Source organism: Aeromonas sp. 30P (assembly GCF_051919805.1).
In the GTDB taxonomy this organism is placed as follows: Bacteria; Pseudomonadota; Gammaproteobacteria; order Enterobacterales; family Aeromonadaceae; genus Aeromonas; species Aeromonas veronii.
Genome location: NZ_JBQBEA010000001.1, coordinates 684,914 through 742,584, shown reverse-complemented (window position 1 = coordinate 742,584; position 57,671 = coordinate 684,914). Strand labels below are relative to the sequence as shown.

Annotated in this window: 52 protein-coding genes and 7 pseudogenes; 20 read left to right on the top strand and 39 right to left on the bottom strand. The window is 51.6% G+C overall.

The window, feature by feature from the left end; genetic code table 11:
• The first annotated feature begins 49 nt into the window (after positions 1-49).
• Both ACTG2B_RS03650 and ACTG2B_RS03645 read left to right on the top strand, forming a co-directional pair.
• Entirely contained in the window at positions 50-532 is a 483-nt protein-coding gene (locus ACTG2B_RS03650; protein WP_005348975.1) for an Rsd/AlgQ family anti-sigma factor, read from the top strand.
• Between the two features lie 100 nt (positions 533-632).
• Positions 633-1,013: a PilZ domain-containing protein gene (locus ACTG2B_RS03645; RefSeq protein ID WP_005340482.1), complete on the top strand. Its 381-nt coding sequence runs from the start codon at positions 633-635 to the stop codon at positions 1,011-1,013.
• Positions 1,014-1,094: 81 nt separating this feature from the next.
• On the opposite strand, the gene radA is transcribed toward ACTG2B_RS03645, so the two are convergent.
• The gene (gene radA, locus ACTG2B_RS03640; RefSeq protein WP_005340481.1) at positions 1,095-2,462 is read right to left on the bottom strand and encodes a DNA repair protein RadA; all 1,368 of its coding nucleotides are present in this window, start codon (positions 2,460-2,462) and stop codon (positions 1,095-1,097) included.
• Between the two features lie 100 nt (positions 2,463-2,562).
• Here radA and ACTG2B_RS03635 point away from each other — a divergent pair, with 100 nt between their 5' ends.
• The gene (locus ACTG2B_RS03635; protein WP_150390253.1) at positions 2,563-4,941 is read left to right on the top strand and encodes a PilZ domain-containing protein; all 2,379 of its coding nucleotides are present in this window, start codon (positions 2,563-2,565) and stop codon (positions 4,939-4,941) included.
• Positions 4,942-4,996: 55 nt separating this feature from the next.
• Here the strand turns inward: ACTG2B_RS03635 and ACTG2B_RS03630 are convergent, their stop codons facing one another.
• Together ACTG2B_RS03630 and serB are read right to left on the bottom strand one after the other, a co-directional pair.
• The gene (locus ACTG2B_RS03630) at positions 4,997-5,902 is read right to left on the bottom strand and encodes an alpha/beta hydrolase family protein (protein ID WP_429201476.1); all 906 of its coding nucleotides are present in this window, start codon (positions 5,900-5,902) and stop codon (positions 4,997-4,999) included.
• Between the two features lie 28 nt (positions 5,903-5,930).
• Positions 5,931-6,941, bottom strand: a complete 1,011-nt coding sequence (gene serB / locus ACTG2B_RS03625) for a phosphoserine phosphatase SerB (RefSeq protein ID WP_429201474.1) — start codon at positions 6,939-6,941, stop codon at positions 5,931-5,933.
• A 120-nt stretch (positions 6,942-7,061) separates the two neighbouring features.
• Here serB and ACTG2B_RS03620 point away from each other — a divergent pair, with 120 nt between their 5' ends.
• Positions 7,062-7,682, top strand: coding sequence for a YtjB family periplasmic protein (locus tag ACTG2B_RS03620; RefSeq protein WP_335854016.1), 621 nt, complete (start codon positions 7,062-7,064; stop codon positions 7,680-7,682).
• Positions 7,683-7,749: 67 nt separating this feature from the next.
• Here the strand turns inward: ACTG2B_RS03620 and deoD are convergent.
• From deoD to ACTG2B_RS03585, 7 genes and pseudogenes are all read right to left on the bottom strand, one after another.
• A pseudogene (deoD, locus tag ACTG2B_RS03615) lies at positions 7,750-8,539 on the bottom strand (purine-nucleoside phosphorylase).
• Positions 8,540-8,614: 75 nt separating this feature from the next.
• Entirely contained in the window at positions 8,615-9,823 is a 1,209-nt protein-coding gene (locus ACTG2B_RS03610) for a phosphopentomutase (protein WP_005341326.1), read from the bottom strand.
• A 14-nt stretch (positions 9,824-9,837) separates the two neighbouring features.
• Positions 9,838-11,169, bottom strand: a complete 1,332-nt coding sequence (gene deoA / locus ACTG2B_RS03605; RefSeq protein WP_439995217.1) for a thymidine phosphorylase — start codon at positions 11,167-11,169, stop codon at positions 9,838-9,840.
• Between the two features lie 109 nt (positions 11,170-11,278).
• Complete coding sequence (gene deoC / locus ACTG2B_RS03600) at positions 11,279-12,052, bottom strand: deoxyribose-phosphate aldolase (RefSeq protein WP_005340468.1); 774 nt, start codon at positions 12,050-12,052, stop codon at positions 11,279-11,281.
• A gap of 424 nt (positions 12,053-12,476) precedes the next feature.
• Entirely contained in the window at positions 12,477-12,647 is a 171-nt protein-coding gene (locus ACTG2B_RS03595; protein WP_005340467.1) for a XapX domain-containing protein, read from the bottom strand.
• A gap of 125 nt (positions 12,648-12,772) precedes the next feature.
• The gene (locus ACTG2B_RS03590; protein WP_005340466.1) at positions 12,773-14,047 is read right to left on the bottom strand and encodes a NupC/NupG family nucleoside CNT transporter; all 1,275 of its coding nucleotides are present in this window, start codon (positions 14,045-14,047) and stop codon (positions 12,773-12,775) included.
• 222 nt (positions 14,048-14,269) lie between these two features.
• Positions 14,270-15,043: a TatD family hydrolase gene (locus ACTG2B_RS03585; protein ID WP_439995216.1), complete on the bottom strand. Its 774-nt coding sequence runs from the start codon at positions 15,041-15,043 to the stop codon at positions 14,270-14,272.
• A 41-nt stretch (positions 15,044-15,084) separates the two neighbouring features.
• Here ACTG2B_RS03585 and ACTG2B_RS03580 point away from each other — a divergent pair, with 41 nt between their 5' ends.
• Positions 15,085-15,717, top strand: a complete 633-nt coding sequence (locus ACTG2B_RS03580; RefSeq protein ID WP_439995215.1) for a type II secretion system protein — start codon at positions 15,085-15,087, stop codon at positions 15,715-15,717.
• Between the two features lie 325 nt (positions 15,718-16,042).
• Here the strand turns inward: ACTG2B_RS03580 and luxS are convergent, their stop codons facing one another.
• The 4 genes and pseudogenes from luxS to ACTG2B_RS03560 all read right to left on the bottom strand — a co-directional run bounded on the left by luxS (position 16,043) and on the right by ACTG2B_RS03560 (position 19,195).
• Positions 16,043-16,552, bottom strand: coding sequence for an S-ribosylhomocysteine lyase (gene luxS / locus ACTG2B_RS03575; RefSeq protein WP_005340462.1), 510 nt, complete (start codon positions 16,550-16,552; stop codon positions 16,043-16,045).
• Positions 16,553-16,665: 113 nt separating this feature from the next.
• A pseudogene (locus tag ACTG2B_RS03570) lies at positions 16,666-17,163 on the bottom strand (transglycosylase SLT domain-containing protein); the annotation flags it as partial.
• 61 nt (positions 17,164-17,224) lie between these two features.
• On the bottom strand, positions 17,225-17,563 hold the full coding sequence (gene glnB, locus ACTG2B_RS03565; RefSeq protein WP_005308848.1) for a nitrogen regulatory protein P-II: 339 nt from the start codon (positions 17,561-17,563) through the stop codon (positions 17,225-17,227).
• Positions 17,564-17,572: 9 nt separating this feature from the next.
• Positions 17,573-19,195: an NAD+ synthase gene (locus tag ACTG2B_RS03560; RefSeq protein ID WP_439995214.1), complete on the bottom strand. Its 1,623-nt coding sequence runs from the start codon at positions 19,193-19,195 to the stop codon at positions 17,573-17,575.
• A 146-nt stretch (positions 19,196-19,341) separates the two neighbouring features.
• Between ACTG2B_RS03560 and ACTG2B_RS03555 the strand changes: the two genes are divergently transcribed.
• A complete protein-coding gene (locus ACTG2B_RS03555) occupies positions 19,342-19,860 on the top strand; it encodes a GspH/FimT family pseudopilin (protein WP_108612714.1) in 519 nt (172 codons plus the stop codon).
• 98 nt (positions 19,861-19,958) lie between these two features.
• Positions 19,959-20,486 carry a GspH/FimT family protein gene (locus ACTG2B_RS03550; protein ID WP_150390245.1) on the top strand — a complete coding sequence of 176 codons (528 nt, stop codon included), beginning with the start codon at positions 19,959-19,961 and terminating at the stop codon, positions 20,484-20,486.
• Between the two features lie 27 nt (positions 20,487-20,513).
• Here ACTG2B_RS03550 and tapY2 read toward each other — a convergent pair whose 3' ends face one another.
• The 12 genes and pseudogenes from tapY2 to murJ all read right to left on the bottom strand — a co-directional run bounded on the left by tapY2 (position 20,514) and on the right by murJ (position 34,410).
• On the bottom strand, positions 20,514-20,795 hold the full coding sequence (gene tapY2, locus ACTG2B_RS03545; RefSeq protein ID WP_309508046.1) for a type IVa secretion system protein TapY2: 282 nt from the start codon (positions 20,793-20,795) through the stop codon (positions 20,514-20,516).
• A complete protein-coding gene (locus tag ACTG2B_RS03540) occupies positions 20,792-24,454 on the bottom strand; it encodes a pilus assembly protein (protein ID WP_429201463.1) in 3,663 nt (1,220 codons plus the stop codon). Before ACTG2B_RS03540 ends, tapY2 begins: the two co-directional genes overlap by 4 nt.
• Positions 24,455-24,464: 10 nt before the next feature.
• Positions 24,465-24,902: a type IVa pilus pseudopilin TppD gene (gene tppD / locus ACTG2B_RS03535; RefSeq protein WP_083243732.1), complete on the bottom strand. Its 438-nt coding sequence runs from the start codon at positions 24,900-24,902 to the stop codon at positions 24,465-24,467.
• The gene (locus tag ACTG2B_RS03530; protein ID WP_115521302.1) at positions 24,899-25,894 is read right to left on the bottom strand and encodes a PilW family protein; all 996 of its coding nucleotides are present in this window, start codon (positions 25,892-25,894) and stop codon (positions 24,899-24,901) included. Before ACTG2B_RS03530 ends, tppD begins: the two co-directional genes overlap by 4 nt.
• A 184-nt stretch (positions 25,895-26,078) precedes the next feature.
• Positions 26,079-26,459 (bottom strand): type IV pilus modification protein PilV, encoded by a 381-nt coding sequence (gene pilV, locus ACTG2B_RS03525; protein WP_439995213.1) that lies wholly within the window; start codon positions 26,457-26,459, stop codon positions 26,079-26,081.
• Between the two features lie 3 nt (positions 26,460-26,462).
• Positions 26,463-26,867 (bottom strand): type IV pilin protein, encoded by a 405-nt coding sequence (locus tag ACTG2B_RS03520; protein WP_005358030.1) that lies wholly within the window; start codon positions 26,865-26,867, stop codon positions 26,463-26,465.
• Between the two features lie 110 nt (positions 26,868-26,977).
• Entirely contained in the window at positions 26,978-27,913 is a 936-nt protein-coding gene (ispH, locus tag ACTG2B_RS03515) for a 4-hydroxy-3-methylbut-2-enyl diphosphate reductase (RefSeq protein ID WP_439995212.1), read from the bottom strand.
• Positions 27,913-28,365 carry an FKBP-type peptidyl-prolyl cis-trans isomerase gene (fkpB, locus tag ACTG2B_RS03510; RefSeq protein WP_042059691.1) on the bottom strand — a complete coding sequence of 151 codons (453 nt, stop codon included), beginning with the start codon at positions 28,363-28,365 and terminating at the stop codon, positions 27,913-27,915. Before fkpB ends, ispH begins: the two co-directional genes overlap by 1 nt.
• Complete coding sequence (gene lspA, locus ACTG2B_RS03505) at positions 28,362-28,859, bottom strand: signal peptidase II (protein WP_019445577.1); 498 nt, start codon at positions 28,857-28,859, stop codon at positions 28,362-28,364. The genes fkpB and lspA overlap by 4 nt, the downstream gene beginning before the upstream one ends.
• Positions 28,859-31,719 (bottom strand): annotated as a pseudogene (gene ileS, locus ACTG2B_RS03500) (isoleucine--tRNA ligase). The gene lspA and the pseudogene ileS overlap by 1 nt, the downstream one beginning before the upstream one ends.
• Positions 31,719-32,692: pseudogene (gene ribF / locus ACTG2B_RS03495) on the bottom strand (bifunctional riboflavin kinase/FAD synthetase). The pseudogenes ileS and ribF overlap by 1 nt, the downstream one beginning before the upstream one ends.
• 155 nt (positions 32,693-32,847) lie before the next feature.
• Entirely contained in the window at positions 32,848-34,410 is a 1,563-nt protein-coding gene (gene murJ / locus ACTG2B_RS03490; RefSeq protein WP_439995211.1) for a murein biosynthesis integral membrane protein MurJ, read from the bottom strand.
• A 191-nt stretch (positions 34,411-34,601) separates the two neighbouring features.
• Between murJ and rpsT the strand changes: the two genes are divergently transcribed.
• Positions 34,602-34,865 carry a 30S ribosomal protein S20 gene (rpsT, locus tag ACTG2B_RS03485; protein WP_005308808.1) on the top strand — a complete coding sequence of 88 codons (264 nt, stop codon included), beginning with the start codon at positions 34,602-34,604 and terminating at the stop codon, positions 34,863-34,865.
• A gap of 49 nt (positions 34,866-34,914) precedes the next feature.
• Here rpsT and ACTG2B_RS03480 read toward each other — a convergent pair whose 3' ends face one another.
• From ACTG2B_RS03480 to thyA, 5 genes and pseudogenes are all read right to left on the bottom strand, one after another.
• Positions 34,915-35,217: an ArsR/SmtB family transcription factor gene (locus ACTG2B_RS03480; RefSeq protein WP_013724128.1), complete on the bottom strand. Its 303-nt coding sequence runs from the start codon at positions 35,215-35,217 to the stop codon at positions 34,915-34,917.
• 51 nt (positions 35,218-35,268) lie between these two features.
• Complete coding sequence (gene nhaR, locus ACTG2B_RS03475; protein ID WP_201914052.1) at positions 35,269-36,201, bottom strand: transcriptional activator NhaR; 933 nt, start codon at positions 36,199-36,201, stop codon at positions 35,269-35,271.
• Positions 36,188-36,595 (bottom strand): hypothetical protein, encoded by a 408-nt coding sequence (locus ACTG2B_RS03470; protein ID WP_019445581.1) that lies wholly within the window; start codon positions 36,593-36,595, stop codon positions 36,188-36,190. Before ACTG2B_RS03470 ends, nhaR begins: the two co-directional genes overlap by 14 nt.
• The gene (nhaA, locus tag ACTG2B_RS03465) at positions 36,592-37,782 is read right to left on the bottom strand and encodes a Na+/H+ antiporter NhaA (protein WP_064338810.1); all 1,191 of its coding nucleotides are present in this window, start codon (positions 37,780-37,782) and stop codon (positions 36,592-36,594) included. The genes ACTG2B_RS03470 and nhaA overlap by 4 nt, the downstream gene beginning before the upstream one ends.
• A gap of 223 nt (positions 37,783-38,005) precedes the next feature.
• Positions 38,006-38,299: pseudogene (gene thyA, locus ACTG2B_RS03460) on the bottom strand (thymidylate synthase); the annotation flags it as partial.
• Between the two features lie 698 nt (positions 38,300-38,997).
• On the opposite strand from thyA, the pseudogene ACTG2B_RS03455 reads away from it, so the two are divergent.
• A pseudogene (locus ACTG2B_RS03455) lies at positions 38,998-39,150 on the top strand (IS66 family transposase); the annotation flags it as partial.
• Between the two features lie 15 nt (positions 39,151-39,165).
• Here ACTG2B_RS03455 and ACTG2B_RS03450 read toward each other — a convergent pair.
• Positions 39,166-39,738, bottom strand: a complete 573-nt coding sequence (locus tag ACTG2B_RS03450; RefSeq protein WP_052815397.1) for a hypothetical protein — start codon at positions 39,736-39,738, stop codon at positions 39,166-39,168.
• Positions 39,739-39,856: 118 nt separating this feature from the next.
• Here ACTG2B_RS03450 and ACTG2B_RS03445 point away from each other — a divergent pair, with 118 nt between their 5' ends.
• The 4 genes and pseudogenes from ACTG2B_RS03445 to ACTG2B_RS03430 all read left to right on the top strand — a co-directional run bounded on the left by ACTG2B_RS03445 (position 39,857) and on the right by ACTG2B_RS03430 (position 42,241).
• Positions 39,857-40,063: a helix-turn-helix domain-containing protein gene (locus ACTG2B_RS03445; RefSeq protein ID WP_005895552.1), complete on the top strand. Its 207-nt coding sequence runs from the start codon at positions 39,857-39,859 to the stop codon at positions 40,061-40,063.
• 401 nt (positions 40,064-40,464) lie between these two features.
• Positions 40,465-40,698, top strand: a pseudogene (locus ACTG2B_RS03440) (DUF4172 domain-containing protein); the annotation flags it as partial.
• 66 nt (positions 40,699-40,764) lie between these two features.
• Positions 40,765-41,604: a Fic family protein gene (locus ACTG2B_RS03435; protein ID WP_439996905.1), complete on the top strand. Its 840-nt coding sequence runs from the start codon at positions 40,765-40,767 to the stop codon at positions 41,602-41,604.
• A gap of 286 nt (positions 41,605-41,890) precedes the next feature.
• Entirely contained in the window at positions 41,891-42,241 is a 351-nt protein-coding gene (locus ACTG2B_RS03430; RefSeq protein ID WP_159158227.1) for an NIPSNAP family protein, read from the top strand.
• Between the two features lie 106 nt (positions 42,242-42,347).
• Here ACTG2B_RS03430 and ACTG2B_RS03425 read toward each other — a convergent pair whose 3' ends face one another.
• The 3 genes from ACTG2B_RS03425 to ACTG2B_RS03415 form a co-directional block, all read right to left on the bottom strand.
• The gene (locus ACTG2B_RS03425; protein ID WP_159158226.1) at positions 42,348-42,608 is read right to left on the bottom strand and encodes a hypothetical protein; all 261 of its coding nucleotides are present in this window, start codon (positions 42,606-42,608) and stop codon (positions 42,348-42,350) included.
• Between the two features lie 61 nt (positions 42,609-42,669).
• Positions 42,670-43,077, bottom strand: coding sequence for an H-NS family histone-like protein (locus tag ACTG2B_RS03420; protein ID WP_118854730.1), 408 nt, complete (start codon positions 43,075-43,077; stop codon positions 42,670-42,672).
• 350 nt (positions 43,078-43,427) lie between these two features.
• Positions 43,428-43,727, bottom strand: coding sequence for a hypothetical protein (locus ACTG2B_RS03415; RefSeq protein WP_241324500.1), 300 nt, complete (start codon positions 43,725-43,727; stop codon positions 43,428-43,430).
• A gap of 506 nt (positions 43,728-44,233) precedes the next feature.
• Between ACTG2B_RS03415 and ACTG2B_RS03410 the strand changes: the two genes are divergently transcribed.
• The 3 genes from ACTG2B_RS03410 (at position 44,234) to ACTG2B_RS03400 (ending at position 48,005) form a co-directional block, all read left to right on the top strand.
• Positions 44,234-44,686, top strand: coding sequence for an antitoxin Xre/MbcA/ParS toxin-binding domain-containing protein (locus ACTG2B_RS03410; protein ID WP_439995210.1), 453 nt, complete (start codon positions 44,234-44,236; stop codon positions 44,684-44,686).
• 817 nt (positions 44,687-45,503) lie between these two features.
• Complete coding sequence (locus tag ACTG2B_RS03405; RefSeq protein WP_439995209.1) at positions 45,504-46,460, top strand: sensor domain-containing diguanylate cyclase; 957 nt, start codon at positions 45,504-45,506, stop codon at positions 46,458-46,460.
• Positions 46,461-46,601: 141 nt separating this feature from the next.
• Positions 46,602-48,005: an amidohydrolase gene (locus ACTG2B_RS03400; protein ID WP_139734354.1), complete on the top strand. Its 1,404-nt coding sequence runs from the start codon at positions 46,602-46,604 to the stop codon at positions 48,003-48,005.
• Between the two features lie 267 nt (positions 48,006-48,272).
• Here the strand turns inward: ACTG2B_RS03400 and ACTG2B_RS03395 are convergent, their stop codons facing one another.
• The gene (locus ACTG2B_RS03395) at positions 48,273-48,485 is read right to left on the bottom strand and encodes a DUF2158 domain-containing protein (protein ID WP_139734353.1); all 213 of its coding nucleotides are present in this window, start codon (positions 48,483-48,485) and stop codon (positions 48,273-48,275) included.
• Positions 48,486-49,683: 1,198 nt separating this feature from the next.
• Here ACTG2B_RS03395 and ACTG2B_RS03390 point away from each other — a divergent pair.
• From ACTG2B_RS03390 to ACTG2B_RS03380, 3 genes are all read left to right on the top strand, one after another.
• Entirely contained in the window at positions 49,684-51,672 is a 1,989-nt protein-coding gene (locus ACTG2B_RS03390; protein ID WP_439995208.1) for an EAL domain-containing protein, read from the top strand.
• 276 nt (positions 51,673-51,948) lie between these two features.
• Entirely contained in the window at positions 51,949-53,451 is a 1,503-nt protein-coding gene (locus tag ACTG2B_RS03385; protein ID WP_439995207.1) for a sensor domain-containing diguanylate cyclase, read from the top strand.
• Between the two features lie 138 nt (positions 53,452-53,589).
• The gene (locus tag ACTG2B_RS03380) at positions 53,590-54,342 is read left to right on the top strand and encodes a hypothetical protein (protein ID WP_439995206.1); all 753 of its coding nucleotides are present in this window, start codon (positions 53,590-53,592) and stop codon (positions 54,340-54,342) included.
• A 241-nt stretch (positions 54,343-54,583) separates the two neighbouring features.
• Here the strand turns inward: ACTG2B_RS03380 and ACTG2B_RS03375 are convergent, their stop codons facing one another.
• The 3 genes from ACTG2B_RS03375 to ACTG2B_RS03365 form a co-directional block, all read right to left on the bottom strand.
• On the bottom strand, positions 54,584-54,805 hold the full coding sequence (locus tag ACTG2B_RS03375; RefSeq protein ID WP_420897913.1) for a YodC family protein: 222 nt from the start codon (positions 54,803-54,805) through the stop codon (positions 54,584-54,586).
• A gap of 483 nt (positions 54,806-55,288) precedes the next feature.
• Positions 55,289-55,546, bottom strand: a complete 258-nt coding sequence (locus tag ACTG2B_RS03370) for a hypothetical protein (RefSeq protein WP_323894295.1) — start codon at positions 55,544-55,546, stop codon at positions 55,289-55,291.
• A gap of 89 nt (positions 55,547-55,635) precedes the next feature.
• Positions 55,636-55,851, bottom strand: a complete 216-nt coding sequence (locus tag ACTG2B_RS03365; protein WP_139731785.1) for a YodC family protein — start codon at positions 55,849-55,851, stop codon at positions 55,636-55,638.
• Between the two features lie 476 nt (positions 55,852-56,327).
• Between ACTG2B_RS03365 and ACTG2B_RS03360 the strand changes: the two genes are divergently transcribed.
• The gene (locus ACTG2B_RS03360) at positions 56,328-57,293 is read left to right on the top strand and encodes a sensor domain-containing diguanylate cyclase (protein ID WP_236324619.1); all 966 of its coding nucleotides are present in this window, start codon (positions 56,328-56,330) and stop codon (positions 57,291-57,293) included.
• Positions 57,294-57,671 lie beyond the last annotated feature (378 nt).

The window sequence follows — 57,671 nt, the reverse complement described above, 5'->3', positions numbered from 1 at the left end:
GGAATACCGAACAATCGGCCGGCCTTTGCCCCACGGAGGGATAGGGATTATGTTGACGAAACTGGAACAGACCAAGCAGGCGCTGGCAGGCAAGCATAAGGCTATCGACGACTGGCTGGATGCAAGGCAAGCGTTGCTGGTCGGATACATGCAGCTGGCAGGCCTCACTCCGGCGCGGACCAAGCAACGCAGCCTGCCCAAAACAGAAGAGCTGCATCAGTTTTGCGACCGGCTGGTCGACTATGTCAGTGCAGGCCATTTCGAGATCTACCACCACGTCGTCACCGCCTTCGAGCAAGCCAGCGGCGAAACACTGGAGCTGGCCAAGCGCATCTATCCCCATATTCGTAACAGCACTGAATTCGCCCTCGAGTTCAACGACAAATACAGTGATGCCGACGAGGCCCAATTGCTGCTACTGGATGATGATCTCAATGAGTTGGGTCCGGTTCTGGAAGAGCGGTTCAAACAGGAAGATCGCCTGGTCAAGGCGCTTCATGTGGTGGAATCCTTGAGTACCCAGCAAGCCTGAATGCCATTTTCGGAGCAAGTTCAAGATACTGGCAACCAAGGTGGATTACACTCAGAGCAATGACCCTAGCGTCCACACTTATTGCATACAGGAGATGAGCATGTCTGAGCGCCGCCGTTTTGCACGGATCCTCTACTTGACCATGGCAGAACTCACCCAGGGGGAACAGAAGTGGCAGACCCAGCTTGTCGACGTCTCCTTGCAGGGGGCCCTGCTGATCCGCCCCGACGACTGGGAGAGCCGTGACAACAAGGAGTACCAGCTCAGCTTTATCCTGAGCGGTAGCGATATCGAGATCAAAATGCAGGTCGAGCTGACCCACGAAGCCAGCAAGAAGCTGGGTTTCTACTGCCACCACATCGATATCGACAGTGCCACCCATCTCAAGCGGATGATCGAGCTTAACGTCGGCGACGAAGAGCTGCTCCACCGCGAGCTGGAACAACTGCTGAGCGAGCATCTGGAACACAGCCAGCCCTGATGGCAGGTTCCAGCCCATAAAAAAGAGCGCCAAGGCGCTCTTTTTTCGTTGTGCTGTTGTCTTGACTGGAATGCAGGAGAATTACAGTGCCTCGAGCGCCTCGGACAGCTTCTTGACCGGTACCACTTCCATCCCTTCGATGGGGTGCTTGGGGGCATTGGCGTGCGGCACGATGGCACGGCGGAAACCGTGCTTGGCCGCCTCCTGCAACCGCTCCTGACCGGACGGCACCGGGCGAATTTCACCGGAAAGACCCACTTCACCGAACACCACCAGATCCTTGGGCAGCGCCTGGTCCCGGAAGCTGGAGACCATCGCCAGCAGCAGCGCCAGATCCGCGCTGGTCTCCTCGACCTTGACCCCGCCGACCACGTTGATGAAGACATCCTGATCCGCCATCTGCAGCCCGCCGTGACGGTGCAGCACCGCCAGCAACATGGCGAGCCGGTTGTGATCCATCCCCACCGCCACCCTGCGCGGGTTGGAGAGCTGGGAGTAGTCCACCAGCGCCTGCAACTCCACCAGCAGCGGCCGGGTGCCCTCCCAGATCACCATGACGATGGAACCGGGCGCCTGCTCCTGCCCCCGGCTGAGGAAGATGGCGGAGGGGTTGCTCACCTCGCGCATCCCCTGTTCGGTCATGGCAAAAACCCCCAGCTCGTTGACCGCACCGAAGCGGTTCTTGTGGGAGCGCAGAGTCCGAAAACGGGAGTCATGACCGCCATCGAGCAGCACAGAGCAGTCGATGCAGTGCTCCAGCACCTTGGGGCCCGCCAGACTGCCATCCTTGGTCACATGGCCCACCATAAAGATGGCCACATGGTTCTGTTTGGCATAGCGGGTCAGCAGCGCTGCCGCTTCGCGCACCTGTGAGACAGAACCGGGGGACGATTGCACATCAGCCACATGCATCACCTGAATGGAGTCAATCACCATGATCTGCGGCTGCTCCTGCTGGGCAATCAGGCAGATCTGCTCGACGCTGGTCTCGGAAAGCATCCGCAGCTTGTCGGTGGGTAGCCCAAGGCGGTTGGCCCGCATCGCCACCTGCTGCAGCGACTCCTCACCAGTGACATAGAGGGTTTTCATCCGTTCAGCGAGACCACACATGGTTTGCAGCAGCAAGGTCGACTTGCCCGCCCCCGGGTTGCCGCCGATCAGAATGGCCGAGCCGGGCACCACACCGCCACCAAGTACCCGATCCAGCTCCTTGAAACCTGAGGTAAAACGGGGAATTTCGGTGGTGGCGATCTCTGCCAGTGTCTGCACCTGACTGCCGACCGCGCCGGCATAACCGGTGTAACGGGCACTCTTGCCAGCGGGGCTCACCGAACCGAGGCGCACCTCGGTAATGGTATTCCACTCCTTGCACTCGCTGCATTGACCTTGCCAGCGTGTGAAGTCGGCACCACATTCGGAACAAACATAAGCAGTTTTATTTTTGGCCATTGATAACTCGGGGACAGGATGAATTCCTGCTTGATATACTTGTTTGCGACCGACAGATCAAACCCAGAATCGGAAAAGTGACTTTCCGTGGCAGGAACAAATGGATTCAGAACACCAGCAACATCTGATTGAACAACTCGTCCCCTTGCTGCGGGAGAAAGATTTCGAGGAGATCTTCAACCGCATGACCCAGGAGGAAAACAGCAACAGCCGTTTTCTGATCAAGATGGAGCTCAAGCGCAAGTGCTCCCCCTGCCGCAGGGTCATCGACATGCGCGATGAGCTTGAGGATGAGTGCCTGGTGCATGAATTCGACGGCATCACTCACTTCATGCCCGCCGATGCGATAGCCCTGTTCCAGTCCCAGTGCTATCTCTACCGCGATATCTATACCCTCGGTGTCTACGAGGCGCTGCAACAGTGGCAAAAACAGCACCACAACGCCCGCGTGGATGGTCAGCTGTCTCCACCGGCCAGCCCCTTCCGGCAATATGATGTCAACACCATTGCCTTTGCCAGCTACTACGGCCGCCGTCAGGAGCGGATGCACTTCAGCTCGCCGGTGCTGATCAAGTTTCAGGATGGTGAGAAGCTGTTCGCCAAGAGTTCAGATCTCTCGCTGGGTGGCATGCGGGTCTCGGTTCCCTATCTGCCGAACTATCACACCGGCGCTCAGGTGGAGGTCTTCTTTACCGGACTGGAGCGGGACACCCCCAATCCGGTGCTGCACCAGCCGGTCGGCTATCAGATCCTCGGCGAAGAGAGCAAAGAGGGGAAATACTGGCTGCGACTGGTGCGCTCCGGCGAACAGCCAGCCTTTGATGCCTTCCTCAGCGACTTTATCGATGCCAACAAGATCCGCTATCGGGTCAGTGTCGACTATCTGCTCTCCGCCGCCATCATCAAGGGGTATGAGCAGTTCTATCTGCCACGGATGACCGGTATGCCGCTCTTCTTCGGCACCGGCGACAGCCCCAATCTCGAGATAGCCCTGCGTACGGAAAACAACCAGCACCTGCTGGAGTATTGGCGCGATGAGAAAAACCGCGATGCCCTCGCGGGGCTTTTCAGCGCAGAGCGGATGAAACGGCTCTGCCCGGCCCCCGGCACCACCACCGAGACCATCATCTACTGCTTTACCCACACGGTGCGCAGCCACATCTACTTCTTCTCCGCCACCGCCGAGGAGCTGCGCCAGAGTGGCCTCACCGCCCTCTTCTTCCAGGTGGGCTCACGCCGGCCCAGCTGGCGTGTCTACAAGTTCACGCTGGAGGCATGCGATCTGGTCGAAGCGGATGTGGGGCAACTGCAGGGGCAGGACAATCCGCAGTTACAAGACATCCTGCTGCTCGAGCGGCTCAAGCAGATCGGCTATTGCGGCCTGCTGCAGGAGATCGGCCAGGAGTCCCAGCGAGAAGAGTTCCATCAGGAAGGGGTCAGCAACAACGCCAACGAGCTGCAGCGCTTTGGTCACGAACAGGGGGTTGCCCCGTTCGAGATCGAGACCCTGCACTATGTTCAGCTTCGTAAGGAGTCGCGCTACATCCACAAGACCGCGGTCGCCATCCATCACAACGGCAAATCCTGGATCGGCTGGACCCGCGACATCTCGACTCACGGCCTGCAAATCGAGCTGGAAGATGCCTTTATCGGCGAGAAAAACGATGTGGTGACCATCGCCCTGCCCCGCTTGCAGGAGCTTTCCAAAAGCATGGATCTGCAGCGCCTCTCCTACCGGCTGGTCAGCCTCAACATGACCCGTACCGTGCTGCACCTCTGCATCGAAGGGGATTCGGATCGCCATACCGGCCGCCAGTTCTTCAGCCTGCTGATCGAGAGCAACCAGAACAAGCTCAAGGCGGCGCAGGAGCAGCGCCGCTATCGCGGGCTGGCGCGGGCCCTGCGCAACATCTATACCCACCACCTGTTCAACTCGCCGGTCTACGTCAACAAGCTGAAAGGCGCGCCCAAACCGGCCTCCATCGGCAAGTCTCTGCAACCGCGCAGTCTGCAGCGGCTGCTGCAAGCCTGTGCCGAGCTGCCGGAGCAGGAGAACCTCTACCCGCTGTTTCAGGGGGAGTTGCTCAAGGAGCTGCTGATGAACCCGCTGCGCGCCATCGAGCGGGAGGACAAACCGAGAGAGGACGAGGTCTATATCGCCAGCATCCAGACCAAGGCCGGCCTGCCCATCTTCAGCAGCCGACTGGCCAGCAGCTTTGCCAACGTCAAAGAGAAGCGTCAGTTCATCGAGCTGGCGCAGCAACAGGGGGAGTTCTACTCGGTGCTGGTCGGCATCTCCCGTACCGGACGGCCCGACACCAACTTCATCGCCAACGAGCTGGACTACATCGCCAAGTTCGCCATCCACAAGGCGCGCAAGCTGGAAGAAGAGCTGTGGAGCGTGGTGGGGGTGGGCGAACTGACCGATACCACCCAGGCCACCCTGTTCCGCTTTGGCATCACGCCGCCGCTGAACTGAAGATCCCAGAACATACAGAAATGAAACAGGGCGCTCAATGCGCCCTGTTTTTTTGTCATGCTGCCTGCGGGTTGATCAGCCAGTCGAGGATCTGGGGAAAGTGATCCTCCTGGGCCTGCGGGGCGGTCAGCATATTGATGTGGTCATAATCGAGGCGGTTGCCGTTATCCCGCCCCAATCGGGTGTGACGCGTGGCCGACCCTATCTCGTCGCTGAAACGGCGCACATCGGTCGGGTGACCCAGCACCTTGTCCGCTTTGGCCGAAATCATCCAGAGCGGTGGCCAGTTGACCCGTGCCGCCGCCTCGTCATAGGCAAAACCGTCGTGAGGATCCTGCCAGGGGCCGCACTTGACCCAGGGGATGGTCTCCTGCAGATAGCGCAGCGGCTCGTCGTCAGCACCGATCTTCAGAGTGCGAGCAGCCAGAAAACCACGGCGGCGGGCCAGCCAAGGGGCCAGCCGATTCCAGATCAGATCCACCTTCAGCCAGCGCTCGGGATTGTGCACCGACACACCGCGCTTGGTGCCAAAAAACAGCAGGCTGGCCACCTGTTCCGCCAGCTCGGGGAAGCGCACCAGGGTCGATGCCATGATGACACCGCCCCAGGAATGGGCCACCCAGTGCACCTTGAAGCCATGATGGCGCTCGGCAATCCAGCGCTGCAGGGCGGGCAGATCCTCGGTGATCAGCTCATGCTGACCGTGCTCTGCCTGCTCGGCGATGGCAGGAGTGCTGAGCCCCCGCCCCCGCAAATCAGCCACATAGACCTGATAGCCGTGGCGGGCCAGAAAGCAGGCCAGCCCCTTGCCCGATTCGGTATAGAAAATCCGCCCATTCTCGATGGCGCCGTGCACCATCAGGATCGGCTCTCCATGCACGGCGACCCGGGGTTTGATGTGGCGAACATGCAATTGATGGCCACCACAGGGGATAAACAGAGACTGCTGCAACAATTCCATTTTTATTGGTTTCCTCCTTGAAACACTGTCAGCGCTTGTCCCAACGTTGCTCGCTGCAGGCCCGCGCCGCTAGCAGGCAGATCACCCCCTCCAGATCGTGATGATTGAGGGTGGCCGCCGCCTGCGCCCGCACCAGCGGCTTGGCGTGAATGGCGATGCCAAGGCCCGCGATCCCCATCATTTTGAGATCGTTGGCACCATCGCCGATGGCCACGGTCTGGGCGGCAGCAATGCCGTACTCCTGAGCAAGCTGCTGCAACACCTCGGCCTTGACGCTGGCATCAACAATGCGCCCGCTCACCTTGCCGCTCAGTTGCTCCCCTTCCACCGCCAGCTCGTTGGCGAAGATGGCGTCGAGCCCCAGATCGCGCTGCAACTGGCCAGCAAAACGGGTAAAACCGCCGGAGGCGATAGCAACACGCCACCCCGCCTGTTTGAGGGTATCGACCATCAGCTGCAAGCCCGGCATCCAAGGCATCCATGCCGCCACCTCGTCGAGAATGGTGACCGGCGCGCCTGCCAGAAGGGCCACCCGATTGCGCAGGCTGTCGGAAAACTCCAGCTTGCCCTGCATCGCCGCGGCCGTCACTGCCGCCACCTGCTCGCCAACCCCGGCAAGCCGAGCAATCTCGTCGATGCACTCGATGCGGATCGCGGTGGAGTCCATATCCATCACCAGCAGGCCGGGCTCCTTCAGGGTAGGTAACGCGGGCAGATGGCAGAGATCGATCTCCCACTCACCTCTCTTGAGCTCGGCCACCAGCTCGGAAGAGAAGCGATCGCAGCCAAGCAGCAGCAACGGCACGCCCGCCACCTCGGTGGGAGGATAGAGGGTGGCCGCCAACCCCTGTGCAGCCAACAAAGGTGACAGACACGCCAGATGGGATGCGCCCAGCCCCTTGCCAAACAGCACCAACCAGCCGCCAGCCTGCGGAGTCTCTGTCGGTTGCAACGCATCTGCGTGGAGCTGCCAACAGGGTGAGCCGGACAACAACGCGGGCCAATCGGATAACAGAGGGGGGAGCCGGGACAACAACATAAGGGATACGCCTTCCTTGGTGATCAGGGGGTTAACAATGCTGGCCCAGAGTAGCGTATTGCTTTTTGTACAGGCAAGCGCCAAGATCCCGCCACTCCTTGTTACCATGAGGTCTCACGCTTGCAGCGTCATCTTCCCATCAAACGTGTTCTCAGCCTGGGTGCCGGTATCCTGCTCGGATGCTGGGTGCTCGGTGTGCTTATTCATATGCAGGGTGAAAGCCAGGCCTCGCTGCACAGCGAAGCGCGCAACCGGGCGCAGGCGCTGGTCGCCTATGCCTCCCGAGACATGAAGCGCTGGATCAAGGAGGAGAAGAGCAGCGAGCTGGAGCGGCTGGCGCGGGATCTGGCGGCGGAGCCGGAGATCCTCGATGCCACCCTCTACGACGGACGCGGCATTCCCCTCGCCCAATCGGAGCAGGCGGTGCCGCTGGAGAGCCTGCTGCCCATCGGCAGCGATAACAAGTCGCTGCCGGAGCAGGGCAAGGGGCGGATCCAGTTCGTGCAGGAGATCCGAGATGGCGAGCAGACCATCGGCTTCCTGCGCATCACCCTAGAAGAACAGCAGATGCTGGCAGACAAGGACACCCGGCTCAAGGTGGTGCAGGAGAAACAGCGCCTGATGCTGCTGGTCGCCCTGCTGGCCGGGGTGCTCATCTCCTACGGCGTACGCCGCAACTACATGCGGGTGCGCAAGCACAAGAAAAAGAGTACGCCCCTCTCGCCACCTCCGGAAAATTGATGGCGCAACCAGAGAGCAGATACAAAAACGGCGGCCAGAAGGCCGCCGTTTCTTATTCGCAAGGGAATTACTTGTCGCCCAGCAGGACGGAATCCAGTGCGATTTCGATCATGTCGTTGAAGGTCAGCTGACGCTCTTCAGAGGTGGTCTGCTCACCGGTACGGATATGGTCGGAGACGGTGCAGATGGTCAGCGCCTTGGCACCGTACTCTGCGGCCACGCCGTAGATACCGGCGGCTTCCATCTCGACACCCAGGATGCCGTATTTTTCCATGACATCGAACATGGAGGGGTCCGGGGTGTAGAACAGGTCGGCGGAGAAGATGTTACCGACGCGTATTTTTCCATGACATCGAACATGGAGGGGTCCGGGGTGTAAACAGGTCGGCGGAGAAGATGTTACCGACGCGCACGGCAACGCCCTTGTTCTTGGCGGCCTGCACGGCATTGGCAACCAGGTCGAAGTCAGCGATGGCAGCGAAGTCGTGATCCTTGAAGCGCAGACGGTTTACTTTGGAGTCGGTGCAGGCACCCATACCGATCACCACGTCACGCAGTTTCACGTCTTCACGCACAGCGCCACAGGAGCCCACGCGGATCAGGGTCTTCACACCGTAATCGGTGATCAGCTCTTTTGCGTAGATGGAGCAGGACGGGATACCCATGCCGTGACCCATCACGGAGATACGACGGCCCTTGTAGGTACCGGTGAAACCGAACATGTTGCGCACGTCGCAGATCTGCTCGACGTTCTCCAGGAAAGTTTCAGCGATGTACTTGGCGCGCAGGGGGTCGCCCGGCATCAGCACGGTATCAGCAAAGGCGCCATCTTTCGCATTGATATGAGGAGTTGCCATTCTCTTGATTCCTTCACACTAGGTTGAGTTTTATTGTTTTATAATTGCCCGCCGCCGAAGTGGCGGGCGGGTAAATTACAGGAAGCTGGTACCGTATGCCAGTTTCGGCAGACCGTGGTAAGCCGCGATGCTCTGGCCGATATCGGCAAAGGTCTCGCGACGACCAACGGAGCCGGCCTTGACCGGCTTGCCGAAGAACAGCACCGGAATGTATTCGCGGGTGTGGTCGGTGCCACCCCAGGTCGGGTCACAGCCGTGATCGGCAGTCAGCACCACCACGTCGCCATCTTGCAGCAGCTCAAACAGCTCCGGCAGGCGGGAGTCGAAATACTCCAGCGCACCGGCATAACCGGCAACATCACGGCGGTGGCCGTAGGAGGAGTCGAAGTCCACAAAGTTGGTGAAGACGATGGTGTTGTCACCGGCCGCTTTCACCTCTTCCAGCGTGCGATCCCACAGCTCGGTCAGACCGGTCCCTTTCACCTGCTTGGTGATGCCCTGCTGGGCATAGATGTCGGCAATCTTGCCGATGGAGACCACCTGACCACCCGCATCTTTCATGTAATCCAGCACAGTCGGCGCCGGCGGCAGCACTGAGTAGTCGTGACGGTTGCCGGTACGCTTGAAGTTGCCCTTGCCACTGCCCACGAACGGACGCGCAATCACGCGGCCGATATTGTAGGGCTCCAGCAGCTCGCGCACGATGTGGCACAGCTCATAGAGCTTCTCGAGGCCGTAAGTCTCTTCGTGGCAGGCAATCTGGAACACGGAGTCGGCAGAGGTGTAGAGGATCGGCTTGCCGGTCTTCATGTGCTCTTCGCCCAGATCGTCCAGCACCTGGGTACCGGAGGCGTGGCAGTTGCCGAGATAACCCGGCAGACCGGCCTTCTCGACGATGGCGTCCAGCAGCTCCTGCGGAAAGCTGTTGTGGTGATCCTTGAAGTAGCCCCACTCGAACAGCACGGGCACACCGGCGATCTCCCAGTGACCGGACGGGGTGTCCTTGCCGGAGGAGAGCTCCTGCGCAAAGCCGTAGGCACCGACCACCTCGATATCTTTTTTCAGCCCTTCCGGGAAGTAGCCGGAGGCCTGCTCGCAGGCGTGGCCCAGACCCAGCTTGTTGAGGTTGGGCAGATTGAGGGCGCCACGGCCTTCAATTTCACCTGCCGCACACGCCTTGGCGATATGGCCAAGGGTGTTGGCGCCCACATCTCCGAACTTGTCGGCGTCGGCAGCAGCGCCAATACCGAAAGAGTCCATCATCAGAATAAAGGTACGTTTCATGGGTCTTCCCCTTGTTACAAATCGGCCAGGGTGATACGGCGGTACACTTCAGGCAGTGCCTCCGGCCGCTCGCCACCAATCCGGACAGCCGCCTGCACCATGCTGGCAGCCTGAGCATATTGCTCTTCAGTCTGAGCGTGGATCATCGCGATCGGCTTGTCAGCATCAACGCTTTGACCCAGGCGGATAAAGTCGGTCAGACCGACCGCATAATCAAGTTTGTCACCGGCAGCGCGGCGACCACCGCCCATGGCGACCACGGCCAGACCCAGTTCGCGGGTATCCATGGCGGTTACGAAGCCGGAATGAGCGGCATACACCGGGCGCACGATAGTTGCCTGCGGCAAGTAAGCGTCATAACGCTCCATGAAGTCCGCCGGGCCACCGAGACCAGTCACCATGCGACCGAAGATCTCGGCCGCCTTGCCGTTATCCAGCACCGCCAGCAGCTTGGTGCGGGCATCGCGCTCATCGCTGGCAAGACCGGCGGAGATCAGCATCTCGGCGCACAGCGCCATGGTCACTTCGTGGATCCGCGGGTTGCGATATTCACCGGTCAGGTAGCGCACCGCTTCACGCACTTCCACCGCGTTACCGGCGCTGGAGGCCAGCACCTGGTTCATATCGGTCAAGAGCGCAGAGGTGCGGCAACCGGCACCGTTGGCCACGGCCACAATGCTCTTGGCCAGCTCTTCGGACGCTTCGAAGGTCGGCATAAAGGCGCCGGAGCCCACTTTCACATCCATCACCAGCGCTTCCAGCCCGGAGGCGAGCTTCTTGGAGAGGATGGAGCCGGTGATCATGGCGATGGATTCAACGGTGGCGGTGATGTCCCGTACTGCATAGATACGCTTGTCAGCCGGGGCGAGATCGCCGGTCTGACCGATGATGGCCACGCCCGCCTCTTTCACCACTTTCAGGAAACGGTCGTTGTCGACCGAGGTCTGGTAGCCGGGAATGGCGTCCAGCTTGTCGAGGGTACCGCCGGTGTGGCCCAGGCCACGGCCGGAGATCATCGGCACGAAACCGCCGCAGGCGGCCACCATCGGGCCAAGCATCAGAGAGACCACATCACCCACACCGCCGGTGGAGTGCTTGTCGACAATCGGACCACCCAGATTGAGGTGATCCCAAGTCAATACCATGCCGGAGTCGCGCATGGCGCAGGTCAGGGCAACCCGCTCATCCATGGTCATGTCTTTGAAGTAGACCGCCATCGCCAGCGCGGCGATCTGCCCCTCACCGATGGTATTGTTGGTAATGCCCTGAACGAAGAATTGAATTTCTTGGGTACTGAGCGCTTCACCGTTGCGCTTCTTGCGAATAATTTCTTGAGGCAAAAACATCTTTCATTCCCTCCGCCATTGCTGGCGTTACACAAGCCTGAATCCTTGCCCGCACACCGCATGGTGGGGGCTAACAGGGCGGACAGCCGTCCGCCCTCTCATCAACCTATTAGTAACCGCTGGTGTTGGCCGGCTTGTCGCCATGCCCCAAAGTGGCCAGCAGACTGGCCAGCAGGCTGGATGCACCAAAGCGGAAGGTACGGGCGGATACCCAGTCGTTGCCGAGGATCTCTTCGGCCATGGCCAGGTACTGACCCGCCACGGCGGCATCTTTCACGCCACCAGCAGGCTTGAAGCCGACTTTCGGATTCTTGGCCTTGATCACTTCCATCATGATGCGTGCCGCTTCCGGGGTCGCATTGACCGGCACCTTGCCGGTGGAGGTCTTGATGAAGTCGGCACCGGCATCGATACAGATTTCGGAAGCGCGACGGATCAGCGCCTCTTCTTTCAGCTCGCCGGTTTCGATGATCACTTTCAGCAGCACGTTGGCACCGCAGGCCTCTTTACAGGCTTTGACCAGATCAAAACCGATCTGTTCATTACCGGCCATGAAGGCGCGGTACGGGAACACCACGTCCACTTCGTCAGCACCGTAGGCGACGGCGGCACGGGTTTCGGCCACGGCGATCTCGATGTCGTCGTTGCCGTGCGGGAAGTTGGTCACGGTCGCAATGCGTACGTCGGCTGCGCCGATCTCACGCAGAGTTTTGCGAGCGATAGGGATAAAACGGGGGTAGATGCAGACGGCAGCGGTCAGGCCAGCCGGTGACTTGGCCTTATGGCACAGGTCGATCACCTTCTGATCGGTGTCGTCATCGTTCAGGGTGGTCAGGTCCATCAGGTTCAGGGCGCGCTGAGCGGCCACTTTCAGATCAGTCATTCTGTTCTCCAAAGTCTCGATTTAATCCAGATAACCGGGCACCACCATACCATCCAGCGATGGATGCACAGGCAGTAATCCCCAGCTATACGGGAATGGAATTACAGTGCGAAGGCACCGGCACTATCGGGATGCTATTCAAAACACCCTGCAGGCACTGCGACTGTAAATAAGGCAAGAGCCCTGTCACTTTCTTACAAAAGTGCGGACTTGGTTCCATGAAGACTTGAGAAAGGCCGACAACATCTGACCCGACTTCCCAATCAATTCCATTTGACCGCCAACACCCGATTTCATCGAGTATTAGTCATTGCCAGCACCCTGCTGGCAACGCCTATTTCAGCCGAGATACCCCCTGTTTGCAAGCCGGATTTGCCAATTTCAGAGGTACCTCACATCTGGCAAATCCAGGTCTAAAAAAGCCTTACGAAAAGAAACGGGTCAGGATCCAGGAGTAGGCCAATCCCCCCAGATAGACCCCGACGATCCCCATTACCCCGGACAAAACGGGAGGCGCCGGGATCGGCAATTTGAGGAAAGAAAACAACAAACCAACTATAAAGCCGGCCACCATCGCCAGTAGCACTTCATTCATATAACCTCCGATTTGACTCATTTTATTATTAGTTTAGATAGGAAAACGGTTGTCACCGCTCCATACGCGAACGCCACGGCAGATGCCGTGGCGTTCGCGTTTATACCCTGTCAGTCAGGCGGCGATTACATGCCGGACAGTGCCAGGAAGAAGCCTGCGATAGTGGCAGACATCAGGTTGGACAGAGAGCCAGCCAGTACGGCTTTCAGACCAAAGCGTGCAATGGTGCCGCGGCGGTTCGGCGCCATGGACCCCAGACCACCCAGCAGGATGGCAACAGAGGAGAGGTTGGCAAAACCACACAGCGCGAAGGAGATGATCGCCTTGGTGTGATCGGACATGGCCACACCGTTGATCAGCACTTCGTCTTTCAGGTACGGAGCGAAGTTCAGGTAAGCCACGAACTCGTTCACTACCAGCTTCTGACCGATGAAGGAACCGGCAACCACTGCTTCATTCCAGGGCACACCGATCAGGAAGGCCAGCGGGGAGAAGATCCAGCCCAGCAGCAGTTCCAGAGAGAGTTGCGGATAACCGAACCAGCCACCCACACCGGAGAAGATGCCGTTGATCATGGCGATCAGACCGATGAAGGCCAGCAGCATGGCGCCAACGTTCAGGGCCAGTTGCATACCGGCAGAAGCGCCAGCAGCAGCAGCGTCAATGACGTTGGCAGGCTTGTCATCCAGCTCGGCATCGGCAGAGCTTTCGTCGTAGTTCGGGGTCTCTGTCTCGGGAACCAGCAGCTTGGCGAACAGCAGACCACCCGGTGCAGCCATGAAGGAGGCAGCAATCAGGTACTCCATCTTCACGCCCATGGAGGCGTAACCGGCCAGTACGGAACCGGCAACGGAAGCCAGACCACCACACATGACGGCGAACAGCTCGGAGTCAGTCATCTTGGCGATGTAAGGACGAACCACCAGCGGCGCTTCGGTCTGACCGACGAAGATGTTGGCAGTTGCAGAGAGGGATTCGGTGCGGGAAGTACCCAATACTTTCTGCAGACCGCCGCCCAGCAACTTGATGACCATCTGCATGATGCCCAGGTAATAGAGCACTGCAATCAGGGAAGAGAAGAAGATGATGACCGGCAGAACACGGAAGGCAAAGACAAAGCCGCCGCCACCGAACACTTCAAACATCTTGTTGCTGACCAGACCGCCAAACAGGAAGTCGATCCCGTTCTGGCCGTAGCTGATCACGCTGGATACCGCGTCGGACACGCCGACCAGGATATCGCGACCAACCGGAACATAGAGAACAAATGCCCCCAGACCGGCTTGAATTGCGAACGCACCGACAACGGTACGGACGTTGATTGCCTTGCGATTGCTGGAGAACAGCACCGCGATAAGGACGAGCGTCGCCATCCCTACCAGACCCATGAACAAATTCATTATTATCTTCCTCTAGTAGCACCTGGCTTGTTAGCGAGTTGTTATTAAACCCAACTAATCAAGGGGAGCGCATTATACTAATTAAAGTCCGATAAAATAGAATGCTGGTCACATTTTATCGTTATCAAAATGTCCAAGTGTCACAAAATTAGACAGCAAACGATTTTTACGCTCATTTTTTTTCCTGACAACTAAATCAGGTGTTGCAAATTTGTTTCATGGCTATTGGTCGTGATGGAAAATATGCCGGGCAGTTTCAAATAACACCTTGGTAACATCCGCTGATGATTCCTCCCGCAAGGTCATCAATATTTCCGCTATTTTCGGCAGCGCTTCCGGGGTATTCCGGGTGCCTTGCTCACCTTGTAAGGGCATATCGGGCGAATCGGTTTCCAGCACCAGTGCCTCGAGCGGCATGGCCCGAAATACCTCTCGCGTCTTGTTCGCCCGTTCAAAACTGATTACCCCGCCCACCCCGAGTCGAAAGCCCAGTTGCCAGAAGGCCTCCGCCTGCTGCAACGAACCGCTGAAAGCATGGATCACCCCGCCACGTGGCGGCTTGAAGCGGCGCAACAGCTTGGCCACAGTGTCATTGGCGCGCACCGAGTGGATCATCAGGGGAAGCCCGACATCGGCAGCCAGCCGGATCTGAGCCTCAAACAGCGCAAGCTGCCCCTCCTGCGGCACGTGAGAACGGAGGTCCAGCCCGCACTCGCCTATGGCCACCAGCCCGGCAGGCTGGCTCATTACCAGCGTTCGCAGCCGCTCCATCACCCCCTCCCGCTGCTCACCGGCATACCAGGGATGAATGCCCAGACCATAAAAGAGGCCGTCATGCTGATCTGCCAGTGCCATCACACGAGTCCAGTTATCCTCTGCGATGGCAGGAATGATATACTCCGTTACCCCTAATGCCCGACAACGGGCCAGCAGCGCCTCCCTGTCCAGGTCGAACACCGGAAAGTCGAGATGGCAATGGGTATCTATCAGCTGCATATCACTCACACCTGTTTGCGGTATTTAATGGGTCATTGAACATGATGAACAACAGAAACAACGGCTTTACCCTGATTGAACTGGTGCTGGTGATCATAGTGCTGGGGATCCTGGCCGTTACCGCCCTGCCCCGCTTTATCAATATCAAGGATGATGCCCTGAAAAGCACGGTCTCGGCGACCGCTGGCAGCTTTGCCAGTGCAGTTCAGCTGGCTCATGCTGGGTGGGCGGTGAAAGTACAGGGGCAAGCGATCGCGCTCTACAACCTGAGCAGTTTTGGCGTGAAAAATATGGATATCAATATGTATGGCTGGCCTGTTGGTTCTGATGAAGACCAAGGTCAAAAAGGACTGGATGACATGTATATAACAGGCCAGTCCGATTACATATCCGTTAGCAGCGGAGCTGATTGCCGCTTTCTATTTGAAGACATGATGGATAGCGACTATAGCGTAGAAGCGGTAAATTTTGGCCCGGTGATTGATAGTAAAGCGGATTACTTAACAGATGTTGTCTCCACAGGAGCGATTGATGCGAATGGCGAAGAGCATCTTAACTGCCGCTATATCCTGCGCGACTCAATTGGCCGCTTCCAGACCAGCTCGGATTATCGAAATGGCCTTGGCTTCGAGTACAACAGTGTTACCGGTGCCGTGACCCGCAATTTTGATTGAGCTCAGCCTCTTCTGCACAAGCTCGCTCTTTGCTTGAATCATCATCATAACGAACCGGCGTGCAGCAGCGCCGGTTCTCCTGGGTGAGCCCCCACTCCTCGCACCATGCGTCATAACGGGCCAGCCAACGCAGCAATACCCCCTTCATCGTCACACCTCCGCCAACGGATTCGGTTCAAAAACCATCCTAATCAGAGTCGGCAAAGTGAGCAAGCCATCCTCACTATTGCGGTCGGGCGAGATAAAAAAGAGCCGGTCAGCATGGCTGACCGGCTCTTTTAACATTCCCTGAAGAGGTTATCCGATGAGCGACAGCTCATCAGCCTCACAGACTCTTCAGCTTCTCTTCCGGCAGGGCCAGCTCGTCGTTGTGGTTGACGCCGATACCGCGCTCCAGCACATGACGGGCTATGGCGTGCGCCTCTTCCAGCGAGTGCATGCTGTAGGTGCCGCACTGATACTCGTTCAGCTCGGGGATCTTGGCCTGATCCTGCACGGTCAGCACGTCGCTCATGGCTGCCTGCCAGGCTGCGCCAACACGGGCTTCGTCCGGCGCGCCGATCAGGCTCATGTAGAAGCCGGTACGGCAACCCATGGGGGAGATATCGATGATCTCCACGCCGTTGCCGTTCAGGTGATCACGCATAAAACCGGCGAACAGGTGCTCCAGCGTATGGATACCGCGCTCGGAGAGTATCTCCTGGTTAGGCACACAGAAACGCAGGTCAAACACGGTAATGGTGTCCTTGTTCGGGGTCTGCATGGTCTTGGCCACACGCACCGCTGGCGCTTCCATACGGGTGTGGTCAACGGTAAAACTGTCCAATAACGGCATTTCTGACTCCTGATTGGGTTACCAGAACCACCCCCGCGGGAGAGCTGATCCTTGCATTGTCGATACTGGGCGCCGTAGCGCTGGGCGCGAGCTTCCACCTTGCGCGAGGTTTTCATCAACCACCCCTTGCTGCGATAGCTGCCACGCCGATAGCCACCCCACCCTTCGTGATAATTGAGATACTGGCCATAGGCATCCCACTTGGAGGTGCCATTGAGCCGCTGGGCTTTGTTAGTGTACCAACCCATAAAATCGATGGCGTCGGCAAAGTCATCGCGGTCACTCCAGCTGTTGCCGGTTTCCCGCTGGTAATCCGCCCAGGTTTCATCTTTGACCTGAGCATAACCATAAGCCGAACTGGCCCGCCCGGTCGGGATGAAGAGGAAATACTGCATCGGCGGCTGAGCATCATGTACGTACGAGGACTCCTGATACATCATGGCCATCACCACATGGATCGGCGTCCCCCACTTCTCGTTCATCTTGAGCGCGGCCTTGTGCCACTCAGGCTTCTCCCGAAAGATCTGGCACAGATTCTCCGGCTGGGCCGGCGGCAGGGTACTGCAGGCAGTCAGACCGGCCAGCAGGCCGGCCACCGCAACGAGACGCATCCAGGACATCAGCGGGATCGAGTCTCCATTCGTTGGCTCATCACGAGGCACGGCAATCTCATCAGATCGCGTCTTCGTTCTCTTCGCCAGTACGGATACGAATGACACGCTCCACCTCGCAGACGAAGATTTTGCCATCACCAATCTTGCCGGTGCGGGCGGTGTTCTGGATCGCTTCCAGACAGGCATCGAGATCCTCGTCCTGCACCACCAGCTCCACCTTCACTTTAGGCAGGAAGTCGACCATATATTCGGCGCCGCGATAGAGCTCGGTATGGCCCTTCTGGCGGCCGAAGCCTTTGACTTCGGATACGGTCATGCCGTTGATGCCGATCTCGGCCAGGGCCTCGCGCACATCGTCCAGCTTGAACGGTTTGATGATGGCTTCAATCTTCTTCATGGTGACTCCTTACCAGTTCTGTTTGCCGAACCCGGATGTAATGGGGTAACGGCGATCCTTACCAAAGTTGCGAGCCGTAATGCGGGGCCCGACCGCCGCCTGACGGCGCTTGTATTCGTTGAGATCCACCAAGCGGATCACCTTGCGCACCACCGCTTCCTCGAAGCCTTCTGCCACCATGTCGGCGACCGATGCATCCTCTTCCACGTAACGCTTGAGGATGGCATCAAGGATGTCATACGGGGGCAGGCTGTCCTGATCCACCTGATCCGGCGCCAGCTCCGCTGAAGGGGGGCGGTCGATAACCCGCTGCGGGATCACGTAGTCGACCGAGTTGCGATATTCGCACAACTTGAAAACCAGCGTCTTGGGCACATCTTTCAGCACGTCGAAACCGCCCGCCATGTCACCGTACAGGGTGGCATAACCCACAGCCATTTCACTCTTGTTGCCAGTGGTCAGCACGATACGACGACGCTTGTTGGAGAGCGCCATCAGCAGCACACCGCGGCAGCGGGCCTGCAGGTTCTCTTCGGTGGTATCGCGGGCGGTGCCTTCAAACAGCGGCGCCAGCTGGGTCATAAACCCTTCGAACATAGGCTCGATGGAGATGATGTTGAACTCAACCCCCATCCGCTCGGCCTGCTCCTTGGCATCTTCCACACTCATCTGGGCGGTGTAGCGGAACGGCATCATCACCGCCTGCACCTTGTCGGCACCGATGGCATCGGCCGCAATGGCCAGCGTCAGCGCCGAGTCGATGCCGCCGGATAGACCCAGCACAGCGCCGTGGAAGCCGTTCTTGGTAACGTAGTCGCGCACTGCCAGCACCAGCGCCTGATAGGTCTCGGCCAACGGCTCCAGCGGCGCAGCGGGTTCCCGCTCCTTCACCGGCTGGCCATCAGCAAAACGTACCAGCGCCAGCTCTTCGGCAAACGGGGCCAGCTTGTGAGTCAACTCGCCCTGGCTGCTGAACACCTTGGAGCAGCCGTCGAAAATCAGCTCGTCCTGACCACACACCTGATTGAGGTAGACCAGCGGCAGACCGGTCTGATCGCAGCGTTCGGCCATCAGCTCGCGGCGGATCCAGGGTTTCTCCTGATCATAGGGCGAGGCGTTGATGGTGAGCAGCAGCTCGGCCCCCGCTGCCTTGGCGGCCAGCGCCGGGCCCGGTTGCCACAGGTCTTCGCAGATGAGCAGCCCTAGCTGATAACCACGGAACGGCACCACGCAGGTCTCGCTTGCAGCGGTAAAGTAGCGCTTCTCATCAAACACGCCGTAGTTGGGCAAGTCCTGCTTGAAGTAACGGGCAATCAGCTTGCCCTGCTCATAGAGTGACGCCGCGTTGTAGAGCGCCTCTCCTTCACGCCAGGGATGCCCCACCAAAATGGCACAGTTGCCCTGCCATTCGGCAACACGAGCCAACGCGGCTTCGACCCGCATCATCAGATCGGCGCGCAGCAGCAGATCTTCCGGTGGATAGCCGGTCAGGGCCAGCTCGGAGCAGACCAGCATATCGGCACCTTGCTGCTCGGCCTGAGCCGCCGCAGCGAGCACTTTGTCAGTGTTATCTTCGATGGCGCCTACCGTCAGATTCAACTGGGCAAGCATCAGAGAGAGGGCTTTTGCCATGGCGATGCATCTTGAATTCGAAAATGATGGGGAATGATAAAGAAAAGGGGGGCAATCTGCCAGTTCAAGACAGGCGTAACCGTGTGACAGCAACCTGCGGGAAGGATAAGCTGTAGATAGTCACGGAACGACAGGCCTTCGCAGATATGAAAAACGCCGGATTTACCCTGATGGAGTTGATGATAGCCATTGCGCTGGGCGTCATTCTGTTGGGGATTGGTATTCCTTCCCTCTCTAACCTGCTTGGCAGCAATAATTTGGCGACCCAGGAAAAAAGCCTTCTCAACCACTTAAACTATGCCAGACAACAGGCTATCTCTAACCAGCAAACGGTTACTCTCTGCCTGACCACTATCAATAATTCTGTAGAAGAGTGCGTTACTGCCAATCAAAATGGAGCGACCCGGCAGATCGCTTTTATCGATACTAATAGCGATCAGAAGCTCAATGGCAGCGAAACAACTCTGACGGCAAGTCCCGAGTTTCCTGCAGAACTGGCCATTTCTGCAGATGCACAGGCGCTGCGCTTCACCCCAGATGGCACCATTACGTCTGACAGCGAGGTCATCTTTTCACTCTGTGTCAGCGGCGAAAAGGGCGTTCAGATTGAAGTTATGCCTGCCGGGCGTGCCCATAGCCAGGCAAGTGGTGCTGTATGTCCATGACCAGCATTAACTACCGCGAAACACACACGAGCACAAAAGGATCCATTTCAATCCAATAGCTATGCTTAGAGTCTCCTTTGAACAAGGACTCATACGCTATGGCACGAAATGGATTTACCCTGCTTGAGTTTTTAATATCTGCAAGCCTGACAACCATCCTGCTGACCTTGGGACTGCCGTCATTGGCAAATCTGCTGACATCTACCGACAGCGACATCTACACAAGAAACCTGCAGGACCACCTGATCTTCGGCCAACGGCAAGCCATCACACAGCAGCAACCCGTCACAGCATGTCTTGCCATGCCTGTCAGAAACTCCACAAAAGAAGGCTGTGTACTCGCAAATCAAACCGGCGCCCAGCGCATGCTTGTCTTTATCGACACCAATCAGGATCGCCAATTCGATATTGCAAGTGGCGATATCTTGTTATCAGCAACAGAACCCTTTCTTGAAAAACATACCGTGACGGCCAATCGACAATTTGTGCGATTTAGTCCAGATGGCACTGCGATTGGCACCAACATGACACTCCGGTTTTGTATCGACCAAGTACCCAGAGTCGATATCATCGTTTCCCCATCTGGCAGAAGCAGAAGCGAAAAAAAGGGGCTGAGTTGTTCTTAGCCCCTTTACCCTACTCAATAACCAACGTTATCTGGGTTGGATTTCATCTTGTTTTTTTGCATCAGCCAGCGAAAAGTTAGCCGCCAAAGGAACGCACTCGATTACCTCTGTGACAAGATGCACCACCCCATCAATCTCATAACCTTTCTGTTTAAATACCCTGACCAGATTTGCCTTGCTCGTATCAGCAACCGGTTGCTGCAACACCATCTGCACGCCACCTTCCAGAGTGACATAACATTTCATGTCTTCCGTTTGAGCATGAACCAACAAGGGCAAGCCCACACACCAGAGCAGCATGCGTTTCATCCCTGTTCTCCTTCATAGAGATAGATTTTCTTGGGAGACATATCCATTTTTGCCTCTTCCGCACCTTGTGAGCATTCTCCTTCACCGGTACAGCGCTCAGGCTCTCCCTTCCCATCATCTTTGAGGATGACCTCCTTGCCCGGAGCACCACCTATAATCCTGATCCGGCCATCATCCCCACCATGAATAACCAGATCATCAGCAACCTTATTTTGCACCTCTACGTAACGCTGAATAACTTCCTGATTGTTGCTATCCAGTACATATTTGAAAGAAGTGCCATAGTGCATATCAATCATATATTGGCGCATGGCACCGATCGATTGAATCGTACATTGTTGGAAATCCTGTACCTGAGGCAAAAAGGAGGTGAAATAGAGCTTGCCTTGCAACACCAAACCAGCCCCCATTGATTTTTCACCGCTTTCATTGAGCCAGAATTTCCATCCCAACTTGCTGGTCAACGCCTTGGTGGTGTTTACAATCTGCTCTTCATTCAAACCCGTAAAGGGATCGCTGGTCACATCGTAGAGATCGTTCAGTGTGATACTTGATGGCACCGCTGGTTCAGACGTTGCCCCAAACAAGGTTGGATTAACATTGTAGTCACGTAGCATCACATACACATTTTGGGTTGTCGCCTCCGAGGAGGGGCGGTTTCTATCACCACTGCCTATCAATACGGCATCAAACGGACGCTCGCTGTAAAGATAATTTGTCCCATCATATTTCCAACCTTTATTGATGGTGCGCACCAATACGGGCTGGGTAAAGAAACGGCGATCATCTTCCAGCTTCTTGGCAGTTCCACTTAAATGTGCATTTCCCAAACTGGCAAACTTGATGGCCGTCCATTTGGATTTTTCTGTCCCCTTCATGTCGATGCGCCAGATCTGACCGCCGGTATCACCCGCATAAACCCGGTCAGATACACCATCTCCATCGCTGTCCAGCACAGAAACAGCGCCAGGCATGCTATAAACCATGCCTGCAACCTGTTTGTTGGTTGCACTGGCCACATCCGGGGTAAAGCTTAACAACAGCGTGCCGGCCTCAGCATCCACGATATAAATACCCAACCCTTCACTGTCTTCAGCCCCCTGGCCCAAATAGCTCTTGGCCTGATCATAACCTCCAGAGAATATCAGGACTGGCTTATAGGTTTTTTTACCATTGGTTTCTGTGTAATAACCGGGAATGAACGCAACCTCGGGGATCGACCAGGTCTCGCCCAGTTTGCTGAAACCGGCGCTGTTTTTATCCAACCGCCACATAAGCGAAGGGGAGTCCGGATCGGATATATTCAACGCATAATAGGCCTTGCCACCACCGCGCAACCCGGTAAATAACCACACTTTGTCACCTTGTGACGACTTGATATGACCATCTTTGACTTGCTCATTGACCAGCACAGTGGGCGATGAATCTACACCATATAGATGAGCCGATGAATCCAGGTTTTCTCGCAGCGCTTTCTGATTCGCGATAAATTGATAAGGCATAACGGCCCAGCTTTCATCAACCGTGGCGCCGCTGTCTTTAAACATATGCAAGAAGCCGGCATTACTTCCCATCACAATGCGCAAGTCAGGTGTACATGTAGTCTGTCCTGTCGACGTTGTACAACCATAGTTGATCACTAATGGCCGTGAATGCAACGGGTCACCAAGAATATGCTCCCGATTATCTGTTCTATCACCATCCTGACTCTCATCAAACGCATCAATCCCCTTGGTCCAATTAAGCAGGTCATCCATGCTATCAGCACTATCAAGCTTCATGACAGTGCGTAGCTGCGTCGCCCCGCCTGCCATGCCCTCAAGAGCAGACTTGCTAAAGGGAGTTAATGTATTAGTGGAAGGGGGAATAATATAAAGATTGCGATTGGTTTTAGCAGCCAGCATTTCTTGTACCCCACCCTCGGCAACCTTGTTACCATCACTGGTGGATGACCAATAGGTTCTTGCTGACTCAAGAATTGTTCCATCACTGGATATCGCAGGTAAGCCACTCTGATCGATTACATAACCCTTATCTGGATTAAGAACCAGCTTTTTAAGATTGCCCTTCCATCGTGGACCAGAACCAGGCTCAAACATTGCGTAATAAATATTATTCAGACTGCGAGTACGGTCAAAGTTATTAGTGGCAATGGCGGGAGAGACCAACGAGGTATTCATTTTCAAGATAGCTAGTAATGATGATTTTAATGCTTCGTTAAGTTGGGTTGCATCGGTTGCTGGATAGTATTTACCCCCACCACGACGAGCAGTCTCTGCCAATAATGCACCGGCCCCCTTAATTGCTTCATCTCCAAAACCCACGGTGAATGTTGTGACTGTTTGTTTGCCAATAGCCGAGGTGTTTACATCATTATTTTTCATATATCCGGCAAGTGCAGCAAGATAGCTTTTTTCACCAGAAGACCCATAACTAACCAAGCCGCCATAAGCAACCTTATCCTCTGTAGATAACGTGCTGATCAGGTTGGCGACAAGGGAATCTGCTGCTTTATCATTGGTTGGTTCACCATCTGTCATATAGATGATATAACCATTATTGGAACATTTATCATAGGGGGTTTTATATATACCCGATGTTACTTCAGCATTGCTATCCCGCTTGGGAGTACGATTTACATCATCGTCACCAAAGTACACCCCCAAACCGCCAAAGTATCTATATGATTCGTATAGTGTTTCACACAAGGGAGTCCAAGTGTCAGAGCTCAAACTATTTACCTTGTCAATCAAATCCTGCGCACCGCTTTTACCAGAGGTGAGGATGGCATCGTTACCTACAATATTGCGGATTATTCTTCCACCATTTCTACTACCTGGTTCATTGCCATCATTGTAGTTAAAAACAGCCAGACCAAAATCGACAGCTGGCGTAGCCAAAACCAGTTCTTTGACTGCATCCTGAGCAACTTTCAATCGAGTTTGTGTTGACACACCTGTACTACCGTAATACCAACGGACATAATTTGCCGTAAATAATGAGATCTGGGTAGAACTACCACTAGCAAGAGCATTGGCTACATTTGATGTGTAAAACCAGCTTCCCGTTGTGCGATTTGGCTTGTCAACGGGATAACCATCAACAATATATGTTGAATATGGACCTAAATATTGATTGTTTGCGTTTTGCTCATCAATATCTTGCTGGCAATCTGCAATTATTATACTGTGAATATCAAAATCATTTAGAGAACGCCAACGCCCCTTTCTATTTTTATCATATATTTCATATCCCCAAACTCGTGACTGAAATCGGCCCACATTATTTAGAGGGCCTTTAGATGTCGCACATGCATTTAAATTCTCACTAAAACGTTTGGTACTGTTGATAGTGGGAACTTTTCCATCACTGGAGAAATAGATGAAGCGATTACTATTATTAACATCTGGATCATTAGCCAATGATGGATAACTTATCGATGAGTCATAAGGCTCTTTAGCAACTTCGGTTGTATTTTTCATACTCCCCGAGTTATCGAAAATAAAGAGCACCTTAGGGCGGAAGTCCCCCGCCTTGGCAAAGTCATAAATAAACAACTCGGTATCATCGGAATAACCAGTACCTACCGCCAAAGATCCCCCTGATATTCCGCAACACAATACCAGCAAGCTTGTAAACAAACAGTTCCTTATGTTCATCACCCGCTCCCTAATTGGCACTGAGCAAGGGTTGTTCTACCCCGGCAGTAAAGGTCATTTGGCTATTCACCTTGCCATAAGCACTGGATGTGGTGGCTTCAGCATAACGACAAGCTGGCGTTACATTCTGGCTACTGGCTTCAAACTTTCGTTTGCATACACTTTCTGTATTGACTGTCAAAGTAGTAGCAGGAGTGGTAGTGCCTATTGCCGCCGAAGTACCAATTGTCTGCGTTGCAATTTGTGTTGAGAGAGAAGTATCGCTCAATGCAGACTCCAGAGTACCTTCAACTTCGTGCTCCGCCCGTTGCAAACTGGCACTAGAACCCGCCATCTTCAGACTCATACCACTGGATTGCATGACGACTACCGCAATCAGAGTCAAGGGAACCAGAATAACCAGTGCAACAATCAATGCTACACCCTGGTTTTTTTTAACCAATCTCATGTTCCACCTCGGGTGGTTATTTGTTGATTGCGTAATGCAATACTGCTTTCCAATAGCAGACGGCGATAACCATCACCACCACCATTAACCGTAATATTACCGAGTTGATAGCTATTGTTATTCTTATAGCGACTTGATTCCCGAGCGGCTCTAATCAGCAAGAAAAGCCGAGCACCCAATACTCGCCCCTCATTCCAGCGCTGTGTTGTCATTTGGTCCGTTGACATATATCTGTCTATGCGCCCATCAGGGATCAAGGAGTCGTCAACACCATACATCAACACCATATGTTCAACCCCTTCCGCCATGGCGCCACCAATCAGAGAAGAACCACCATTGACGGTCAAATAGCGCTTGCGTAAAACAGGAATACCATCTTCTTGTGACAGGTAATAAATGTAGTGCTGGTATTCCCAGATCTGGCTCTCATTATTGGCACCAAAGAGTGGTCTGGTTTCGCTTCCCTTGATGACTCTCGCCTCCTGACTATTGGTTGCCATATAAAAGCGGTTTGTATCCAATCCCTCTGATGCTGGTATAGGACGCCCTACCAGTCGCTTGATACTGATTACATCGGAGTTTGCCACTCGATCGTTGGCATCAATACAAGTAAAACCACTCAATCCTTTGCTTGCGGAGACCCGTGAAACCCAAAGCCCGCGAATTGGCCCAAGAGGTGATGGCAAACTACCGACAGAGCGCTCATCCAGACAATCGCTACTGGCAGGAACAATGCTGTCAGCACTGAGGCTCAGAGAAGAACCAACTTGTGTTGACTGACCAGTATAAGCTCCAAAAAAGCCAGCCCATTTGATATCCTGGCTAATCAACCGAATGGCCAATCGACCATTTTCCTGTAATTCACTTTGATCAAAGGCATCTTGAGAGCTGGAGCGAGACATCACAAAAACAGTGAATACCCCCGCCAACAAAAATAGCCCGAGCAGCATAGCGACCAGCCACTCTACCAGCGTGAAACCGCGAGAATTCATAAAGTCGTCGTCAGAATAAACTGGCGCCTCGAAAGATTATTTGCTGTCGAGAGTTGACACTCATTGATCAGCGTTGCTGCGGCGGTGGCAGCCCCCCCATCAGATATCTCTTGCTTGCCAGCCCAGAATATCCCGACAGCCAATACATTATTGGCCCGCCGCACCACGCAGCCTATCGGTGAATTCAGGAGGATGCAGCCCCCGAAACACTGGCCCCAAGCAGGGCTTGTTGCCAGTAGTGAAGGTCGGCATTACGTAAATCTGCAGCACTGCACGCGCTGATTGTGCCATCTGCGGCGGCGCATGTCGGACGTGGCAAGTTGGCGGCAAGATTAACGGTCACAGCACCGGATGCGGTCCAGCTATCGCGATTTATTCGTACTCGTTCAACCATATCGTTAGCCAACCAGCTGGCAATAGTGCGCTGACGAGCTTCATAACTGGCAAATTTTGAATGGGTTTGCAAAGCAACCAGACCAAGCAGCCCCAACGACAGGATGACTGCGGTGATCATCACCTCCAGCAGGCTGAATCCTCTCTGATGTGGTGAAACATGAATGACCATGGGCTATTCCCAACAGCTATTGCTAGCTGCACCAGAAGCACTTTTGACACCCAACTGATTAATGGAAAACACCGTGCAATCGGTATCTTTGGCTTGGGCCGTCGCCGCGCCAGCACTGGCTGACAAGGTGTAGGTGTTACCAGATACGGCAATGGATAATTGATACAAACCATTCTCAGATGCACTACTGATACCAAGAGCAGCTGCAGAGGATGCATACTGATTGAAATCCATAAAATAGGTTTCTTGCCGATTGGCTGCATTGAGCAGCATGCTCTTGGCTTCGACACGATGACTGGTCAGCACATATTGCTGATAGGCGGGATAAGCGATGGTGCCAAGAATCGCCACGATGGCGATGACAATCATCAACTCAATAAGAGAAAAGCCACGAAAGTATCCAATCATATCCCATCCTTGGTGACAGACTGCTTCATAAGTTTAACGCCGAGCCTGTCTCATGAACAAACCCGGCGTCATTATCAACACACTTTATTCTTAAGCCTTCCTGGCTGCACTCAAATTATTCTAAGTTCGGGAGGAACCTCAAAGACTACGTTCTCTTCACGGCCAGGATGCTCGGCGACCACCTTGCCTCCCAGCTCCCGCAGGCGGGCAATCACGTTTTGCACCAACACCTCGGGGGCGGATGCACCTGCAGTGACGCCTATCGCCTTCACGTCTTCCAGCCAGCTCGCCTCGATCATCGACGCATCATCGATAAGATAGGCTCTGGCACCCACCTTCTCGGCCAGCTCGCGCAGACGGTTGGAGTTGGAAGAGTTGCGAGACCCCACCACCAGCATGGCGTCCACCAGCCCCGCTATCTCCCGCACCGCATCCTGACGGTTTTGGGTGGCGTAGCAGATATCGTCCTTGCGTGGCCCCTGGATCTTGGGGAAGTGCTTGCGCAGCGCATCGATGACGTCAGAGGTCTCATCCACGCTCAGGGTGGTCTGGGTGACGAAGCAGAGGTCATCCGGATTCTTCACCTTGAGCTTGGCCACATCTTCCGGTGTTTCTACCAGATACATGCCGCCTTCGCGATTCTCGTATTGCCCCATGGTCCCGATCACCTCGGGGTGGTCAGCATGACCGATAAGCACGGCTTCGGAGCCCTTGCGACTGGCGCGATGGACTTCCATGTGAACCTTGGTCACCAGCGGACAGGTGGCATCAAATACCTTGAGGGCGCGGGACTTGGCCATCTCGCGCACTGTTTTGGCCACGCCGTGAGCAGAGAAGATGACGATGCTGTCATCCGGCACCTCGTCCAGCTCCTCGACGAATACAGCGCCCGCATCTTTCAACTTGTTCACCACATACCGGTTATGCACCACTTCGTGGCGGACATAGATGGGGGCACCGAACTTCTCCAGCGCGCTCTCGACAATGCTGATGGCGCGATCAACACCGGCGCAAAAACCGCGAGGGTTAGCGAGCAGAATATCCATTAATGCACCTTCTCCTCATCATCAACGCCCAGGATCTCCACCTCGAAGGTGACGGTATGACCGGCCAGCGGGTGGTTGAAATCGACCGTCACCGACATCCCGGCTACCGCCCGGATGATCCCCGGCAGCTCGCTGCCATTGGGCTGGTCAAACAGGATGATGGTGCCGACTTTTGGCTCTACATCGGCACCAAACTTGGCGCGATCCAGATGGTAGATGTTGTCGGGGTTGGAGAGACCAAAGGCCTCTTCCGGCGCCAGAGTAAAACTCTTGCTCTCCCCTTCGCACAGGCCCAGCAGACACTGCTCGAAGGTGGGGGTCAGGCTGCCATCGCCCATCCGCAGGCGGGCAGGTTTGCCGTGCAGCGCCGTGCTGTCGGCAACCGAGCCATCTTCCAGCTTGATGGAGAAGTGGAACAGCACGCTGCTGTTAGCGGTGATCTGCTGGCTCATGCCTGCTCCTTTTTCTCACCACGGAAACCGTCCAGCACGATCATGGCGGCCCCGATAAAGATAAAGCTGTCGGCCAAGTTGAACGCCGGCCAGTGCGCACGCTGCCAGTAGAAGTCGAGGAAATCGACCACATGGCCCAACACCAGTCGATCAAAGACGTTGCCAAGGGCACCACCGATGATGAGTGAATAGGCGATACCGCTCCAACGCTGGGCCACCGACTGCTTGCGCAGCCAGTGGATCAGCAATCCACAGATGGCAAAAGCCAGCACCGCGAAGAACCAGCGCTGCCAGCCCCCCTGATCAGCCAGAAAGCTGAATGCGGCGCCCTTGTTGTAGACGTGAACCAGATTGAAGAAGGGGGTGATCTCCACCCCCGGGTAGCCAAATGGCAGCAACTTGACCACGGCGAGCTTGCTCGCCTGGTCCAGAACAAAGGCCAGCACTGCCAGCCACAGCCAACGCAGGCCGCTTTTATGTTGAGTCATGTTCATCAGGCAAATTGACGCGTTTCGCCGTCACCCTCAACGTTGGTCACACAGCGACCACAGATCTCTTCGTGACCCGCGATGGTGCCCACATCTTCTACATGGTGCCAGCAGCGGTCGCACTTGGCGGCAGCAGACTGGGCCACGCTCAACCACAGGTCATCACGCTCGGTCGCCACAGAGCCTTCCGGCGCAGTGTCAGCCTCCACAACCTTGGCTTTGGAGGTGAGCAGCACAAAGCGCAGCTCATCAGCCAGGGCATTCAGGCGTGCAGCCAGCTCCGGCTTGGCGAACAGGGTCAGCTCGGCCTGCAGGGAACCGCCGATGCGCTTCTCACCACGAGCCACTTCCAGCGCCTTGTTCACTTCACCGCGCACGGTGAGGATCTCGGCCCAGAACTCGTCGTTGAGGGTTTCACCCGCTTCCAGCCCGAACAGGCCGTCGTACCACTCTTCGGTGAAGACGAACTCGCCGCGCTCACCCGGCAGCAGGGCCCAGATTTCATCAGCGGTGAAGCTCATGATCGGCGCCATCCAGCGCACCATGGCCTCGGCAATGTGATAGAGGGCGGTCTGGCAGGAGCGACGGGCCAGGCTGTCAGCCTTGGCGGTGTACTGGCGATCTTTGATGACGTCCAGATAGAAGGAGCCCATCTCGATGGAGCAGAACTGCATCAGCTTCTGGGTTACACCGTGGAAGTTGTACTCGTCGAATGCAGCCATGATCTCGCCTGTACCGCTTTGGCACGACCCACAGCCCAGCGATCCACCACTACCATGTCGGCAGGTGCCACCATGTCGGTCGCCGGATTGAAGCCGTTCAGGTTGGCCAGCAGGAAGCGGGCAGTGTTGCGAATACGACGATAAGCATCGGCAGAGCGCTTGAGGATCTCGTCGGAGACAGTCATCTCGCCGGTGTAGTCAGTGCTCGCTACCCACAGACGCAGGATGTCTGCCCCCAGCTTGTTCATCACGTCCTGCGGGCTCACCACGTTGCCGATGGACTTGGACATCTTGCGACCCTGACCATCCACGGTGAAGCCGTGAGTCAGCACCTGGTTGTACGGAGCCTTGTCTTTCATGGCCACGCCGATCATCAGGGAGGACATGAACCAGCCACGGTGCTGGTCAGAACCTTCCAGATACATGTCGGCTGGCTTGCCGTTGAACTCGGGACGGGCATCAACCACGGAAGCATGGGTAGAACCGGAGTCAAACCAGACGTCCAGAGTGTCAGGCACCTTGTCATACATGTCGGCGTCGCTACCCAGCAGCTCGGCCTTGTCCAGATCCCACCACGCCTGAATGCCGGACTGCTCGACCCGCTTAGCGACCTCGTGCATCAGGCGCACAGATTCCGGGTGCAGTTCCTGGGTCTCTTTGTGGACGAACAGGGAGATAGGCACACCCCAGGTGCGCTGACGGGAGATACACCAGTCAGGACGGTTCTCGACCATCGCCTGAATGCGGTTTTTACCCCAGGCCGGTACCCAGCCGCTCTGGCCTTGCTGGGCAATGCCGTCCTTCTCGATGCGCTCGATCTCTTCCAGTGCGCGCTTGCGCAGACCCTTCTGCTCCATGCTGATGAACCACTGTGGAGTAGCACGGAAGATGATCGGGGTCTTGTGACGCCAGCAGTGCGGATAGGAGTGGTTGAACACCTTGTGATGCAGCAGGGCGCCGCGCTCGGTCAGCACTTCGATCACGGAGGCATTGGCCTTAAACACATGTTGGCCGGCAAACAGTTCGGTATCCGGCAGGTAAACACCGTTGCTGCCAACCGGGTTGGCCACTTCCAAACCGTACTTCTGACCGACCACGAAGTCTTCCTGACCGTGGCCAGGGGCGGTGTGAACGGCACCGGTACCGGCATCCAGGGTGACGTGATCACCCAGTACCACCGGCACGTCGAAGCTGTAGAAGGGGTGGTTGAAGCGCAGCAGCTCGAGCGCGGCGCCCTTGGCGTAACCCAGATTGTGGAACTTCTCGATACCGGCGCGATCCATCACATCCTTGACCAGCTCAGCGGCCAGAATCAGACGCTCGGGGTTCTCCCCTTCAACTTGCACCAGCGCATAGTCGAGGTCGGCGTGCATGGCGATGGCGCGGTTGGCTGGCAGGGTCCACGGAGTGGTGGTCCAGATCACCGCAGAGATCGGGCCCTTGCCGGAGTGGCCTGCGGCGCAGTCAAACTTGGCGGCAACGGATGCCTCATCGACAGCCTTGAAGCGCACATCGATGGAGGGGGAGTTCTTGTCGTAGTACTCAACCTCGGCTTCAGCCAGCGCGGAGCCGCAATCGGTACACCAGTGCACCGGCTTGGAGCCTTTGTGCAAGTGGCCGTTTTCAACGATCTTGGCCATGGAGCGGATGATGTTGGCTTCGGTGCCAAAATCCATGGTCAGGTAGGGGTGTTCCCAGTCGCCCAGCACACCCAGACGGATGAAGTCGGTCTTCTGCGCTTCGATCTGGGTCTTGGCGTATTTGCGGCACTCGGCGCGGAATTCGGCAGCGGAAACCTTCTCGCCCGGCTTGCCGACCATGCCTTCTACTTTCAGTTCGATAGGCAGACCGTGGCAATCCCAACCCGGCACATAGGGGGAATCGAAACCGGAGAGGCCCTTGGACTTGATGATGATGTCTTTGAGGATCTTGTTGACCGAGTGACCGATGTGAATGTTGCCGTTCGCATAGGGGGGGCCATCATGCAGAATGAAAGAAGGCTTGCCCGCTTTGGCGCGGCGAATAGCGCCGTAGAGATCCTGATCATACCAACGCTTCAGCATGTTGGGTTCGCGCTTGGCCAGATCGCCACGCATCGGAAACTCGGTTTCCGGAAGATTCAGGGTGTGTTTATAGTCGCTCATCAGTCCTGGGTTCCCTTCTTTTCTAAAAGAGTGCTGGGTAAATTGAATTGTGGCAGCCCGAACCAGGCTCGGGCCGCCAGGGCATCTCGTTCGATCTGCTCTTTCAAGGCAGTGAAAGAGGCAAACTTCTGCTCTTCGCGCAGCTTGTGGCGAAGCAGCACCTTGACCTGCTGACCATATAGATCACCAGAAAAATCAAATAGATGTACTTCCAATCTGGCTTGTGTACCGCTCAAGGTCGGCCGTACACCCACATTGGCTACACCGGGGAAGGTCTTGCCGGAACATATCACTTCCACCGCAAACACGCCACCGACCGGGATCACCTGGCGCTTGAGGGCCAGATTGGCGGTGGGAAAACCTATGGTGCGCCCCAGCTTGTCGCCGTGAGCCACCCGGCCGCTGATGGTGTAGGGACGGCCAAGCATCAGCTCCACTTCCGCCATCCGGCCCGCCTTAAGGGCTTCACGCACCAGGGTGCTGCTGACCCGCTGCCGTTCGAGCTGGAAGCTCTGGGTACTGATCACCTCGAAGCCGAAGCGATGGCCCGCCTCCTCCAGCAGGTGGAAGTCCCCTTCTCGCCCCTTGCCGAAGCGAAAATCGTCGCCGACCACCAGATAGCGCACTCCGAGCTTCTCCACCAGCAACTGCTCGATGAAGGTCGAGGCCGCCTGCTCGGCAAAGCGGTGGCTGAAGCGCACACAGAGCATGCGGTCGATATGCAGCCCCTGCAGCGCTTCGTACTTCTCCCGCAACCGGCTCAGCCGGGCGGGCGCAGCCGTGCCGGCAAACAGCTCCAGCGGCTGCGGTTCGAACAGCATGACGCAGGCGGGCAATCCCAGCTGGGCCGCTTTCTCCTTGAACGTGCCAATACCGCATGGTGACCCTGATGAACCCCATCAAAGTTGCCAATGGTTAATACACATCCCCGGTGACGGGGCTTGAGATTGTGAATGCCGCGAATAAGCTCCATCAGTGCCTTGTGCGTTGCTGCCATGGAAATCGGCGGATTATATATCAGGCAGCAGGCAGGGTCAGCCCTCATAGCCTGATTTCAACTATCCGGGCCCAATCACGCTCCTTGGCGGCGCCATGAGGCACTATCCCCATGGCGCTGCAGGATCACGACTACTGCTGCCCCGATTTAAGGTGACGCGGCCGAATGCCCAGCAGCAGCAACACCACGGCATAGACCGCAGCCCCCAGCGACAGCAGCATGGTCAGCTGCAAACTGGCCTTGCCCATGCTCCATGCCCCCCACTGGGCCAGATCCGGCGACAGATAGGCGAGCACGCCCCCCATCAGCACGCTGGCAACCAGCAACTTGAGGCAGAACACGCCAGTATGGCGGGAGGGACGATAGACGCTCTGCTGGTACAACCCCTTGAACAGCAAGGCCGCATTCAGAGTGCCCGAGCAGGCGGTCGAGAGCGCCAGCCCCACGTAACCGAGCGGGTAGATGAAGATGAGGTTGCAAAGCATGTTGGCAATCATCGACATCACCCCGATCCGCACCGGCGTCTTGGTATCCTGACGGGCGTAATAACCGGGGGCCAGCACCTTGATCAGCATCAGGGAGAGCAGACCGGTAGTGGAGGCCAGCAGGCTGGCGCTCGACATGCTCACTTCATGCAAGCCAAATTCGCCGCGCATGAACAGTACTCGCAAAATGGGCTCGCGCATCACCGCAATGCCTATCATGGCGGGCAGGCCGAGCAGCATCACCATCCGCACCCCCCAATCCATGGTGCGGGAGAAGTCGGCAGGGTCTGCATCCACATGCTTTTTCGCCAGCGCTGGCAGGATCACGGTACTGATGGCCACAGCAAACAGACCGAGGGGGAACTCCAGCAGGCGATCCGAGTAGTAGAGGTAACTGATGGCACCGGTCGCGAGGAAAGAAGCCAGCATGGTATTGACCAACAGGTTGATCTGGCTGACCGATACCCCGAACAGGGCGGGGATCATCAGGGTGCGGATCTTCACCACCCCAGGGTGATTCCATCCCCACTTGGGCCATACCAGCATGTTGATTTGGCGCAAAAAGGGGTACTGGAACAAAAACTGCACTAAACCGCCCAAAAAGACACCAATCGCCAGCGAGATCTCAGGTTTGTCCATCAGCGGCGCAATCCACCAGGCCGCCGCAATCATGGTGATGTTGAGAAACACCGGCGTAAACGACGAGACTGCAAAGCGGCCGAAGGTGTTGAGGATGGCCCCCGCCATGGCGGTAAAAGTGATAAACCAGAGGTAGGGGAAGGTGATTTTGAGCATCAGACTGGCGAGCTCGAACTTCTCGGCCGCAGGGCCGCCATGCAGCCAGTCCCAGAACCAGCCCCAGCCAAACAGCGCGGTCAGCACACCCGACCCCAGCACACCGAGCAGGGTGACCACAGTTACTATCCCCCCCAGCGTGCCCGCAACCGCCGCCAGCAATTCACGCACTTCCCTCTCGTCGCCATTTTTCTTGTACTCCGTCATCACGGGAACAAAGGCCTGGTTGAAGGCACCTTCGGCGAACAGGCGACGCAGAAAGTTGGGAATGCGATTGGCAAAAAAGAAGACGTCGGCGGCCACCCCGGCACCGAGCAGATTTGCGATGACTACATCGCGAACCAAGCCCATTACGCGGGATGCCAGCGTCATTCCGGACACTATCATGCCGGATTTGATCAATTTCTTACTCAAGACGAGGCCTCTGGAACTGTCAGAATGAAAAGAATGCTGCTAGAATCGGCCGACAGTTTAACCGTCTCCCTACTGACACACCACCGGGAGGCGGTGTTTATTTGCACAAATCATTTGACAATATGTGGTTGGAAGGGCATATTTCCGGGCCTTTTCAATACACTCGCTAAGACAGTTTTAGGAGTTTTACCTTGGCTAACATCAAATCTGCTAAGAAGCGCGCTCTTCAGTCAGAAAAACGCCGTCAGCACAACGCCAGCCGTCGTTCCATGACCCGTACCTACCTGAAGAAAGTCATTGCTGCTATCGCCTCTGGCGACAAAGCTGCCGCGACTGCCGCTTTCGCTGTTGCTCAGCCGATCATGGATCGTATGGCGACCAAAGGCCTGATCCACAAGAACAAAGCTGCTCGTCACAAGAGCCGCCTGTCTGCCCAGATCAAAGCTATGGCTTAATCAGCGTCTGCTGATCAAAGCTGAAAAAACCGGCCTTAGTGCCGGTTTTTTATTTATCTGCGCTGCAATAAAGTCGATGCAGCAAACTGATCATTTCACGCACCTCATGGCTGCGCAGCGAATAGTAGACCGTCTGAGCCTCTTTGCGTGTCGTCACCAGCTCATCCCGCCGCAACAGCGCAAGATGCTGTGACAAGGCCGACTGACTCAATCCCAATCGCTCGTTGAGCTCCCCCACCGACAGTTCGCGCTCCAGCAACTGGCACAGAATAAACAGCCGCCGTTCGTTGGCCAGCGCCTTGAGCAAGGCCACCGCTTTACTCGCATTGGCTTCCATCTCTTCAAGTTGCATCACATCTCTCCTCTACCACTCATCGCCGATGATACGTGGTGACGGGCCGTTTTAAAACGACAGGGTGGCTGGCTGGATGGCGGAGAAGTTCTCCTGGCCGGAAAAGAGAAAGGTAAAATCGCTCTCGCAGACCCGCTTCACCGCCGGATGCTGGATCATCCGTTCGGCGAAGATGACGTAATACTCCTCCATCAGATCCTGGGTCTCTCCGATCAGCATCACCCCCTCCCCCTCGAGGATCTCCTCCCGATAGATGGTGGGGGCCATGAAAATCCCCTGATTGAAGAAGCCAAACGCCTTCATCAAGGCGGCATCATCAAACTCGCCAAGAATGCTCGGGGAGACACCCTGCTGCTCGAACCACTGGGTCAGCTGACGCCCCATGGCGGTACGGCGACCGGGGATCAGCAGCTTGCGCTCCTCCAGACAGGCGGGAAAGGGCTTTTCAGGCAGCGGCGCCTTGCAGAAGAAGCTGACGCCACAGCCGCCCAGCCGTTTGGAGAGCAGCCCCGCATGCTGGCTGGAGTCCACCGGACAGTCGGAGAGGATCATATCGAGCTTGTGCTCGCTCAGCTGCTCCAGCAGTAGTTCGTGGGTTGATTCGAAACAGCGCAGATGGATGGAACCATCATTGGGGATGACAGAGAGCAGCACGCGGCTGGCAAGGCGCTTGGAGAGGGCATCGGCGATGCCGACGTCGAACAGGATCTGGCTCTCCTTGCGGTAGTTGACGATATCGAGCATCTCGTAGGAGAGGCTGAACATCTTGTCGGCATAGCGAAACACCAGCTGGCCCAGCTCGGTCGCCTCAAGGGTGCGCCCCTTGCGTTTGAGCAGCTTGCCCCCGAGGCGCTGCTCCAGCAGCTTGATCTGACCGGTGACGGTTTGCGGGGTCAAAAAAAGGGCTTCCGCTGCCTGGGTAACGGAGCCCTTCTTCTGAGTCATCCAGAAATAGTAGAGATGGTTGTAGTTAAGGTGTGACATCCGATGGGGTTCCCGCTTGACGCGGACTCCGGTAGCAGCTGAGTTCAACCGCCAGAATGTCATACATGTCGCTAACCGAGTCAACCTTGTTCGCGCCAAACTGCTCCATCAGACTGGCCTTGAGGCGTGCCTTGTCCGGCATCCGGTCAGCGCAATAACGCTTGTTGGAGCGCTTGACCATCTCGCCAGCCCGGCTGCTTAGCGCCCGCTCGGAGAAGGTCTCGCCAAAGCGCGCCTTGGCCTGCTTGTCCCCCAGCAGCAGGGCACTGTCTACCACTCCGTTCAGATAGGCAGAGCAGTTCGCCGAAGCGGCGTCCTGCTTGCAATCCTCCAGCCCGCCGGCCCAGGCCGCGGGGCTCAACAACAGCATCAACAACCCTGTATGCAGCTTCATAGTCCCTCCGTACTCTGTTCCCCTTCACCCTTGGGAAGGGCCATGCGCAAGGCCAGATAGCCGACTACCGCCGCCATGGTGGAGCCCACCAGGATCCCGAGGCGAGAGTAGCTGCCGTAATCCAGCCCACCGTGCTCGAAGGCGAGCGACGCGATAAACATCGACATGGTGAACCCGATGCCACAGAGGATGCTGACCGCAAAAATCTGCTTGAAGTTGACCCCGGGCGGCAACTGGGCGATGCCCAGCTTGACCGACAGCCAGCTGATGGTGAACACCCCGAGCGGCTTGCCGATAAACAGCCCCAGCATGATCCCCATGGGTACCGGACTCAGCAGGGAGGAGAGACCAATCCCTTCCAGCGATACCCCTGCGTTGGCAAAGGCAAACAGCGGCAGGATCAGATAGGCACTCCAAGGGTGCAGCTGATGCTCCAGATACTTGAGCGGCGAGGCGTAACGCTTGCCGTTAAGCGGAACCATAAAGCCCACAACCACACCTGCCAGGGTCGCATGGACGCCAGACTTCAGCACCGCAACCCAGAGCACCAGACCAACCAGCATGTAGAGGCTGATCCTGTCCTCACCACGACGATTCATCCAAAGCAGGGTGAGGGTTGCCAGAATACCGATGGCCAGCGCCTCAAGCGACAACTGCTGGGTATAGAAAAGCGCGATGATGATGATGACGCCGAGGTCATCCATGATGGCCAGCGCCAACAGGAATACCTTGAGGCTCACCGGCACCCGCTTGCCGAGCAGCGCCATCACCCCGAGGGCAAAGGCGATGTCGGTCGCAGCCGGGATCGCCCAGCCAGCGCGCGCCACTTCATCCGAATAGTTGAAAAAGGCGTAGATCAAGGCCGGAGCCAGCATGCCGCCCACCGCCGCAATAGCCGGAAAAGTCGCTTGCACCCGAGAGGAGAGCGCCCCCTCCAGCATTTCACGCTTCACTTCCAGACCAACCAGCAGGAAGAAGATCGCCATAAAGCCATCGTTGATCCAGAGCAGCAGTGGCTTGTTGATGTCGAGGGCCGCGATGCGCACCTGCACCGGCGTGTCGAGAAACGCCTGATACCCGCCAGCCAGCGCGGTATTGGCTAAAATCATTGCCAGCATGGCAGCCATGATCAGAATAATTCCGGAGGCGGCCTCCAGCTTCAGGAACTTTTTGATTACGTCACTCATGGTTAAATTTTCCACCGTATTGCTTTGGTTTGAGTCTATCCCTTGCAACAACCAATGGAAAATCGTTTCTTGCTGCTCAATACAACGAAAAAACCGAAGGCAAAATAGAACATACCTGCTATAAGCAGGTTTTTCCTCGTCTCTGGCTACCGTCTTATTAATCAATAAAATGAATTTTCAATTATTTAACTGCATAAAAAAGGCGCCCTGAGGCGCCTTGCTATCAGATGGCGACGGGCGCCTTGATACCGGGATAGGGGTCATAACCCTCGATCTCGAAATCCTCGAACTTGTAATCGAAGATGGAGTCAGGTTTGCGCTTGATCACCAGGGTCGGCAGCGGGCGCGGCTCGCGGGAGAGCTGCAGAGCTGTCTGCTCCATGTGGTTGGAGTAGAGATGCACATCACCGCCAGTCCAGACGAAGTCACCCACTTCCAGATCGCACTGCTGGGCCATCATGTGGGTCAGCAGGGCGTAGCTGGCGATGTTGAACGGCAGGCCGAAAAAATTTATGCAACACAAAAACTGCACAAAACACCACTAACACTGAACCTAGCACCACAAAACCTCTTGTGCAAAACAAAAACTGCACACTTCGGGGGCTATGATCCCCTTTTAAGAGGGGGTCATTGTGCAAAATCAGCTGGCACAGCTCCCAAGAGAAGGAAGAATAGAAGTCACGCACCTATACTGCGCGACCTGGAAACTATATGACCTGCAAATGCTGGACATCTGGGGTCATGTTGTTGAAATCGACTTATATAGAAGGGATGACATTAGCGGACTGACGCGGAACTCCCCAACGCCCTCATTACCTCCTCTACGGCTGCCAACCGTCCTCGTAAACTCCGAAACTCCTTACAGGTGTGCCTAAGCACATTATCAATGGTCGCCTCTAACGCGGGGAAATCTGTTCGTAGCTCACAATATTCGGCGAACGTAGCCTGGTATCCCTGGAGCTCAAACCGATAAGAGCGTGCTCTAGCCTCTAGCACCTTGCTCCCTTCATTCCTGACTTCCACGACAGGCTTTTGCTCGACCTGAGTCACTGGAACCTGCGGGCCAAGTAGATCCTCCCGAACGCCTGCTGGAGTAGGAGTTGGTTGGCGTATTGGTGGCGGGCCTGTATGCTGGCTACCGGTTTGTCTGCACGAGTCTGCGCCTGCTTTGCTGGGCACATGTACTGCGCAACGTGGCTGTTATCGCCCAGAGTGGGGGATCTGTTTCGTCAACGCTTACTTTCGTTGGTTGAGACGACCAAACGCTTGGGACGTTGCCCCCAAGAGTGACTGCATACCATTGTCCGAGCCCGCATCGAGAAAACGGATTACCCCATTCCCTCCGAACTGTGTGCATCAAGCCCCTGACGCTGAACGGTTACATCAAGAAGCGCTTCTGAACGCAATCAACCCCCTCAAAAGCCTCTCCACGGCCTCCAGCCTGCCCCGCAAATCGCGTTTCTCTGCAACGGTATTGTTGATGGCCCTTTCAATCGCTGGATCCAATATGGAGAAGTCCACTCTTAATTGCTGGTACTCAGCGAGCATTGAATCACATTCCTGCAACCCCTTACGGTAGTGCTGTGCTCTCGCGATCAGTCCTTCCAGGACGGATTCATACGTTTCCGACTTACGCTCCTTACCCGATTCCGTTACAAGCGCACAAGGCCCAATAAATTCCTCTTTGAAATGCACTTCATCGAACTTGGGAGTCCTGATGAAATGAGAACAGCGCTTCCCATCATCAACATGCTTCCTTTTTAGAAGTCCCTTATTTACGAGCTTGATCAGATGCCGATAAATGAAGGTATAACGATAACGCCGCTGACGTATCTGCGATTCTGCTTTGTCACCAAAAATGGCATTTACAAATCCTATCGCAGTGAAGTCATCCATCTGCCATCGAATGAGTGCGGTGTAGAGCGCGGTTGGTAACCACACGGTCTGGGAGCTCATAAGCAATCCTGGGCCTCGAACGAAAACATTTAGTGGAAATCTAAACTCGGTTGCGGATTATAATCCGTGGTCGTTAGCCAGACAACCAGAGATAGTGCTCGCCAGCGAGAGGCGAGACATGCAAGAGCTAGCAAAAAAATTTGGTGATGCTGTACGTGATAGACGGCTTCAATTGGGCGTATCGCAAGATGCACTCGCATATGCGGCCGAAATTGATAGAAGCTACGTAGGACGAATTGAGCGTGGTGAGGTCAATGTCACCCTGGAAAAGGCTTATCGTCTTGCCAGGGTTATGGGGTGTGACATTCGCGATTTGCTGCCATAGATATATTTGCCAAATAATTATCTCTTAACCCAGATAAAACTAAATCTCCCTATAATTATTCACAGTGATGGCATAGCGAGTACCATCAGGCATATGAATGAGCAGACCTAAGGGCATCTGCGTGTGCGTGGCTTTATGCAGCGCAAGCTGCAAGCTCACAAGAACCATTCGAAACGAAAACGAGCTCCCGCCTTTTCTATCCACTGGTTGCTGTAGCGCCACACAGCAGCAATAAATCCAGTTTTTCGTCAGCTCCGGTCTAAGATTTTCAGCCTGTATCTCCATCCTCATTACCAGCTCTGCTGTTCTGCTGCATGTGTTATATTCGGCTCAAACATTGAGCTGAATGATGGGCTGGGTCGGCTCATTATTGAGACCCTAGCACGTTGGATGAGGAAATAATGGAACCATTTTGGATTTGGCAACAAGCTGATTGGCCCCATTTTCGTTGGCGGGATAGCGAGATATTGCCCAGATTACGGCATGTGCAACGCAGGCTGGGAATTCTTCTTGGTAGCCACTCAAGATTGGGGAACTCCGACCAAACGTTGGATACGTTACTGGCTAACATCATCGCTTCTTCTGCTATCGAAGGTGAACGCCTCAATGCTCAATCCGTGCGTTCTTCCCTGGCTAGGCGGTTAGGGGGATCACAAACTCCGTCCTATCCCGTGTCAGATCGCTCAGAGGGGCTCGCGGCCATGATGCTGGATGCCATCGACAACCATGAACAACCACTGACAATTGAACGACTTTACCAATGGCATCGTTGGCTGTTCCCCGCCAACGAATGGTCGGTACAGCCAGTGAATGTAGGGCAGTTGCGAGGAGATGAGCCGATGCAGGTTGTCTCTGGGCGTGTTGATCGCCCCATCGTGCATTTTGAGGCACCACCCAGAGCGGCCCTTGACGATCAACTGGCCGAGTTCATCCTCTGGTTTAACCAGACTCGGCATGACCCCACGATGGATCCCCTTCTTCGTGCGGCAATCATCCATTTCTGGTTCGTGACCCTGCATCCCGTTGATGATGGCAATGGGCGGCTCACGCGGGCATTGACCGATCTCGCGCTGTCACAGGCTGACAGCCACAGCATCCGGCTGTATGCCATGTCAGTTGCCATTCTAGAGCTGCGGGGTGACTACTATCGAGCGCTTGAGTCAGCGCAGAGGGGCACGCTGGATATCACATCCTGGCTCTGTTGGTTCCTCGACACACTGGATTACTCCATAGAGCTCGCATTACAGAGTATTGCTCGTGGCCTTGCCAAGTTATGCTTCTGGCAGCGGCACTGTCATGACGGTCTGAATCCAGAGCAAACCAAAGTGCTGAATCGTTTACTGGATGGCGGCGAGCAGGGTTTCGAAAATGGCATCAACGCCAGTCAATATCAAAAAGTCGCCGGAGTCAGCAAGGCTACTTCTACCCGCCATCTGGCTGCACTGGTGGAAAAGGGATGCATTGAGAAATTACCTGGTGGCGGACGCAGTACACGCTATCAGATCCGCTGGGGCGATATCGGCTCCACTGTGGGAGTCTGAAAAGACTCTATCTGTTAACTTGTTCGGACTCTCCCTGCGGGAGTTGTTTTCATTTGGTGGATTAGAGCCTCTATTGACGAGCTAATAAAGTGCATAAATTAAATTTTGACGCCATGATGAGTGCCGTCAGGCATATGAATGAGCAGATAAGATGGCATTCTCTTGGGTGTGGCCCCATGCAGCGCAAACTGCGGTAATCCCTACGGGCATCTCACCTTTTAATGTATTTTTGAGAGGCCTCATGTACAGTATCCGTATCTATTTAAGTTGATATGAAGGATCTTTAATGAGAACTGTCGAGTTTCTCCAGTACACTTTACAGCCAAGTGCAGGTAATGGATTTCATCAGATCATGCGAAGTATCAGCGTTCCTTTGCATCAGGTCGCTGGAATTGATGTAGTCACTTATGGTCAGTCGCAACATGATCCAGACAGCTATGTTTTGGTTCGAGCTTTTGATAACCCTGAGCATAGGGAAAAATCTCTTGATGCCTTTTACCAAAGCGATAGTTGGCGCAAGGGCCCAAGAGAGGAAATTATTAACAGCATTGCTGTTAGTGTTATGTCTGTTGTGTCGATGGAGTCAGCGACTATTGATGCTCTGCGTCAGACCTGCTACACCTCTATGTCTGACTAGGAATAATGACACATTCTGTTAGGCTGGTTCAGAAAGCAATAGCTCGGATTGCTTCGTAAGATGCTGTCTGTATGAAACCATTTAATCCATGTTGGATTATGAAAAATTAAATATTGACGCCATGATGCGTACCATCTGGCATATGAACGAATAAACTCAACCGACAGTCATGGCTCTCAACAGACTTTTTAAGCGACAACAAACTATTTAGAACATCGGGATCAATTTCAGGAACATCACCTGCACCGAGATTTGAAAGCAATTTGGTCACAGCGATATGAACTCGCAGCTCTTCGGCATGCTCCTTGGCTCTCTGGACAACCTCGGGTGATTCGGATGAAATCAAATCCTCCAATGTCCTCCCCATACGGTGCTCCTACTACAGATAGAATTAAAGGCCCACGCCGAGCAGGCATGGGCTCTGCGCATTAGATCAAGAAGTCATCCAGTGCTTTTCCAGCCGCAACTGCTTCTGCGATGGCCTTGGGCATGCGGCCCTGGCCAGTCCATGTCTTCTCCTGACCGCCTTCGGTGTACTTGTATTTTGCAGGACGGGGAGCGCGTTTGGCTTTGACTGAACCCTCGGATTTCGCCGGAGCGGCAGTGCCAACCAGCTCACTCGGATCGATGCCTGCGTCTCTCAGCATCTCGGTAAACTCAGCCAGCTTTTGCAGGCGCTCGGCAGATTCGGCTTTGATTTTGTTTTCTTGCTGCTCACGCTCAGCAAAAACCTCATCCAATTTCTCTTTAACTTCGACCAACTGCTCAAATGACAACTCACGCAACGCAGCTCGCAGACTACGAATATTCATCAGTGTTTTCAAAAAATCGTTCATTTTTATCCTCATGTATCACATTTTTATATCAGGAAAATTATCTCTCAATCCCAGCATCAGCTCCACTGTTTTTGGCACCAAGATGATTCGAAAAAGCATCATTTAAAATTCGTGAGCTAAATTGCGTTTGGATCTACTTATTGGCCTAGCTCCAATCTGCTATGAAACTATGTAGCTAAAAATTAAATCCAAGTGGTAGTGAGCGTTGAGACAACCTCACCAGATGAGCCGATGAAGGATCTTGTTCGGCTCACGAAATGAGTCGATTGAAAAATATCATTGGCTCACAGAATGAGTCGATGATAAGAGATTTTTATCTCCACACAAACTAGAGTATGGGAGCATATTACTCATATTATTTCCCTATTAGAATAATCACGCCCAAATGTGTCTGGGTTTGCGGCCTCATAGTCATCGTCACACATATGATCTCCACGATGCATCTCCCTCACTGTTGCGAGTGTACCGAAAAAACACATTTCACAAAGATGCACCTGATAACGCTCACCATCGTGACGGGAACCATAGCCAAAATCCGCCGATAACGAGCCGTATTGGTTGGTTCCAAAATTCGTTTTTGTACTACGACCACAGACATCACAGAGAATGTCAACGACCTGTTCTGTTGGCACAATTTCTTTTACGAGCATGCTAAGCTCCTAATCTGATGAAAATAGGAGTTATCATACGCGGACTGACTATATATGGTGCAACCTGTTTTTGGTATCCATGCGAATGAGAGCTTTCACCTCGACAACAGTGGCACCGATAGGAACACCTATCGAACTCAATAACTCGCCATTTTCAGTTCTGGTAACCTCGGGATCACCCTTATACCAACACCATTCTCGGCCAGTTTTTGTGTCGGCTGCCTCTAAGATGCCACAACGATAATCAAAATTGATGGTCACTGAATGTTCTCTCGGCTAGCTAGCTTGGTTATAGCATAGTAAATATATGAGAATTCAAGTCTCATAAAGACCCCAGATAGAATTATGCACAGAGATTCACGAAAAAGTTGGTATTGCCCGAATGGGGCGCTTCAACCTCTGTATCCTGTGCCTCATCCAACAAAGTCCTCAGACCCATCGCCATCGCCACATGGAACAGATAGGATAAGGTAATCTGGTATCGTAGGTTCAGGGGAGATTTCATCATGTCCTATGCGAGTTATCATCCAGGTAAGGCTACGGCCTCTACTAAGACAATATTTGACTCTCTTGGCATACCGAGTGACCCGTTGGGGGCACATCTATGGATCGTGGCTGGCGTAGCTCCTGGCATCATTCATCGACTAGCTGAATTGATGAACACAGACTCAGGTTTGATATGCCGCTTAGCAGGCATTAGCCGGAGCACTGTTGCTCGCAAGCTGAGGATTGAGGCTCCCCTATCAATCTCGCAGGGTGCCAGGGTATACGGCGTTGTACAGGCACTCGAAGCTGTTCTCTTCCTCCACAGAAACAATACCGCCAGAGCATTGTCATGGTTACATCGCCCAGCCTGGGGCCTTGGTGGTGTAGCTCCAGCAACATTGTTGACTACAGATATGGGGGTTCAGGCAGTTATCCATTTGGTGGGGCGGATTCAGCATGGGGTTTGCCAATAAGTAATAAGTCGGGGGCTAATAGGATAAAACCCGCATGATTGATTGAAATTAAACCAATCAGAACGTTTTTGGAGATTTTTTTCACATCCCCCACTTGAAAAATTCGAGAAACTGTCCATTTACTAATTATGAAAGCTATAAATTAATTTTCCGTTTCAACATTCCGCTGCTACGCAGCGAAGAGAAACCAGTTTTATATACCCACCACCATTATCTCATGAATAGATATGTTTTATTGTTAAATAACAGCTATTCGATTGTAAATTATAAAAAAGACATACTTATACAGCACCTGGTTGGATCAGGGCCGAAGGCACTGAATAGAAAAACTCAGATTTTTCACTTTTTCATACATTAATCATACGCAATTCACGCTATATGGTGTCATCAACAGTGTAGTTATTTATATGCAGTGGTAAATTCGATTCTTACTATCGTGTTTAGCCTTATAAACCTGAATATCTACTGAATTTATAATGATCTTTTACACTAATACCATCTTTACCAACAGTAACCCCACCACTGAGTGGTAGTCGCAGTGCATCATCACAGCATTTATATGCAGAAACTGAGAAACTTGAGGATATTGGGCCCGCTATTTAATAACAAATAAGTTAACTACAGTGTTCCATTTTGCTAGGATGGTCGAGAAAACACAGGTGAGCCTCAAAGGGGGCCTTGTAGGCCACGCTATCTTGGCTCTGTCACCAAAGAGATATGGCTCGCAATGATAGGTCTATCTACTGTATTAGACTGTCAGTGCATCAGATGTAGATACACACAGTATATGTTGGCAGTGGGTAACAAGGAGATGTTGATGCAAAGCCCTGTAGTACCGGATAACGAACGGCTCCGCTTAGATGCCCTGCGCCGATTGGCTATTCTTGATAGCCCCGCAGAAGAGCGCTTTGACCGGATCACCAGGATGGCTCGCAACATGTTTGAGGTGCCTATCGCACTAGTATCATTGGTTGACGAAAACAGGCAGTGGTTCAAATCATGCTGCGGGCTATCAGCTTTGGAGACGCCACGGGACATTTCCTTCTGTGGGCACGCAATTCTTGGTGAAGAACTGTTTGTCGTTGAAGATGCAGCCCAAGACCCACGTTTTTTTGACAACCCCTTAGTCACAGGAGAACCACACATACGCTTCTATGCAGGCCATCCACTAGAAGTGGGCGATGGCCTCAAACTCGGCACATTGTGCATCATAGACTCTAAACCCAGAGTTTTTAGCCCACGAGATCAAGCATTGTTAGCCGACTTGGCATCCATGGTCGAGAGTGAGTTACAAGCGGTTCAGAGAGCAACCATAGATGAATTGACGGGGATAACTAACCGTAGAGGATTCATGCTGCTTGCCGAAAAAAGTTTGAAGTATGCGTTTCGCATAAAAGCTCCAGCAGCACTACTCTTTTTAGACCTGAATCACTTCAAGGGGATTAACGATAATTTTGGTCATGATATGGGTGATGATGCATTACGACAAATGGCGGAATTATTATGCCGAGTATTTCGTGACGCTGACATCTTTGCTCGTCTTGGGGGGGATGAATTTGTAGTTCTTTTACCTGGGGCTGGCAATGAACATTGTCAGAAAATTAAAGAACGTCTGCATCAGGCAATGAGTGATTTCAATAGTCATAGTGGTAAGCCGTACCAGCTTTCTTGTTCTTTGGGTATTGTTGTTTACGATACCAGTACGCCTCCTGATTTAGAACAACTACTCCGGCAAGCAGATGAGGAAATGTATGTATGCAAAGTGCAGCGATGATATGTTCTCCAACAATGATGCAATTAAGCATTGTTAATAAGTAGACATCAACAATGCTTATCCTGCTACCGTCAGTCATACTTTTCCGATACATGGTTATGCCAGTAGTACACGTCCAACTCTCCACCACAGGGTATGTACATGAAACAGTCTTCATGTTGTCAAGTAGCTGCAATCGCAGCGATGCTCGCATTATCTTCCACTGCAACGGCGATGAGCACATCTGATAACCAGCTAGAAAATAGTGCAAATACAGCACCATTCTCAAAGGAGTTGATAGCACAGATCAACGAAAGTGTTGCTAGTGATAGTGCGAGACTTATTGAGATTTACAAGGACTTACACAAACATCCCGAGATTGGCTACACAGAGGTACGAACTGCCAGCATCGTTAGCCAACAGTTACGTGAGTTAGGGTTTGTAGTAACCGAGGGGATCGCCAAGACAGGTGTTGTCGGGGTGCTGAAAAACGGTGAAGGGCCAACAGTTTGGTATCGGGCTGACATGGATGCATTACAGGTTCGCGAAGCAACGGGCTTGGAATATGCTGCCAACACCAAGCAAAAACTTGCTGACGGCCGTGAAATCGATGTGATGCATGCTTGTGGTCATGACGCCCATGTAACCTGGTTACTGGGTGTCGCTAAGGTCATGTCATCCATAAAGCCTATGTGGTCTGGGACACTTGTTGTCTATGCACAACCAGCCGAGGAGCCAGGCACTGGGGCGCAGAGTATGGTGGATGATGGGCTTTGGCTGCGTGACTTTCCCAAACCGGATTATGCGTTCGGCGCTCACGTTGTCCCTGGGCCGACAGGCGTGGTAGCAAGTGCTCCAGGGGTGAGGATGGCTGGGACTGATCAACTAGACATCACGTTCTACGGTACTGGTGGGCACGGTTCTACCCCTGAACTGGCATTAGACCCAGTGGTGATGGCCGCTCAGGCTGTTCTTGCCTATCAGACAATTATCAGTCGCAACATAGATCCGCAAAAACCAGCAGTGCTGACGGTAGGTGCCATAGAGGCAGGCCGCGATAACAACGTGATACCTGAGAGTGCAGTGCTGAGGCTTAATCTGCGTTGGTTCAGTCACGAGGTGCGCGACCTGCTGCTTCGCCGCATTGATGAGGTGAATCGTGGGATCGCGATAGCTTCTGGCGTACCGGAAGACAAACTGCCGACCAGAGTAATGAAGGGCAATGCCGATGCAGTGGTCAATGATGCCAAATTGATGGAAAAGGTCACCCCCGCACTACGCCAGCTTCTGGGTGAGGATAAGGTAATTAGCAATTTCCCCTCGGCAATGGGCTCTGAGGACTTTGCTGAGGCATTTAAGGGAATGAATGTTCCTTATGCATATCAGTTTATTGGTATTGCACCACCCGACTTGTTTGCAAAAGCTCGGAAAGAGGGTAAATCGTTTCCCTATGGCCTGCATAATCCAGACTTCATCGTTGACCTGGATGCTATTCCTGTTGGAGTTAAAGTAAATACCGCAACTATACTCAGTGTCTTGGCTAAAGCTAAAACAGAAAGTAATTAAAACTAGTGATGGCTATAATTTTAGTGTTTTTAATCGAAGAGTAAGTGTCTAAGAGTAACTAGCCCTTAATATTGAGGGCTAGTTATATAACGCAAATATTACTTAGGTGCAGATATCCACTGCATCCTTCCTGTAGTGACTCTGGGGAAATACAATATCTATTTATCATCATCATTAATAATTTATGCCGATTTTTATATGACATTATAAGAGAGTGTAGAAAATATTGTTAACTCAGTTTCTTACTGTAATGTCTAACGTTGAATATTATTTAAATTCAATGAGTTCCCTAAGTAATCTGGCGTTTTCATCTTTTTCCATGCAAATCATCAGGGCATCAGTAGGTACAATAATTTCTTGTAACTCAGTACCGTCAAACCAACAGCATGCCAAATAACCGTTTGGGTGCATTCCAATTACTGTCATACAAGGCCCATCAGCACTTTCTAGCTGAACATTATCACCAATCAAAAACTCCATAAGGACACCTAGTTGAGTGAGCAGGTTTTTATCAGTATAAAGTTCTTCGCTAGCAAACCAAGCTAATAATGACAAAAAATTTAAGTGAGTGCCGCCCCTTAGTGTGGATTACTCGGGCCATGTTGATTTTAATTGACACGCGTGGCGCAGCAACTAAAGAACAATATTAACCCATTGTCTAATATGATTTTTTATAAAGATACGAGGAGAAATGACTCACTGTTACCTATCAGTGTCCGTTCTAAACATAGAAATCTATACTCTGTGGGGTAATGCTACTGATCGGTTTAGGATGCGGCAGAGAGCCATAGAAGTAACCATACATTACTTCCTTACAACAACTCCGAGTGTGTCTATCGTTACGACAAGACAGCAGGCAACCGGTCAAATTCGAGATCATATACTCACTTACTCACATGTAAATGCCTGTAATCTATACTTATCTACCCAATCTACCCAATCTACCCAATCTACCCAATCTACCCAATCTACCCAATCTACCCAATCTACCCAATCTACCCAATCTACCCAATCTACCCAATCTACCCAATCTACCCAATCTACCCAATCTACCCAATCTACCCAATCTACCCAATCTACCCAATCTACCCAATCTACCCAATTGTAGGGAAATTATACATTCATACAGTCAGTGTTCAGCATTTTCGATATACCATTTCAGACCAATGTATACTCGATGAACCACATAATAAACTCAGTGAGAACTACAGATTTGAACAAAAATTCGTATGTATCCGATGATTCTGCTCATACTATAACGATATTTCACACAGTATTATTTGTTTTTATCATGATTATGATTGGGATAACCTCTGGTTGAACTGAACATGTTTTTTGGAAAGTTATATTATTGAAATAATGATGATTGTTGTACATGGCCAATTAAACTGATAAAAGGTTACACACTATAAGTTATTTCTATGATTTTAGTCAATGAATGCTTGGTTAGCATAGATCATGAATTGAATTTTTATAAGTCAAAAGAAAGATAAACAGAGCAAGAACGTTATCGTGATATACAATCGATAAATATCAGAAAGAGTGATGTTGAATTAAGTTAAATATATTAAAGTGAATCTCACATTAATCTATACCCCCCATAAATCAACATTTGATTTAGTAAGGCTAAGTTGTAGATCACTTTCATGCAGAGGTTAAATTGGTCATTGAGAATAAATTGAAAAAAAGCAAAGTTAAATTTCAGCATATTTTCAGTTCGTATATGTATGATATTTCGACAATAGCTCTGCTTTTATTGCCATTAACACTAACTAATTCATTAAGTGTTTTACTTGGCCAAGGTTTTGCGCATGCAAATTATAACGCAATATCACACCTTTTTTTTCAATTATCAAACATCCTAATCAATATCTATCCTCTTGCTTTATGTGTATTAACCAGTTACTACTTATCCCATAAAAGCTCTATAAATACCGGTGCTTTTATTGTATATACGATAATACTTTTTTATAGTTTATCTCACGCGAACAATCTTTACTCCCCAGTGTTTTACCTCCCCAACAATACAATGTTAGCTTTAGTAAGCCCATTGTTAACTTTACTCTACAGTAAAAAGGTTCCATTACGAGAGCTTGTTCCGCATTCCCTTGATTTTCCTTTGACTCTGCTTTTGCATGTTGTTCGTTTTTCCTGTTTCGCGATACTGGTGCTCGGTCTATCAGCTCTGAGTCCATATATATTAGATTACTCTCTTGAAATACTAAACGAATATAAACCTGACCCATTAACCTGGTCTGGTGGATTATTGTATCAGACTATTTTAGGTTTGCTTGGTGCTATTGGAATTAATGGTCATAACTTTCTACTTCCAATAAAACAAATGCTCTATCAAGTTACCGAGCAAAATCTTGCTGACTCACATGCTGGAATAGCCTCCATTAATGTTATTAGCCAAGGATTTTACGATGCATTCCTTTCAATGGGGGGATCTGGCAATAGCATTTGTTTGTTATTTTGCATTCTAATATTTTCACGAAATCGTAATCACATAATGCTAGCTATAGCCGCATTGCCCATGGTTATATTTAACATCAATGAAGTTTTGTTATTTGGACTGCCTATAATATTCAATCCACTACTCATCATCCCATTTATTTGCGTACCATTACTTAGTTTCGGGATTGCATATTTCGCTATATCTATAGGTATTGTAGGCCCCATAACTACAATTGTAGATTGGATGACACCGCCATTGTTAAGTGGATATATGGCTATGGGCAATAGCATTGACGGTTCATTATTGCAAGTGTTTCTAATATTAATCGGCATATATATATATAAACCATTTTATATAGCATTTGCAGGTACTGGTCTCGATAAAAGAGTCGAAGGAAAAGATATCGAGCGCATCACTCTTGGCAATATGCTAGATGAAATAAGGTCATCAGCACGTAGTAATCAGGAGCGAGCAAAAGCACAAATACGGGTAGAAGGTATGCTACAAAAAGGAGCTTTCATAATGTATTACCAATGCCAGGAATCCAGTAAAAGTTTGCCGTTAGGTGTAGAGGCACTAATTCGTTATCGTGATGAATCAGGTGCACTTCATGGCCCTAGCTTTATCGCTGATTTTCAACAGTTAGACGCTATGCCAATGCTCGATTATATCGTCATTGATTGTGTATTATCAGATATGCAAAAAATGCCATTAAATAAATTGGATCGAGTTGCGATTAATATTTCAGCATCAACATTTAGTCAAAAAAACTTCGTCAGCCATTTAGTATCACGTATAGAGTTTTTTGAAATCAATCCCTATAAGATTGAAATAGAGATAACAGAAGAGGCATTGCTGGATAACACAGTAGAAATTCAAAATACCATAGAGAAGTTACAATCAATCGGAATTCATGTTGCTATGGATGATTTTGGGGCTGGATTTGCAACGTTCCCACATTTGATGAAATATCCATTTGATAAAGTGAAGCTTGACCGCTCATTATTGCAAGATTGTTCTACTGATAAAGGCAAACAGTTATATGAACTCTTAGTTCAGATTGGACAATTGGCAAAATGCCAAGTTCTCGCTGAAGGTGTAGAAACCGCGTGGGAGAAAGACTTTGTTGCTTCGTGTGGAGTAGACAGAACTCAAGGATATCTAATTGCTCGCCCAGAACCCCTACCAACCTTTTTGGATAGAATATAGCTAAAGTTAAGATAATCTACTTAATTAAATGACTTAATTGATATCGATTGAGTCAGTCATGCTGCATCTTACTTTATCACTATTGCCGGTCTCATTTGAGTGTAATATAAAGCATTCATCAAGATTGTACTTTTTGACAATGCACGTAGTGCGACCACTATGTTAGTCAATGATGATAATATATTAATGTGAGGCAATTGATGATAGTGTCACTTGGTTATGATTTATCTATCTTGAGAGTACTACATTGGTCTATATGAATAGAGGGAGAGCATGGTGAAAGCACCTCAATCACACTTGAATTATTTATTTTTTAAAATTTCGTTGTTGATAACATCGCTAATTTTAATACTCGCAGCCTATATGGCTGTGGTGAATTACAAGCTCGTTGTTGGATTACATTTGGCTAACTATCGACAAATGCTATCAGCACTAGATAAATCTTACTTAAAAAAGTTAATAAATTCCAATAGAGTACAATTAGAGGTGATTTCTGAGAGCCTAGATTTGGATGCATTGAGAAGTGGGAAGTCAGCAATAAATCAAATCTGGTCAATCGTACATCGCGTTAAAATGCCAAGCAAGCACACAATCTATTACTACAATTTAAATTCAAAAAAGATTGATAGCTATCCATTAAAAATAGCTACAGATTGCTTTCATCCTCAGCATCGTCCTTGGTCTGATCTTCTTGACTTGAATAAAGATGAACCATCTTGGGTTGGCCCATATCCAAAAAAAGATAATAACTCAGTACTGATTCTTGGGAAAAAAATAATTGACACAACTGGTGAATTACTAGGTTTATTAATGATTGATGTCTCATTAGAGTCACTAGATATAGTTCTCAGCCACTCCCTTGGTGACCTTAATGCGTCTTTGTACTTAGAACATAAGGTATCCCAAGATATACTTTCAATGATTAACCCTCAGATATATTACGAAAATGATCCATTGACAATAACCGATAGACCTTTCTTAGCTAAAATTTGGAATGGTTATCTAATGTCACATCCATTGTCAGACTCTGAATGGCAATTGGGCCTTTATTTACCGCCAAGTTATTTTGTAAACTTGCTCAAGACAGAAACTAGTAAAGTTCTTTTTCCAACGACAGCGATTGCATTGTTTGCTGGATTTGGAATTATGCTGTTAATGCGTATATTCAAGTATGAACAAACATTAATATCAGAGCGAATTAATCAGATTGACAATAATGTGTCAGAAGTAATATCTAACAACAAGTATATTTACTCTTGGTTTGTCGGAAAAAATCTAAATGAGATAGAAGTACTTGAAAAAAAATATCATACCCACCAAAAGGAACTACGATTAGATCCCCTGACCGGAGTATTCAATCGTAGAGCATTCAACCAAGACCTTGAAGCATTGGATATCTCTGTATCTGAATATACATTGATACTTATAGACCTTGATGATTTTAAAAAAATAAATGATAGCTATGGCCATCAGCTCGGAGATCTAGTTTTATGTCGAGTAGTTGATACTTTAGTATCAGTTCTCGGTCTAGAACATGTCTACAGAATTGGAGGGGATGAGTTTGCTGCAATTATATCTGTAGATTCCGATATCCTTCCCAAACTCTTAGCTCGGCTTCAAACTCAAATATGTAAACTGAAATGGCGAGAGAAAAACTGTAAAGTCACTCTCAGTATTGGTGTAGCAAAAGGTCAGCGTGATTACATAGAGACTATCTCTCTGGCAGATGCTGCTCTATATCGTAGTAAGAGAAAAGGCCGTAATTGTTGGAGTTACTAATACTTAAATGTCATTTGCAGTTACTTATTTAATTAACCTGTTGTAAATATAAGAGGTTTGAATTCATGCTAATAAAAATTACTACCGAGCTGTGTTTGAGCTACACTTGTAATGTGAAATGAAATTCATAGGGCTATTATGTACGTCTATAAACTGAAAATACATTTTTTTGCATTAATGTTTACTTTGATATTCATCAATATGCCATTAAGTGCTAAAGAGATTGTGTTGGTTAGTTCAGAAGATACATTTAAGTCTAAGTATGGGTGTTGGTTATATAGTATATATAATGAGGCTTTTTCTAGGTTAGGCTATAGCTTTTCCTATCGTGGTGTGCCTGGTGGTAGAGCACCAAAATTAGCTGAAAGTGGCCGAGTAGATGGCGAAATACATAGACCATTTGAATATCAAAAACAAACAACAAATCTTATAAGAGTTAATGAACCCCATTTTCAAGTGACGCTAGAGGCGTATGTTGTTAATCACTCGTTAACTTTTAATTCATGGGATGATTTAAATAAAAGGGAGTTAAGGATTGAGTTTAGGAGAGGTTCAAAACGAGCTGAAAATATGTTGCTGAGCATGATTGATAATTCTCAGTTAACAGATGTAACCACTACTGAACAGGGATTGAAAAAATTATTAAAAGGACGTACCGATGTTTTTATTGAGCAGGATCTCGTGTTTGAGAAAAATATAAAAGAACTACTTAAAACTTCTGATGAATACGCTAAGATTCGTTCAGCTGGAAAAGTTGATATACTTGATGGATATGCTTATCTTAATATCAATCATATAGATATAGCTGAGAAATTAGCTGAAACAATTAAAGAGATGAAGCGAGAAAGATTGATCAACGAATATAAACAAAACTATTGCTACCACGACTAACATGTTTAGTGTACAGATCTAGATATCACCTGACAGACTTCTGGAATCGATATCTTATTTCTGTTGTTATGGCTTAACTTCCTTAGCTTTAACCCCATATTTCTGTTTTATTGTTCCATGAACCATTCCAGTCAGACCTATTCAGGCTAGTGTTTAAAGCGAGAGGTACACAATCTCCTGCTTTTGTGGCGTAACGCAGCGACATATGTCTTTTGTATCAACCACACAAGCCATTTTATCGCTAGATGGTGTTCACATTTAGATACAAAATTGCCTGAAGCATTCGGGTGTTAGCATCTATTGCCTCACAAGAAGTAAGGCATTCGCTGAAATACTCTTCCTCTTGCAATTCTCGTCCATCAAACCAACAGCATGCAATCTTTCCGTTTTGAAGCACTTTAGTGACAACCATGCATGGCCCCTCATTTCTTAGCTGAACTGAGTCCGCAATCTGGAAAGGCATAATCCCTCCTTTTTTGAGGTCGATTGCTTTAGTATTTTATGAGTATTCGATACTGCCGCTTGCAGACCAAGCCACAATTGATTAAAAACCCTTTGTCGTCCCTTTGTCGTCCCTTTGATTCATCTTGATATGAGTGTTCTATCAACAGTATGGAAGTGCTTGAACTTGTGCGCTATTCTAGTATTGACAGAATGACTTTGGATTCGCTGTGAGTGTGTTCACTGATCTGTAGTGACCTCTTCCATATTCTGTTCGTAGTTCCTATTTCCTACCTAGTGATTCTTTGTCGGCCCTGTTGTATGGGCCTTTTTTCTCTGACTGATGAGGATCGCGCTATCACCTCTCTTTTCTTCTTAGCTTTTGCTCCAGTAGAAGATTGCGATCTGCCGTTCAGACCTCTCTACATAGATGATTGTAAGGATCTTTATGCAGTGCCTGTCGAATCACACACAAGTAGATTCATCATCCTCGACCTTCCCAGGGCTATTCAGATAGCGGTTGATTCCCTGCCGGAAGCCATAGGCATATACCAAGAACGGTCATAAACAGACTATCACTACGCAAAGAGACCACATCACCTACTATAAAATCTCCAACCCTTGGGTCAAACTCTTCGACCGGAACTGGCAATGAAGAAAGCACATGAAATGGCAGTTTCTTTTCATAGCGCAAAGGACTCTTGTCATAATAAAACCAGACGCAAGTGGCTTGATCCCTTGAAGAAACCTCGTTGACCGTCATGCTAGAGCTACCATAGCTGACCAGGATAAAAGTGAAATTAGCCACTCATGCGAGCATCTCCGCAATACCGACAACTAGCTATATCGGCGTTAAATCTGATTGAGGTTCAAAATAGCGTGAAGTGTTCGGTCATTTATACTTACAGCTTCACAGCGCGTTAGCGATTCATTGGGAAACGTCATTTCCTGAAGTTCTTTCCCATCAAACCAACAGCATGCCATATTTCCATCATGAAGCACGCCAGTGACAATCATGCATGGCCCCCCATTTCTCAATTGAACAGAGTCACCTATCTTAAGATGCATACTCACTCCTTGGTTGATATTTTTGCTTCATATGAGTATTGAATGCTGTTGCTGGCAAACCAACCCCTTACTGAAAAAAATTTCTTTGTAAGAGATGACGCCCCTCCACTGTGACTGGTATGAGCATGGTTGTCTGGGATTTCCCCTGCATCACTCGGATTACTGGGCGGGGAGGGGGTCGTTCAATAGAGATGCATACCAGAGCAGACGGTATGCCAGCGGGCAGTGGTTTTAGGAGCTGTATCACCCCAGTAAGGATGAATCTTGATTGCACGATTAGTAGGTAAGAAACAGCATGGTAAGAGCTGTATCCAAAGTCCATATTCCATTGAAAATATTGAAAAATATAGCGTACTGGCCACCATATACTCGTAAGGCGAAAATCAGTCTTTTGTAAGACTAAATTCAACTATCTTGTATCCAACAGAGTGCCATACTAGTCTAGTAACCGACTAAGTTTGGACAAAGGCCGCAGGATGCAACCTGATCATGTAACACCTGATACCCATTTTCTTCGCTTAGATGCGTTGCGCCGTCTTCAAGCTCTTGATTCCCCTACAGAAGAACGTTTCATTCGTATTACAAGAATGGCCCGTAACATGTTTGACGTGCCTATTGCCCTAATATCTTTCGAAGATAATGAAGATGGTTGGGCCAAGCCTTGTTATGGTCTTAATATTCATGAACCACTTCCTAATATTTCCTTTTGCAAAAAAGGATTCCTCAAAGAAAACATGCTTGTTATTGAAGATACGACTAAAGACCCTCTTTATGCTAATAACCCAATGGTTATAGGAGAACCATATATTCGGTTTTATGCTGGTCATTCATTGGTTATAACTAATGGATTACATATTGGATCATTATGTATTATAGACCGTAAGCCAAGGACTTTTGATGAGAAATATAGAATTTTATTTAATGACTTAGCTCAAACTGTAGAAAGTGAGTTGCGAGCTATTCAAATGGCTACAATAGATGAATTGACTGGAATCACGAACAGGCGCGGTTTTATTCTTCTAGCAGACAGATATCTACAACATTCTTTTAGAGCAAAGAGATGTCTTTCATTATTATTTATAGATTTAAATAATTTTAAATCTATAAATGATAGGTTTGGTCATGATGTTGGTGATGATGCTCTATGCCAAGCTGCTAGCCTAATAAATATGATATTCAGAAATGCGGATATTTGCGCGCGATTAGGTGGTGATGAGTACGTGGTTTTACTGCCTGAAACTGACTGTGAAAATTTTAAGAGTATCAATGATAGAGTGACTCAAACATTCAATGAGTTTAACCAATATAGTGGTAAGGCTTATACCCTTTCATGCTCTATAGGTATAGTCGGGTATGATGCAACAACCCCACCAGATCTAAATTTATTACTTCGCCAGGCAGATGAAGCAATGTATCGTAGTAAAGAGGGAACTTCGAGATAATTAATTCACCCACAACTCTATTACATTATTCCTTCTGATCAATACCTTGCAGTTGCCACCTCATGTTTGATGCTCCGGTATAATAACACTATATTCTTAAGCTGAACTGAAACGCTCGATGCATCAAAGCTGATGGGATATGGCTTAGCTGTATTCTTTGAGTGCACATTTGGATCATCAATCAGCGTGCTTTGTTTATTGTTAGATATAACTGATTATCGTTAGACCTCTTAAAATCAAGTGATGGAACCCACTTTTTTCATCTAATGACTTCATACTTAACCATGAGCAAATTAGTTTATGCGTGTGATTTATCTATGACTTACTTTCGGAATGAATGCTGCTCTGTCACTTATTGCGTCCATGGCTGTTGTAATT

Coding starts and splice junctions, on each gene's coding strand:
- ACTG2B_RS03420 (WP_118854730.1), bottom strand. CDS start 43,077: ATGAACGATTTTTTGAAAACACTGATGAATATTCGTAGTCTGCGAGCT.
- ACTG2B_RS03360 (WP_236324619.1), top strand. CDS start 56,328: ATGCAACCTGATCATGTAACACCTGATACCCATTTTCTTCGCTTAGAT.
- ACTG2B_RS03450 (WP_052815397.1), bottom strand. CDS start 39,738: ATGAGCTCCCAGACCGTGTGGTTACCAACCGCGCTCTACACCGCACTC.
- ACTG2B_RS03470 (WP_019445581.1), bottom strand. CDS start 36,595: ATGAAGCTGCATACAGGGTTGTTGATGCTGTTGTTGAGCCCCGCGGCC.
- ACTG2B_RS03405 (WP_439995209.1), top strand. CDS start 45,504: ATGCAAAGCCCTGTAGTACCGGATAACGAACGGCTCCGCTTAGATGCC.
- ACTG2B_RS03410 (WP_439995210.1), top strand. CDS start 44,234: ATGTCCTATGCGAGTTATCATCCAGGTAAGGCTACGGCCTCTACTAAG.
- ACTG2B_RS03540 (WP_429201463.1), bottom strand. CDS start 24,454: ATGAACATAAGGAACTGTTTGTTTACAAGCTTGCTGGTATTGTGTTGC.
- ACTG2B_RS03530 (WP_115521302.1), bottom strand. CDS start 25,894: ATGAATTCTCGCGGTTTCACGCTGGTAGAGTGGCTGGTCGCTATGCTG.
- ACTG2B_RS03520 (WP_005358030.1), bottom strand. CDS start 26,867: ATGATTGGATACTTTCGTGGCTTTTCTCTTATTGAGTTGATGATTGTC.
- lspA (WP_019445577.1), bottom strand. CDS start 28,859: ATGAACATGACTCAACATAAAAGCGGCCTGCGTTGGCTGTGGCTGGCA.
- radA (WP_005340481.1), bottom strand. CDS start 2,462: ATGGCCAAAAATAAAACTGCTTATGTTTGTTCCGAATGTGGTGCCGAC.
- ACTG2B_RS03480 (WP_013724128.1), bottom strand. CDS start 35,217: ATGCAACTTGAAGAGATGGAAGCCAATGCGAGTAAAGCGGTGGCCTTG.
- ACTG2B_RS03435 (WP_439996905.1), top strand. CDS start 40,765: ATGATGCTGGATGCCATCGACAACCATGAACAACCACTGACAATTGAA.
- fkpB (WP_042059691.1), bottom strand. CDS start 28,365: ATGAGCCAGCAGATCACCGCTAACAGCAGCGTGCTGTTCCACTTCTCC.
- ACTG2B_RS03580 (WP_439995215.1), top strand. CDS start 15,085: ATGATGAACAACAGAAACAACGGCTTTACCCTGATTGAACTGGTGCTG.
- ACTG2B_RS03370 (WP_323894295.1), bottom strand. CDS start 55,546: ATGACGGTCAACGAGGTTTCTTCAAGGGATCAAGCCACTTGCGTCTGG.
- luxS (WP_005340462.1), bottom strand. CDS start 16,552: ATGCCGTTATTGGACAGTTTTACCGTTGACCACACCCGTATGGAAGCG.
- tppD (WP_083243732.1), bottom strand. CDS start 24,902: ATGAGATTGGTTAAAAAAAACCAGGGTGTAGCATTGATTGTTGCACTG.
- ACTG2B_RS03585 (WP_439995216.1), bottom strand. CDS start 15,043: ATGCAGCTGATAGATACCCATTGCCATCTCGACTTTCCGGTGTTCGAC.
- ACTG2B_RS03400 (WP_139734354.1), top strand. CDS start 46,602: ATGAAACAGTCTTCATGTTGTCAAGTAGCTGCAATCGCAGCGATGCTC.
- ACTG2B_RS03445 (WP_005895552.1), top strand. CDS start 39,857: ATGCAAGAGCTAGCAAAAAAATTTGGTGATGCTGTACGTGATAGACGG.
- pilV (WP_439995213.1), bottom strand. CDS start 26,459: ATGGTCATTCATGTTTCACCACATCAGAGAGGATTCAGCCTGCTGGAG.
- ACTG2B_RS03365 (WP_139731785.1), bottom strand. CDS start 55,851: ATGCATCTTAAGATAGGTGACTCTGTTCAATTGAGAAATGGGGGGCCA.
- glnB (WP_005308848.1), bottom strand. CDS start 17,563: ATGAAGAAGATTGAAGCCATCATCAAACCGTTCAAGCTGGACGATGTG.
- ACTG2B_RS03430 (WP_159158227.1), top strand. CDS start 41,891: ATGAGAACTGTCGAGTTTCTCCAGTACACTTTACAGCCAAGTGCAGGT.
- ACTG2B_RS03395 (WP_139734353.1), bottom strand. CDS start 48,485: ATGGAGTTTTTGATTGGTGATAATGTTCAGCTAGAAAGTGCTGATGGG.
- deoC (WP_005340468.1), bottom strand. CDS start 12,052: ATGACTGATCTGAAAGTGGCCGCTCAGCGCGCCCTGAACCTGATGGAC.
- ACTG2B_RS03560 (WP_439995214.1), bottom strand. CDS start 19,195: ATGGCAAAAGCCCTCTCTCTGATGCTTGCCCAGTTGAATCTGACGGTA.
- ACTG2B_RS03635 (WP_150390253.1), top strand. CDS start 2,563: ATGGATTCAGAACACCAGCAACATCTGATTGAACAACTCGTCCCCTTG.
- nhaA (WP_064338810.1), bottom strand. CDS start 37,782: ATGAGTGACGTAATCAAAAAGTTCCTGAAGCTGGAGGCCGCCTCCGGA.
- ACTG2B_RS03590 (WP_005340466.1), bottom strand. CDS start 14,047: ATGAATTTGTTCATGGGTCTGGTAGGGATGGCGACGCTCGTCCTTATC.
- ACTG2B_RS03650 (WP_005348975.1), top strand. CDS start 50: ATGTTGACGAAACTGGAACAGACCAAGCAGGCGCTGGCAGGCAAGCAT.
- serB (WP_429201474.1), bottom strand. CDS start 6,941: ATGTTGTTGTCCCGGCTCCCCCCTCTGTTATCCGATTGGCCCGCGTTG.
- ACTG2B_RS03375 (WP_420897913.1), bottom strand. CDS start 54,805: ATGCCTTTCCAGATTGCGGACTCAGTTCAGCTAAGAAATGAGGGGCCA.
- deoA (WP_439995217.1), bottom strand. CDS start 11,169: ATGTTTTTGCCTCAAGAAATTATTCGCAAGAAGCGCAACGGTGAAGCG.
- ispH (WP_439995212.1), bottom strand. CDS start 27,913: ATGGATATTCTGCTCGCTAACCCTCGCGGTTTTTGCGCCGGTGTTGAT.
- ACTG2B_RS03610 (WP_005341326.1), bottom strand. CDS start 9,823: ATGAAACGTACCTTTATTCTGATGATGGACTCTTTCGGTATTGGCGCT.
- tapY2 (WP_309508046.1), bottom strand. CDS start 20,795: ATGAAACGCATGCTGCTCTGGTGTGTGGGCTTGCCCTTGTTGGTTCAT.
- ACTG2B_RS03555 (WP_108612714.1), top strand. CDS start 19,342: ATGAAAAACGCCGGATTTACCCTGATGGAGTTGATGATAGCCATTGCG.
- ACTG2B_RS03415 (WP_241324500.1), bottom strand. CDS start 43,727: ATGCTCGTAAAAGAAATTGTGCCAACAGAACAGGTCGTTGACATTCTC.
- ACTG2B_RS03425 (WP_159158226.1), bottom strand. CDS start 42,608: ATGGGGAGGACATTGGAGGATTTGATTTCATCCGAATCACCCGAGGTT.
- ACTG2B_RS03595 (WP_005340467.1), bottom strand. CDS start 12,647: ATGAATGAAGTGCTACTGGCGATGGTGGCCGGCTTTATAGTTGGTTTG.
- nhaR (WP_201914052.1), bottom strand. CDS start 36,201: ATGTCACACCTTAACTACAACCATCTCTACTATTTCTGGATGACTCAG.
- ACTG2B_RS03550 (WP_150390245.1), top strand. CDS start 19,959: ATGGCACGAAATGGATTTACCCTGCTTGAGTTTTTAATATCTGCAAGC.
- ACTG2B_RS03380 (WP_439995206.1), top strand. CDS start 53,590: ATGTACGTCTATAAACTGAAAATACATTTTTTTGCATTAATGTTTACT.
- ACTG2B_RS03630 (WP_429201476.1), bottom strand. CDS start 5,902: ATGGAATTGTTGCAGCAGTCTCTGTTTATCCCCTGTGGTGGCCATCAA.
- ACTG2B_RS03645 (WP_005340482.1), top strand. CDS start 633: ATGTCTGAGCGCCGCCGTTTTGCACGGATCCTCTACTTGACCATGGCA.